Here is a 57,671-nt window from a genome sequence, read left to right as displayed (position 1 = left end):
GACAACATTAACCTTGAAATCAGGTTTATGCCATTCGCCATTCGCATATCCAGCTCCACCTCCTAAATAGGTCGCTAGCGTATTACTCATGGAATAAAGCTGAGAGCCATTTACTGCTTCCGTCGATCCTTCTGCAATATCGCCATTGGCAAGAAACTTAATCTTGCTGTTGGTTTTTTTGCCGCCTTTTTCACCATGCGTTGCTACAAACGCTCCTTCGTCCTTGTTCCAGTTCAAAGAATCCTGTGCAACACTTTCAGAAACATCCTTAATCCGATCATTGACATTTTTGATGTTCTCATCAAGTCCTGAGAAGGCTGAACCAACATCTTTAAATGCATGCTTTTCTACATGACCATCTTTAGAAACCTTAGATAATTGATAGGTTGGTCCTGTAAATGCACCATTCTTAAATCCTGCATCACCACCCAAGAATTTCGCAACATCCTGGGAAATCGTATTAATCTGACCACCTGTAACAACATCATGTGAACCCTCAGAAAGCTGGCCATTGGCAACATTATGTAAACCAACAGGAGACGAATCTTTACCTTTTCCAAACGTCACACTACCATAATTGGTATTACCATCTGATCCTTTATCATAAAGAACAACAGCGGATTCTTCAGACTGAAGACTGTTCGAAAGATCTTTCAAACCTTTATCAAGCTGACCCTTATTAACAGCTTCATTATCATTCGCTGCTGCTTTCACGCCTGAAAGAATCCGATCTTTATTATCCTTATCGGCAATAGTGATTGTCGTACCATCCTGTTCGCCTCCAATCTTGATAACCTTGGTCTTCTCATCCTGCTTAACAAGACTGTCTTTAACTACTTGGCTAATCTCTTTGGTAATCTCATCCTTAACATTCGTAATTCTATTATTAACATTTGTAAATGAACTACCTACTCCAGCAAAAGCTGAGGCGACATCAGGATACTCTTTATCCTCTATTTTCCCATCTTCTTCAAAGCTCTTAACCTTGAAACTTGGTACCGTCCATGCGTCATTCTCGTACTTAGCGCCGCCACCAAAGGATTTAGCTATATTCCTAGCGGCTGTTTCAAGATTGGTAGACACGGTGCTTACATGTTGATTGGTCGCAAAAAGCTGTGAACCATTCACTGCTTGCGTCGATTCTTCCGAAAGCGCACCAGATTTTACTCCAGACAAGGTCCGCGATGCATCTCCACTATTGGCAATACTAATGATACTGCCGCCTTTCTCTGCTCCTATCTTGATAACTTTGGTATCAGCATCCTGCTTAACAAGACTGTCTCCAACGACTTTTTTAATCTCAGTCTTAAGCTCTTTATGAATATTCGTGAATGAACTTCCTACACCTGCAAAAGCTTCCGCTACAGTCTTATAGCTCTTCTCTTCAACTGCACTGCCATCTTCTTTGACAACATTAACCTTGAAATCAGGTTTATGCCATTCGCCATTCGCATATCCAGCTCCACCTCCTAAATAGGTCGCTAGCGTATTACTCATGGAATAAAGCTGAGAGCCATTTACTGCTTCCGTCGATCCTTCTGCAATATCGCCATTGGCAAGAAACTTAATCTTGCTGTTGGTTTTTTTGCCGCCTTTTTCACCATGCGTTGCTACAAACGCTCCTTCGTCCTTGTTCCAGTTCAAAGAATCCTGTGCAACACTTTCAGAAACATCCTTAATCCGATCATTGACATTTTTGATGTTCTCATCAAGTCCTGAGAAGGCTGAACCAACATCTTTAAATGCATGCTTTTCTACATGACCATCTTTAGAAACCTTAGATAATTGATAGGTTGGTCCTGTAAATGCACCATTCTTAAATCCTGCATCACCACCCAAGAATTTCGCAACATCCTGGGAAATCGTATTAATCTGACCACCTGTAACAACATCATGTGAACCCTCAGAAAGCTGGCCATTGGCAACATTATGTAAACCAACAGGAGACGAATCTTTACCTTTTCCAAACGTCACACTACCATAATTGGTATTACCATCTGATCCTTTATCATAAAGAACAACAGCGGATTCTTCAGACTGAAGACTGTTCGAAAGATCTTTCAAACCTTTATCAAGCTGACCCTTATTAACAGCTTCATTATCATTCGCTGCTGCTTTCACGCCTGAAAGAATCCGATCTTTATTATCCTTATCGGCAATAGTGATTGTCGTACCATCCTGTTCGCCTCCAATCTTGATAACCTTGGTCTTCTCATCCTGCTTAACAAGACTGTCTTTAACTACTTGGCTAATCTTATTCTTAACTTCATTATGAATGTTTGTGAAAGAACTGCCCACACCTGCAAACGCTTCGGCTACACTACCATAGCTTTGCTCTTCAACTGCACTGCCATCTTCTTTGACAATATTAACCTTGAAACTTGGTGCTTTCCAACTTCCATTTTCATAGCTAGCATCACCACCAAAATACGCCGCAACTTCATTACCCAATGCATGAAGCTGTTGACCTGCCACAGCATCCGTAGAGCTCGCAGAAATATCACCATTCTGAAGAGACGTAATCTTACTGTTGGTTTTTTCACCGTCTTTACCATGCGTTGCTACAAATGCTTTGTCTTCATCACTCCACAATAATGCGTTCTGCTTAATATTTTCAGAAACCTCCGTATTGCCCTGAGTAACTTCTTTATGCAGGTTCTTAAAAGAGGTACCTATCCCCTCAAAAGCAGCTGCTACACTACCATAGCTTTGCTCTTCAACTGCACTGCCATCTTCTTTGACAGTCTTAAGCGTGAATTTTGGTGCAATCCATGTGCCATTCTTGTAGCTAGCATTACCACCAAAATACGCCGCAACATCATTACCCAATGCATGAAGCTGTTGACCTGCCACAGCATCCGTAGAGCTCGCAGAAATATCCCCATTCTGAAGAGACGTAATCTTACTGTTGGTTTTTGCACCATCTTTACCATGCGTTGCTACAAATGCTCCTGCTTCCTTGTTCCAGTTCAAAGAATCCTGTGCAACACTTTCAGAAACATCCTTAATCCGATCATTGACATTTTTGATGTTCTCATCAAGTCCTGAGAAGGCTAAACCAACATCTTTAAATTCAGCCTTTTCCACTTTGCCATCTTGAGAAACCTTAGATAATTTATAGGTTGGTCCTGTAAAGATACCATCCTTAAATGCTGCATCACCACCAAAATATTGAGCAAGTGTAGTATTTAAAGAATAAAGCTGAGAACCATTAACAGCTTCCGTGGAACTTGCTGAAATATCACCATTGGCAAGGAACTTAATCTTGCTGTTGGTTTTTTCACCGTCTTTACCATGCGTTGCTACAAATGCTCCTGCTTCCTTGTTCCAGTTCAAAGAATCCTGTGCAACACTTTCAGAAACATCCTTAATCCGATCATTGACATTCTTAATGTTCCCATCAAGTCCTGAGAAGGCTAAACCAACATCTTTAAATTCAGCCTTTTCCACTTTGCCATCTTGAGAAACCTTAGATAATTTATAGGTTGGTCCTGTAAAGATACCATCCTTAAATGCTGCATCACCACCAAAATATTGAGCAAGTGTAGTATTTAAAGAATAAAGCTGAGAACCATTAACAGCTTCCGTGGAACTTGCTGAAATATCACCATTGGCAAGGACCTTAATCTTGCTGTTGGTTTTTTCACCGTCTTTACCATGCGTTGCTACAAATGCTTTGTCTTCATCACTCCACAATAATGCGTTCTGCTTAATATTTTCAGAAACCTCCGTATTGCCCTGAGTAACTTCTTTATGCAGGTTCTTAAAAGAGGTACCTCTCCCCTCAAAAGCAGCTGCTACACTACCATAGCTTTGCTCTTCAACTGCACTGCCATCTTCTTTGACAGTCTTAAGCGTGAATTTTGGTGCAATCCATGTGCCATTCTTGTAGCTAGCATTACCACCAAAATACGCCGCAACATCATTACCCAATGCATGAAGCTGTTGACCTGCTATAGCATCCGTGGACTTCTCATTAATTGTTCCATTCTGAAGAGAGGTAATCTTACTGTTAGATTTTGCATCTCCTGATCCATGCGTTGCTACAAATGCTCCTGCTTCCTTGTTCCAGTTCAAAGAATCCTGCGCAACACCTTGAGATACTTCCTTAATACGTTGGTTTACATTCTTGATATTTTTATCAAGTCCCGTAAATGCTGAACCAACATCTTTAAATTCAGCATCTTCTATCTCACCGTTTTTAGAAACCTCAGATAACTTATAGGTTGGTTGAGTAAGAGATCCATTTGTAAAGGACGATTCTCCACCTAAAAACTTAGCAATATCCTTACCAATCTTGTTAACTTGCCCCCCTGTGATTGCATCATGTGAACTCTCAGAAATCTGACCATCAGCAACATTATGAAGACCTACAGGAGCGGAATCTTTACCCTTTCCAAAAGTCACACTCGCATAATTAATGCTGTTATTGTCATCAGCTTTTTTATCATAGTGAACAACGGCTGATTCATCAGACTGAAGACTGTTGGAAAGTTTTGCTAAACTTTCATCAAGCTGGCCTTTATTAACTGCTTCATTGGCATTCTCCGCTTTCTTAACTCCAGAAAGGGTTCTATCCTTACTATCCTGATCGGCAATAGTAACTTTATTACCGTGTTTTTCTGCACCAATTTTTATTAGTTGACTATCGTCATCCCACTTAACAAGGCTATCACCTTCAACTTTATTAATCTGGTTGGTAATTTCCTTTTTAACATTCGTGATAGAAGCACCAACACCTTCAAAAGCTTCTGCTACACTCTTATAATTCTTATCTTCAGTGATACCATCACTATTAGGCATTTTAAGTGTAAATGTTGGAGCAGTCCATTTCCCATCCTTATATTCAGCTTTACCACCTAAATAGGCTGCAACCTTCTCATTTGTATCAAAAAGCTGAGAACCATTTACAGCATCCGTGGAATCTTTGGAAACAGCCCCATTCTGAAGAGAGGTAATTTTGCTGTTACTTTTTGTTTCACCATGCGTTGCAACAAAGGCATTATCTTTTGTACTCCAGTTCAAAGAATCTTGTGCAACACTTTGAGAAACTTCTTTAATACGTTTATTGACGTTATCAATATTTGTATTAAGTCCTGTAAAAGCTGAGCCAACATCAGAGAAAGTCTTGTCTGTTATCTCACCCTTTTCATTAATATTCGACAAATTATAAGTTGTCCCTGTAAAAGAACCATCTTTAAAGGATGTATTACCACCCAAGAGTTGAGCAACCTCATTGCCAACTGTATTAATCTGGCCACCCGTAATTGCATCATGAGAATCTTTTGCAATTTTTCCATCAGCAACATTATGCAAAGCAACTGAGGTTTTATCTTTACCACCTAAAGTCACACTCGCATAATTAATGCCACCATTTTCGCCTTCTTTCCTATCGTAATGAACAACGGCTGATTCATCAGACTGAAGATCGTTAGAAAGTTTTGCTAAACTTTCATCAAGCTGGCCTTTATTAACTGCTTCATTGGCATTCTCCGCTTTCTTAACTCCAGAAAGGGTTCTATCCTCTTTATCCTTATTAGCAATGTTGATTACTGTGCCATCTTTTTCTTTACCAATAGTAATAAACTTTGTCTTCTCATCCCACTTAACAAGGCTATCACCTTCAACTTTATTAATCTGGTTGGTAATTTCCTTTTTAACATTCGTAATAGAAGCACCAACACCTTCAAAAGCTTCTGCTACACTCTTATAATTCTTATCTTCAGTGATACCATCACTATTAGGCATTTTAAGTGTAAATGTTGGAGCAGTCCATTTCCCATCCTTATATTCAGCTTTACCACCTAAATAGGCTGCAACCTTCTCATTTGTATCAAAAAGCTGAGAACCATTTACAGCATCCGTGGAATCTTTGGAAACAGCCCCATTCTGAAGAGAGGTAATTTTGCTGTTACTTTTTGTTTCACCATGCGTTGCAACAAAGGCATTATCTTTTGTACTCCAGTTCAAAGAATCTTGTGCAACACTTTGAGAAACTTCTTTAATACGTTTATTGACGTTATCAATATTTGTATTAAGTCCTGTAAAAGCTGAGCCAACATCAGAGAAAGTCTTGTCTGTTATCTCACCCTTTTCATTAATATTCGACAAATTATAAGTTGTCCCTGTAAAAGAACCATCTTTAAAGGATGTATTACCACCCAAGAGTTGAGCAACCTCATTGCCAACTGTATTAATCTGGCCACCCGTAATTGCATCATGAGAATCTTTTGCAATTTTTCCATCAGCAACATTATGCAAAGCAACTGAGGTTTTATCTTTACCACCTAAAGTCACACTCGCATAATTAATGCCACCATTTTCGCCTTCTTTCCTATCGTAATGAACAACGGCTGATTCATCAGACTGAAGATCGTTAGAAAGTTTTGCTAAACTTTCATCAAGCTGGCCTTTATTAACTGCTTCATTGGCATTCTCCGCTTTCTTAACTCCAGAAAGGGTTCTATCCTCTTTATCCTTATTAGCAATGTTGATTACTGTGCCATCTTTTTCTTTACCAATAGTAATAAACTTTGTCTTCTCATCCCACTTAACAAGGCTATCACCTTCAACTTTATTAATCTGGTTGGTAATTTCCTTTTTAACATTCGTGATAGAAGCACCAACACCTTCAAAAGCTTCTGCTACACTCTTATAATTCTTATCTTCAGTGGTACCATCACTATTAGGCATTTTAAGTGTAAATGTTGGAGCAGTCCATTTGCCATCCTTATATTCAGCGTTACCACCAAGAAACTTCGCAACTTCAGTGCCCAATGAATAAAGCTGAGAACCATTCACTGCATCCGTTGAGAGACTACTAATAATACCAGCTTTAAGAGAGGTAATCTTGCTGTTAGATTTTGCATCTCCTGCTCCATGTGTCGCTACAAAGGCATTATTCTTTGGACTCCAGTTTAAAGAATCCTGTGCAACACCTTGAGAGACTTCCTTAATCCTATCATTGACATTCTTGATATTTGTATCAAGACCCGCAAAAGCCGTTCCAACATCATGAAACGAAGTGGAGCCTACTGTACCATCTTTAGAAATCTTAGATAATTGATAGGTTGGTTGAGTAAGAGATCCATTTGTAAAGGACGATGTGCCACCCAAAAACTTAGCACTATCCTCACCAATTTTGTTAACCTGACCACCCGTAATCGCATCATGAGAATCTTTTGCAATTGTCCCATCCGCTACATTATGAAGACCTACTGAGGCAGAACCCTTACCTTTACCTAAAGTCACACTCGTATAATTAACAGAACCATTTGTATCACCTTTATCATAATGAACAACTGCTGATTCATCAGACTGAAGACGATTCGAAAGATCCTTCAAACTTTCGTCAAGCTGCCCCTTATTAACAGCCTCATTATCATTCTGTCCCGCTTTCACACCAGAAAGGATTCTATCCTTTTTATCCTTATTAGCAATGTTGATTACTGTGCCATCTTTTTCTTTACCAATAGTAATAAACTTTGTCTTCTCATCCCACTTAACAAGGCTATCACCTTCAACTTTATTAATCTGGTTGGTAATTTCCTTTTTAACATTCGTGATAGAAGTACCAACACCTGCAAACGCATCTGCTACATTATAATAGGTATTATCTTTTTCAGTACCATCTGCATTAACTGTTTTAAATTTAAATGTTGGAGCTGTCCATTTGCCATCTTCATTATAGCCAGCATTCTTATCAAAATAATGCGCAATATCGTTGTTTAGAGAATAAAGCTGAGAACCATTTACTGCCTCGTTTGAATCTTTGGAGATTTTTCCACCTATCAATCCGGAAATGGTTCGGTTCTCGTTATCCTTGTTTTGAAGATTGATTACATTACCATCTTTTTCTTTACCAATAGTAATAGACTTTGTCTTCTCATCCCACTTAACGACACTCTCACCTTCAACTTTGTTAATTACATTATTAACTTGTTCTGTAACTTTATTCTGAACATTCGTGATGGAACTACCAACTTCACTCAATGCAGTAGCAACATCATGATAATCTTTCTCTTCTGTTTTTCCATCTTCTTTTACGCTCTTAACTTTGAAAGTTGGAGGTGACCATCTGCCGTTATCATATTTAGCTCCACCACCTAAAGAAGTTTCAACGCCACGGCTCAATCTATAAAGCTGATTACCAGCTACAGCATCCGTGGAATCGATAGAAATAACTCCATCTGCAAGAGAGGTAATCCTGCTGTTAATTTCTTTGCCTTCTTCTTTATGTTCATGCCTCGCTACAAAGGCATGTTTTTCATCGTTCCATAACAGAGCATTTTTATCAACCTTTTGAGCTACCTCGGTAATTTCATTATTAATCTTTGTAAAAGAACTGTCCACACCTGCAAATGCAGATCCAACATCATGATAAGTTCCCTTTTGTACAGTATAGGTGGGCTCTTTACCTTGTAGAACACTTGCACCACCACCCAAATATTTCGATATATTATCATCAAGAGAAGATATATTACTGTTTGTTTTTGTTATATCAGCAGCGTTTTTCGTAATCTTACTATTAGCTTCTTTAATATCATTGGTATTTTTGGTTATATTACTGTTCGTTGCGAAAAGCTGAGAACCATTTACTGCATCCGTTGAATTTTTAGAAATATCGCCATCTTTCACACCAGTAAGTGTACGTGTTTCTCCTTTATTATTAGCAATATTAATTCTATCACCACCAGTGTCCTTACCAATCGTGATATGCAGGGTCTCGGCATCTTGTTTTACAAAACTATTGGCTGCTACTTGTTGTTCAACCTCTTTTTTCACTTTATTCAACTGCGCAAAATTTACCGCATCGGTATCTGCAGTAGCATTTCCTACTCCTGTTATCCTTTTACTACCAGCATCAATACCAGAAGTGGTTATTTTCGGACCATCGCTAATTACTAAGCCCGTTGCATCTAAGGTGTTGTTTCCTACTTCTATTTTATCAACTGTAATACCCCTAGCTAAATCAAATTTTACATTATTGTCTTTCTCTCCTTTTGTAAGCGTAATATTTGTACTTCCAGCTGCTAAATCCATTGGGCTGGTTGAATTAACATTCGTTTTATTTTTACCATTAACAGAAAGATCCCAACTTGGGGTTATAGAGTTTTGTAGAGCTTTTAACTGCGCCACATTTACCGCATCTGTGTCTGCAGTACCAGCAGCAACACCGACAATCTGTCTGGTTTTTCCTTCCTTAGCATTACCAATACTGAGTGCAGCCAAACCGCCGAGCCATGTATTGTCCTGCTTAGGTGTATTTTCTCTAGTACGAGGGTCATAACCTGCAACACCAGCGTCAACATCAGCCACAGAATAAGAACCCAAAGCAATGCCATCTCTAACTGATACTGTTGCATTTTCACCTAAGGCAATTGCACCTAACGACCCTAATTCTTTAGTCTGATTCTTTACAGATGCGCCATGGCCAAAAGCAATCGCACCTTTGGATAATGCATCAACGTTGGCTTTGCTACCAATAGCAATTGAATCTTCTGCAGCAGCCACGGCATCTGTAAAATCTTTACTAGTGGTGTTAATTTTTAAGCCTTTTATAGCTACTGCTGCTTGTACTGCTTTTAACTGCGCAAAATTTACCGCATCGGTATCTGAAGCTCCTTCTGCAACTTCTGTTATCTTTCTACTACCAGCGGAAATACCAGCCGTGGTCACTTTCGGACCATTACCAATTACTAAACCAGTTGCATCGAAGACGTTCGTTGCTACTTTCACCTTATCAACTGCTATGTTCTTTGCGAGATCAAATTTTATATTATTGCCTTTATCGCCTTTTGTAATTTCAAAATTACCACTTCCAGCAGAAAAATCTACCGCATTCTCTGTATCTAAACCAACGTTCGTAGGATTCTTACCGCCAATGGTGAACTGCCAACCTCCTACTACCATTTCCCTTAATTCTTTTAACTGCGCAACATTCACCGCATCGTTATCTTCCGTTCCAGCAGAAACACCTACAATCTGCCGTGCAGATGAAACCCTACCCGTACCCTGGTCATACACACCCACACTCACTGCACCAGTTCCAGACCGCCATGCACCATCCTGCGATGTTGAAACTTTTCCTGTCTTAGGACTATAACCTACCACGCCATCCTTATGCTTTTCTAGAACAGTAGAGTTATCACCCAAAGCAACACCACTCTCAGTATACACGCGTGCGTTAGAACCAATAGCCACACCTTTATCACCTTTCTCTATAAAAGCACTCTGACCTATAGCTATTGAACTTTCCGCAAGTGCTGCTGCATCTGAACCTATAGCTATTGAATTTTCCGCACGTGCTATTGCATTTGAACCTATAGCTATTGAATTTTCTGCAGCAGCTATAGCATCTGTAAAATCTTTACTAGTGGTGTTAATTTTAAAACCTTTTATAGCTACTGCTGCTTGTATTGCTTTTAACTGCGCAAAATTTACCGCATCAGTATTTTCAGTTCCTGTTGCCACATTTGTAATTTTTTTACTTCCAGCTGAGATGCCGTCCTTCGTTATCTCTGGGCCATTAGCAATTAATAAGCCTGTTTTATCTAAAGTATTCGTACCTGTTTTTATGCTATCGAGCTCAAGCTCCTTGGCTAAATCAAATGTGACCTTATTGTCTTTCTCTCCTTTTGCAATTTTGAAATTCGCACTCCCAGAAGAAAAATCTATCTCATTCTTTGAGTTTAAGCTAACGTTCGTGGAATTTGCACCGTCAATAGTGAACTTCCAACCTTCTACTACCATTTCTCTTAATTCTTTTAACTGCGCAACATTTACCGCATCGGTATCTTGAGTTCCAGCAGAAAGACCTACAAGCTGCCGTGTCTTTTGAGGCGTACTACTATCATTAAACACACCAATACTCGCTGCACCATATGTCGATTTCCATGCGATATCTTGTAATGTTGAAGCTACCTCCCCTGTCTTAGGACTATAACCTACAATGCCACTCGCAGTTACAGCATCAGAACCAGCACCCAAAGCAACACCCGTAACAACACTCGCAGATGCATTATCACCTAGAACTACAGATCTTTCAGCATCTTTTTTCTTTACTGTAGCGTTTTGACCTATAGCTATTGATTTTTCCGCTGGTGACTTTGCCCCTAACCCTATAGCCATTGACATTTTCCCTTCCGCCTTTGGAGCTACCCAGTACTTAGAAGCATCATTAGGTTTTCGAGTGTCCTGCCCTATTGCAATACTTCCTACTCCAGCGGATGCTCCGTCACCTAATGTCAAGCCGCCTGTTGCGATGCGACTTTCCTTTGCACTAAAGGGTGTAAATCCTCTTGCCATTGGTTGATTCAAATCAGGCATAGAGAAACTTCTAAAGAGAGCTCTCTTAAAGAGAGCTCTCTTATTGACAGTATTTGCTTCTAGAGTTTCATCCTCTGTCGATATGTCTCCATTCAATGCTGAGGGATCACTCTCTAATGCCGAAATCTGTCTAAGGTCAGGCATAGAGAAGCTTCTTAATCGAGGACCTTGCTTAACACTATCTTCTTCTAGAGATTCAGTGCGTGCCGATACATCCACTGTCAACGCTGCTGGGTCGCTCTCCAATGCTGAAACCAACACTGGTCGCGCAGATACAGCAAATCTTGAAAATGGGTCTCCTCCACTAACATGTCTTGCATTTACATCAACAGGCGATGATGCGGGGTCATTATTTGCTGCTATGGATGCTGTTTCAACAGTATTCGGCTTTCCATCTGAAGAATTCCCCGCTACCCCAGCACTTACTGGAAGTATATTCGATAAAAATACAACCATTCCAGCCAATGAAAGCGTTCTCACAAAAGACCGCTGATCAGGAAAACGAGAATGACTTAAATTACTCGCGGCTTGTGTGGCATAGAATTTTTTCATAATAAATTCTCCAATGAAAAAATAAAAACATAAAAAAGACACATTTCCGCGTTAAGTGTTAGGGAGTTTGTGTGATTATGATTTAATGTTGTTTTACGTGTGCTTTTTATAATGGGCTTTGTAAAGGGCATGTTTGGATTCTTATAAGGGTTGTGGGTAGTGTTTTAAAATGTGGGTTTTAAGTGTTAGAAAGGTTTTCTTTAGGTAGTTAATTCCTTTAATCCAACGCTTTGATTTGGTGCGGTCAGTCTGTTTTACTTGCTGTTGAATTTTTCTTTGTTAAGATTATGTATCTTAATGGTCGTTAAAGTGGGATGTTATAATTTTTGAGATGAATAGGGTTTCGTGAGAGTGTTTTTTCTCTCTCATTGTTTTCTTGTATGAAGAATAACAGTGAAACTGCGTTTTGGTTTTGTGCTATCTCTTCTCTTTAGATCCATTATATTCACCCCGCTCTTTTTAATCTCTTTCCACAAAGAGATTTTTTAACAAAATGAGTCTTATTAATATACTTTTTGTACGTTTATAAAGCCTCTGTTATAATAGCAAGAAAAAAGTAAATCTTTTCTAAATAAAATTGTTCTTTAATTTATAGTGTGTTATTTTTTCAACAGATTAACAATATTTCTATGGAATATTAAATTTACATCCTCTTTCAGTGCTATACTGATTTATGTTTCAATAAATATTGTTTTTATCTATAAAACTTATAAACTTCCCTAACAAAATCAGGGTGTTTAAGAATTTCATTAAACTATTTGGTTTTCAGCATCAATTCAATACTTTATGAGATCCTGCACACAAATCCTGCAACTCTCCTAATCCTACAGACAAATTGAAATGCCAAAACTTAGAAAAAAGGCTATCACTTTGAAACGTATAATATCCCCTAGAGAATGAAGATTGATAAAGACATATTTAAACGCTCTTATAAAATAGAGCGGTTATCATTCTTAAAATTAAGATTCAGTTTGTGTATTTGAGAACATATTTAGTTTGAAAAAGTTAACCTGCTAAAAGTTTTTCAAATTAAATTTCGTATATTCGTTATTTTTTATTTTGTGAGTTTCATACAATCTTTTTTAAAAAGAATTCAGATGTCCCCTTGTCTGTCAATAAACTTGTCTGTTAATAAAATCGTACCCTTAAAAAAGTTAATATTGCTTTCGCTTAACCTCTCAATAAAAAAAATTAAAATCTCTTCAATAATTATGTGCTCTTGTAAAAGATAAATTTGCTTCGCTTCTACTATAAGTAGTCTTCTTATGCGATCTATTAGCTACAGAACAATAGAAAATAACAAAAATGACTTTCTTAGCTCTGCTAGTAAAAAGCATGCTTTGGTGAAGTCTATACTTTAACCGTCATACCGTTTCGATTTATAAAATTTTCGCCCTTGCTTTAAACAAAAGCGAAAATTCTATGCAGTTATAGCTTTTGCATTATTTTATTTTGAAGGTTATTGCACCACCTACTCCCCAGTGACCACCAGCACTTGTCGCAGAAAGATTAGAGCGAATTTTGCCATTTTCAGATGTATAACCAGCACCAAGAGCAAATGCAGACTGTCCACGCCACGCACCACTACCAAATGAGACACTTAAAGAGCCCGGTGTATCAAAATAACGCAGGTTAGAGACTGCTAAACCAACAGCCGCCGCTTGTCTTGCCTCTTTGCGTACACTTTTAATGCTGTAATTTAAAATATTAAATTTCATATCTGTATATTGATTAGCTCGTTCAACAGCATCATCAATGCCATTAATAATAATATTATTCACCCGTTGATCTGTGTAGCTTTTGGCATCATCTAGAACAATCTTCATCTGCTGCTCTGTATAACTACGTAATTGCCCACCATTAATCGCCTCTTTCGAGCCCTTTTCAATACGACCATCAGCGAGGTTATCAATCACAACAGGTTCACTTTCATTCCCACCTGTTAGAGTGATCTTATTGCTTTTCTTGCCATCTTCAGTTTTGTCATAATTAACAACCCCATCAGAAAGGTTATGAACCGTGTTCTCAATATTATCAACCCTGTTTTCGATATGCTTAATATCTTTTTCAACGTTTGTAACACGCTCGTTGGTTTTCCAAAGTTGTCCACCATTCACCGCATCTTTTGAATCTTGTTCGATTTTACCATCAGCGACATTGATAATCTTACTTGGCTTATCATCATGATTAGCATCATAAGCCTCCTTCTGATCATTCCACTTTAAAGCATTAGAATCTATCTTGCCGATGACATGATCAATACGATTGTTCATACTCACTATATTATTATTAACACCGTCAAGTACTTCAGCAACATTATCGTAGCTTGTCTCTTTATCAACAGTGCCATCAGCATTGAGTTGCGTAACTTTGAAATGAGGAGCAGTCCAACTTCCATCCTTATAGCCAGCACCACCACCAAAATACGCAGCAAGCTGATTACTCATGAGATAAAGTTGATTGCCTGTAATGGCATCCGTTGAGTTAACAGCAATTCTGCCGTCTTTGATATTGAGAAGTGAAACTGGTCCGGTATTTTCCTTCCCACCCAATGTTACACTGTTATAATTAATGGTGTTATCATCATTTTTATCATAAAGAACCGCAGCAGCACTTGCTGTTTCAATATTTTTAGAAATCTTTTCTATGCTTTTATCAAGTTGGCTTTTGTTAACAGCTTCATCATCCTTTTCTGCTTCTTTTAAACCGGAAAGAGTGCGTCCTGCACCATCAATACCTGCAATGCGGATTTCCGTACCACCGACTCCCTTACCAATCGTGATAGAACCGGTTTCTTCATCCTGCTTTACAAGACTATTGTTTGCCGCATTGGTAATCTGATTAGAAATCTCCGTGATAGAATTGTTAACACCATCAAACGCAGAACCCACATCATTATACTCTTTGTTTTGAATCACATAACTTGGTGCTTTACCATTAGATATATTTGCGTCACCACCAAAATACTGGGATATAGTTGTGCTTATGTTAGCAAAATTATTATTCAACTCTTTCATCTTTTGATTGGTCTCATAGAGCTGTGCACCATTTATAGCGTCAGTGGAGTCAACAGAAATGTCCCCATCCGCAAGAAACGTAAGTTTGCTATTTTCTTTTTTCCCTTCCCCATGAAGAGCAACAAATGCCTGTTCTTTATCACTCCACAACAAAGAGTCTTTAGAAATCCCATCTATTTTTTGAGTAAAATCATTCGTTACATGTGTTAAGCGGTTATTTACATTGTTGATATTCTTATCAAGTCCTGTCAACGCCGAACCAACATCATAAGAGTCACGAGTTTTCGATGTACCATCTTCAGAAATTTCTGACAAATGATAGTGCGGACCAAACAAGATACCGTCGCTAAATTCTGCATCACCACCAAAAATGGCTGCTACATCTTCAGATATTTTATTAATCTGGCTGCCATTGATTGCATCATGCGATCCTTCTGCTATTATACCAGCTTGTACATTATGAAGCGCAACTGGTGCCGTCGTTTTATCACCTCCTAAAGTGATACTATTATAATTAACGATCCCATCTGCATTTTTATCGTAGAGAACCGAAAAGTTATTAGCTTCTTTTATAACATTAATACGATCTGTGATATCGGCAATTTCACCATCCAATTGTTCTTTATTAACAGCTTCATCACTCTTGGTAGCTGCTTTCACACCAGAAATTGTACGCGTATCACCTGATTTATTTGCAATGTTGATCTCAAAACCACCTGTTGCTTTACCTACAGTAATAGAAGCATTCTCTCCTTTATTTTGTTTGACAAGAATATTATTCTCAATGCTATCGGTAATATCTGCTATACTATCTTCAAGTTGTTTTTTATTAACAGCATCCGTATCCTCCTGCGCAGCTTTCACACCAGAAATTCTACGATCTTCACCATCATTATTTGAAAGACTGATTTCAGTACCACCCACAGTCTTACCAATAGTGATAAGATTATTGCCTGCTTCTTGCTTAACAAGGCTGCTTACTGCTATTTGACTTCCTATTTCTTTCAGCTGTGCAAAATTCACTGCATCAGTATCTTTAGTTCCCTCTGCAACGCCTGTAATCTTTTCATTGCCAGCATCAATACCATCTAACGTTATTCTTGGCCCATCATTAATAAAAAAGCCATCACCACTCATAGAACTGTTCCCTGCAATAATGCTTGTTACCTTAACATTATCACCCAGATCAAATTTTATATTATTGTCTCCATTGCCTTTTGTAACCTTCAAATTGTCACTTGCTGCTGACAAATCCACTACGCTCGTTGTACCGATTATTGTAGCACTTTTACCTCCAACAGACAGCGTCCAACCTTGATCTACATAGGATTGTAAAGCTGTTAGCTGTGCAACATTAATGGCATCAGAAGAGTCAGTATCAGCAACCCTCCCTTCAAGTTGGTGCACGACGTTCTTTTGATTATAACCAATTGCCGCTGCTACCTTCGCAGTAATTTTCCCTATCGCACTTTCTTTATCTTGATTGCTTAATGTGATAGAATCATAATCTTTTGCGAATACGGATTTCTCAATGCTCTTTTGGTTACCATATTCAAAACCTATCGCAATACTGTCTAACCCTAAAGCACGCGTTATAAAACTTTTAGCAACACTTTTCCCTTTTCCCGTATATTGCTTTGAATCTGAAATAACTGCGTTTTCAATACTCTTTTCTCTCTTTGAAGCAGAAATGACTGTGCCACTCACTGTAAAGATATTTTGCACATCCTCCCCTACAAATATTCTACCAGAGGTTAAAACATTTATTGTAGAATGATAATTTCCCATACCACTGTTATAATCATTATACTCAAAAATAGTATTTTGCGGATAAGCTACAGCAGCATTCTTCATACTTTCAAGAGACGCTTTTGTTAAATCGAGGTTTGCTGAAAAAACAGGAGAAGTATTCGACAAAAATAAGACAACCGCAGTTCCAAGCGAAGCTACTTTTAAAAACGATACCCGATAAGGTGAATGAGAAAAACGCGCATTACCCATCGCTAGTGTAGTATATAATTTTTTCATATCCCCCCCCTTCTAAATAAAAAACACCAAAAAAGTACAGTGTAATGTTGTACAACTTTCTTATTTCCGTTTATGTGTCTATGCTTTTAGATCATCAATAAAACAAAATATAAGCTGTTATCGCTACTGCGCTTTGAAGGGGTAATTAGGGGAAGATTTGAGAAAGTCAATTTATGAGAAACGTAAAAAAATTGTATCTCATTAAGAGAACAGTTTTGGCTTTGACGTATTTAAAATTGAGCTCATTTTTACGTCTTTATTATCCTTTTAAGAAAGCATTTATTTCCACCGAGGAGGATTTTTAAAAGCTTTTTACTAAAATGCCCCTGCTTTGATTAAGCAGGGGCAAGGAGCATGTTTAAGAAAATCTTTTATTAGTTCAATGTCATGTTAAATCCTGCACCGACACCCCAATGTCCACCTGAACTCGTTACCGATAAATTAGAACGGATATTTCCTTTTTCAGATGTATAACCAGCACCAAAAGCGAAGGCTGATTGGCTACGCCATAAACCGCTACCAAATGCAACACTTAATTTTCCAGGTGTATCATTGTACCGTAAATTAGACACTGCCAACCCAATAGCTGCTGCTTGTTTTGCCTCTTTACGTACATTTTCAATGCTATAATTTAAAGCCTCAAACTTCATGTTGGTGTAATTGTTCGCACGTTCAACTGCATCATCAATAGCATCTATCACAATATTGTTTACCCGTTGATCTGTATAGTTCTTTGATTGATCAAGAATGATTTTCATTTGTTCTTGAGTGTAATCATGCAATTGTCCACCATTAATCGCTTCTTTCGAACCTTTCTCAATGCGACCATCAGCAACATTATCAATCGTAACAGGTTCACTTTCGTTACCACCTATCAAAGTAACTTTATTGGTTTTTTTGCCATTTTCGTCTCTGTCATAGAGAACGACACCATCCACAAGATCGTTAACCTTATCATCAATATGATCAACTTTATTGCCAATATTATTAACCGTTTCACCAATATTCGTAACTGTAGTGGAAATGTTATCAACTCTATTTTCGATATGATTCATATGTTTTTCAACACCGTCAATACGTTCATTGGTCTCCCAAAGTTGCCCACCATTGACCGCATCTTTCGAGCCTTGTGCAATTTTACCATCAGCGACATTGATAATCTTACCTGGTTTCCCATCATGGCTAGCATCATAGGCTTTTTCATCCTTATTCCAATGTATCACATCCGAAGTAACTTTGTCCTTAATCTCATCAATCCGGTTATTGATGTTGACCATACCACCATTAAGATCACCCAAAGCATCTGCAACATTATGATGTGTTTGCTCTTTAACAGTACCATCCGCATCAATTTTAGAGATCTTGAAACTTGGTTCTGTCCATTCGCCATTCTCATATTTAGCACCACCACCAAAATACGCAGCCAATTGGTTGCTCATGAGATAGAGTTGATTACCCGTAATGGCATCCGTTGAATTTGCAGCAATATCTCCATCCAAAAGGAATTTAAGCTTGCTTTTCGTCTTCTCTCCATCTTTTTCGTGAAGTGCAACAAATGCCTGTTCATCTTCACTCCAAAGTAATGCATCTTTAGAAACCTTTTCTATGCTTTTATCAAGTTGGTCTTTGTTAACAGCTTCATCACCCTTTTCTGCAGCTTGAACACCAGAAATCTTACGCCTTACACCAGCAGTACCTGCAATGTTGATTTCAGTACCAGCCGTTTTCGCACCAATGGTGATAACACCTGATATACCCTCTTGCTGTACAAGATTATTTTCTTTCATTTCAATAATCTTATTATCAAGATTCGTAATAGAAACATTCACATCAGTAAACGCATCCGTAACATTATTATGTTTATTCCCTTGAATAAGGAAGGTTGGTTCTATCCCTTCAAGTACATCAGTACTGCCACCAAAATATTTCGATGTATTTTGAGCAACCTTGAAAAGTTGGGAACCATTTATAGCATCAGTTGAATTAACATCAATCTCTCCATCCTTAAGAAAGGTGATCTTGCTGTTTGTCTTCTCTCCGTTTGCTCCATGAAGAGCAACAAATGCTTGTTCGTTATCACTCCACAATAAGGCATCTTGAGAAAGAGCATCGATTTTCTTGGTAAAATCATTAGTGACATGTGTCAAACGGCTGTTCACATTCTTTACGTTCGCATCAAGTCCCGTCAAAGCTTCACCAACATTTTCAAAAGTTTTTTGTTTTACAGTACCATCAGCAGAAACTGTAGATAAATTATATTTCGGTCCTACAAACTTACCATCTTCAAATGCCGCATCTCCACCAAAAAACTCTGCAATATCTCCGGATATCTCATTGATTTGGCTACCATTTACAGCTTCTGTTGAATCTTCGTATAATCCTCCATCTTTCACACCCGAAATTGTTCGAGCATCACCTGATTTATTTGTAATATCAATTTTAGCGCCTTCTTTTTCCTTACCAATGGTGATAAGTTTCTGCTCTTCATCCCATTTAACAAGGTTATTTTCTGCTACTTCTTGTATTTTCTTTTCTACGTCGTTCAACTGATTAAGATTAACTGCATCCGTGCCTAAAATACCTTCTGCCACGTTTCTAATCTCTTTATCGCTAGCATCAATACCGCCATATGTTATACTTGGACCACGTTTAATCTTTAAGCCATTATCAGTTATAGTAACTTCATCCCCTACTTCTATTTTTTTATTAACTTTAATAACTTCGTTTAAATCAAATTTTATCTCGTTATTATCGCCTCTTACAATGTTGATATTTTTGTGGCTATCCTTATCCACAGCAGCTACAAACTTTACTGTACTCTCTGCCCCAATATCTGTAGCCTCTTCATTTTCAACAGCAAGTTTCCAACCTGTTTTAATGTTCGTTGTAAAATCTTTTAGCTGTTTATAATTCACAGCATCGGTATCTCCCTCTCCCGCTGCAACTCCCGTAATCTTTTTATTGCCAGCTTCAATACCATCAAAAGTTATTCTTGGTCCTCCATCAATTATAAAACCATCATCGCTCAAAACGCTTCTTCCTGCTGTAACACTCGTCACTTTAAGATTATCAGCTAAATCAAATTGTACTTTATTCTGATCATCTTTTACAATTTTGATGTTTTTTGTTTTTTCACCAGAAGCATCTTCTTTCTCAACTGCTTCTAAACTGACCGTATCACCAGAATTAACATCTGTAGCATCGGCACCATCAACAGAAAGCTTCCAGCCTCCTGCTTTTGATATTAATCCTTTTACCTCATTTAACTGTTTAACATTAACTGCATCTTGTTCGAGAACGCCATCTTTCACTTCTGAAATCGTTGTATTTCCGGCAACAATCCCTCCCTTAAAGACACGCGGACCACCTTTGATCTGTAAACCAGCATGACTTAAACTTGTATTTCCTGTTTCTACACGACCAACTTTAATATATTCGCTTAAATCAAATTTTACTTCATTGTTATCGCCTTTGGTAATTTTTATATTTGTATTTTCAGTCTCATTATCATCATCGTCTTTCTGCTTAACTGCAACAAAATTTACTGTACTACCAGAATTAATATCTGTAGCTTCATCGTCATTAACAGAAAGCTTCCAACCTCCTGCTGTTGATATTAAGTCTTTTACCTTATTCAGCTGTGAAACATTCACTGCATCTTGTCCGTCAACACCATCTTCCACGTTTCGAATGGGTTTACTTCCGGCACTAATACCATTAAGATTTATGACTGGCCCTCCACCCGTAAATCCAAACTCACCATCATCAAAAAAGCTTTTTCCTGCTGTAATGCTCTTTACTTGCAGATAATCATTCAATTCAAATGTTACAGTATTACCATCTTTTTTAATCTTTATATTCTCTGTATTTGCACCAGAACTATCATTTTTCTTAGCAGGAACAAAATCTACTATACTACCAGGATTAACATCTGTAGCATCACCGGAATCAACAGCAAGCTTCCAACCTCCTGCTTGTGATATTAATCCTTTGACCTCTTTCAGTTGCTTAAAGTTAACTGCATCGTTATCTTCGTCCCCTTCTACCACTCCTGTAATCTTTTGATTACCAGCATCAATACCGTCTACAGTTATTCTTGGCCCATTCTCAATTATAAAACCATCATCACTCATAGAGCTTTGCCCTGTAGTAACACTCGTCAATTTAAGAGTATCACTTAAAGCAAATTTTATCTCGTGCTTATTATTTGCACTATCCTTTTCAATCTTTAAGTTGTCTTTTTCTTTACTGTTCACTGAAAAATCGACGATATTGCCTCCATTAACAGCTGTAGAATCTTCACCATTAACAGAAACTTTCCAACCTTCTCCTCCTCCTGCAATGACATCCCTCATAGCCTTTAGCTGTGCAACATTTACTGCATCAGTATCATCACTTCCCGCTGCAACTCCTGTAATTTGGCGTGTTAGTGTACCCTTTGTACCATTAGCTGCAACACCAACTTCTCCAACGCTGAAAGCGCCTGTGGTGCTTTTCCACGCTATACCATTATCTGTCGAGGCACCATTTGAATGAGGATCATAACCAGCAATACCCTTTTCTTTATAAGAGATAGAGCCTCCACCTATAGCGACACCATCCTTAGAAAACACCTGTGCATTTACACCAATAGCAACAGAATCTGCTGTTTTAGCATAGGCAAATGTACCTATAGCAATCGCATTTTCAGCCTCCGCTATTACTTTTCTGTTAGGATTAGCTTCTTCAGTTCTGTCAGAGCGCCTACTGCCTATTGCAATAGAACCTGAAGCTTGAGCTTCAGCCTCTGAGCCTATAGCAATCGCATAATTCTCTTCTGCCCTTACCCTTGTCCCTAAAGCAACGCTATTTTCACCTAATGCCGTTGAAAGCCCTCCAATAGCAACTGCTGATTTCCCCGACGCCTCTGAATCAACACCTGTAGCGATACTTGCTATACCACCTGCAAGTGCAGAAACGCCAAAGGCTTGTGCTCCACCAGCCTTTGCCGTTGCACCTGCACCAAATACCGTGGAATAATTCCCCGTTGCAGCAGATCCACATCCAGTAGCAAAAGAATAAACACCATAAGCCTCAGGCATAGCATTAATGACACCAAAAGTGTTTCTCCCCATATAAGTGCCATCATTTGTCAAAATTCCTTCAGACATCCACGTAACCTGTTCAGTGGTCGTACCATAAGGACTACGACCGTTAAAAACTTTCTCCCCAATAAATCTTTCATATTGTTGCTCTGCTGTTATTCGCTGAGTATCTTTTATTGTCTGCTGTTGTTTACCACCACGTCCAACAACACTATCCGCACCACAGTAATCATCATCACCAGCAAAAACAATACTGCCATGGCTACCGTGTGAGTAAGACACTCCTCCACCAGGTGTACTTAAAGAAGTTCCTCCCGTTATCGCAAGATTCGCAGCAAAAACAGGAGAAACACTGGATAACAATGCCGCTATTGCTGTTCCTAAGGAAATAGCTTTTACCAAATTTGGTGTTGAATATTTTTTCATAACAAACCCCTTAATATAGAGAACACTTTAAATGCCAAAACAAAGTTCAGCTCCGCCACAACAGGCAACAAAAAACACTTCGCAAAATCACCTTTGCGCGCTAAAAAAATAAAAAAACAAAAGATATCACCTCAACACTCAGAATAATCTCAGTGTCGTCTTAAAACCTTTGAAAAGATAGATGTTGGATGCCCCCCCTCTAAAAGGAATTCAAACCCCAAATGGCACTCTACTGGTAAACTATGGTGTAACCTCCATCAATAAATAGCATAATCCGCTTTTTATAAAAAACGGGCTCCTAATTAAAGAGCAATTTATTTTTCAGATAAAGCGCACAAACAAAATGGCAAGAGTACAATTAAATATTTTTTTATTGATTTTAAAAATGAGACTTTATAAAAATGAAACAATACATAGTATGATAGTATGGTATAAGTTCATAAAATTCATACAAAATACCTGAAATTCTATATTGTTATATCTTCTCTGCCAGATACAACCCTTAAATTTACTTTAAAAAGCTAAAATACGAAACAATTTGCTCTTTTTAAAAGTGCCCGAATAGCGTGTGGAAAAAAGTATAAATTCTCCTTATAAGGTCTATACAATTTTAGAATATGAGATGCCGGTGCTTTTTTAAATGAAATTGCTTGATACATATTCTAAAGACGAAGAGTTCTATCTTTATCAGAAGTAACAGATATTTATCTATTCTATAGACTATTATTACATATGGTATATTATACGAATGGTTTTTATTTATTGATGAAGAGCTGAATACTGAACATAGCTTGCAGGGGGGAATTTAATGATAACGCAAAAAATAATTTCAAAACATATCATTCAAACTGCAATAGAAATTATCAATCGCCCAAAACATAGTGATCTTCCTTTTTTTCTTTTTGATGCCGATAATACTTTGGTGGAAATGGAAAAAATCATATTAGCGAGCAAGAAATACTTTGCTAATGCTAGCATTGCTGTCTCTCTTCAATCCTGTTCACTTGGCATTTTTTTCCGATTGCTAGCAGAAAAAGGATTGAACGTTGAAGTTTGCTCTGCTGATGAATGGAGACTCGCCTCAGCCATAGGATTTCCTGATGATCGCATTATTTTAGATGGCTCCTTCAAAACGACTGAAGACATGTCTCTTACATTGAAAAAAAACGCACCCATTAATGTAGAGACCATAAACGCGTTTCACGAACTTATGAGTTTGGCTGCAAACAAGGGTAAACGCTATGGCGTTAGTATTAAGCTCTCTCATTCTTACCGAAAGGATAAAAGCCCCTGTTTTGGGATTACAAAAGAAGAATATATCAGAGATATTTTGCCTTTATTATCCAAATCTGAGTACATTTATCTGAAAGGCTTTCACTTTCACATTGACTCCAACGTGGAACATTCTGCAATAAGTTTGAATCCTCTGAGTGATTGGCTTTCCTTTCTTGTCGAATATATGCCATCATCAGGGTATCTCTATATCAATAACACTTTTCTTGCTGATTGTATTGCATCTTCTCCAGAACATAAAGTTTGTAATTCAGAATCCTTCTTCCATAGCATTCATGATGTTTTGAAGAGTTATGATCCAGATCTGCTTAAAAAATGGAAATTGATTTTTAAACCAAACTACTCCTTGATAGAAAAAAATAGTTATGCTGTTGGAAAAACCATTGGTTATAAGCACCATGATGGTGTTCAAATCATACAAACTAATCTCAACATCAACCAGATCCCTTCACTATACAATCTACCTCATCCTCTCACATTGTTGGATGATTTGAATAAAAATCCAAGTGATAATGAACAAATTCTGACCAGATTTATCTGTTGTAATAACTATCTGTGTTTAGAAAAAAATCATGGTTTAAAAGAAGGTCAGCATTTTTTAATAAGGGGATGTCGTTCTTATGATATGCAAACTACTAACGAATGGTTATGCAAAAGACTACCAATTTACGTCTGGTTAAAAGGAAATATCCTTACCGCGAGAATGCCTTCTCCCACCTTGTCTGCACTTTCCAAAGATTTACTACACAACGAAGAAAATCTTTATGTCGATGATAATATCCGGCTTACAACACCATCAAGAAAATTTGCTCCTGCTCTCTACGAAAGCATTCATTGCAACAGAGAATATTTCAGCAAATTTATGGCATGGCCACGTTTTGTTAACCACGAAAATGATACAGCCAATTTTCTTGACTCCTGTTTTCTGGCACATCAAAAGGACGAAGGAAAAACTTATGTTATTTTGTTTAAGGAACATCCTGTAGGTTTACTTTCTTTCAACACCATCGATCATGAAAATAAAACCGGATATATTGGATACTGGCTTGATAGAAAAGCGCAAGGTAATGGTATTATTACACGAGCGATAAGAACTCTTGTAAAACATTACTCTTCACATCATTTTCTCAAACGATTTGTCATAAAATGTGCTACCGCTAACCAAAAAAGCAATGCTGTTGCCAAGCGTTGCGGCTTTGAGTTTGAAGGCACATTTAAACAAGCCGAATATTTAAATGGTGTTTTTCACGATCAGAATATTTATAGCTGGATTTCGCCTGATAACTAACGCATACGTCGCAAATATATGAATTAATGTATTGTTGTATAAATCTGTTTTCGCGTTCAAAAACTATAAAAATATGCACAAGAGACAAAAAAAATTACGTGGATCAAAATATATCGTTTGACATTAATTTTGTACTCAATGGGACAAAGCAAAAGAGAAATATATGCGGTTGTGCAAATGAGGTTTTTACAAGAAAACATCAAACGATACTTTCATTTTAGAAAACTGCTCATCAGAACCTTATGTCGTCGCTTTTTATACTTTTTTAGCCTCAACTTGATGTTTTAAATGCAGTTTTAAAAGTGGTAAAGTTGCTTCACATTCCTCCATGTTGTTAATATTTTGAATAAGCTCCACAACTTTCTATAAAATCCTACTGTTCATTCTGCTGCATCTTCAGGAAAAAGTGTTATCCTGATATCATAATAGAACGTATAAACTAATCATCACCCCTCTAGGAAGAGCTTGTAGTTTAAAAACCACCGCTTTCGCTTTTGTCATATCTGTCAATATTCCACCATCATCTGTCATTAGCCAAGTCAGCCTTTAATTTCTGAGATGAAGCAGCTAAAAATCTTACATTAATAAGATCGTACCTCTTTCAGTGTAGGCATAAATTTCTTTATTAATATCTAAATGAATAGCTATCTAATTCCGATGAAATTGTAAGTTTTTTTGTCTCGAGTGTAACCGTTTCGCCTATTCTGTTTTTGGTTCAATTTCTTTTTTGCCAAACAATGACAATAATGCATGCAAATATTGCATTGTTATACTGCAATACTTGAACCATACCTTTACCCCCCTTAAAAGATGGTTATTATACATAAAATCCCATAACAAAGAGGTGTTTAGTATCTATTTAAGCAGAAGTAAAAGTTATGACAATCGTACCAACATGCGATTACAATAGTATTTTTTCAAACCTACTACAGGAATATAATCTTGGTATCACTCATAAAAGTTTACCAAATACCATTATCCAATGCCAAAAACATCTGAACATGAACCAATAAAAACTTAAATGCACGACTGTTGATTTATTGACCTACCCGTTAAACAGACTTTTGTGGACTACTCTCTCTAAAGTTACCTCTACATTATCAAGGTCGTAAGAAACTTCATGCGGTTTATAGTGTTCATTCTATACTGTGCAATAACACTGCTTAAACCTCAGAATATGCGTGTTAAACGTATTTGCCATAGCTTTCTCATTTGCATAATGATAGAAGTCTATCACTATCTAAAAATCAATATAAAATGAATAAAATGCATGATTTTTCTAAAAAAACGGGATTATTAATTCAGAAGTGAAATGTTTACAAGCTCTTTCAATCCACACCATTGATAATAAAAGAAAGCGGATAAAAAGGCGTAACTGCTCATTATTAACGAAGACAAAGACGCATCAATGATGCAATTCTATCACTTCATTGATATTAATAATATTGGGTTGGATTTGGTTGATAATGATAGACTTGCAAGGCATTTTTACCATCAAAATCATCTATCTTATACACAAATTAAAAGCCATGTGGCAATAATGCGTTTTAAATATCGTAGACCTTATAGTAAAAATATTGCAATACGCATAAATAATGAGGAAATTGAAAATTTTGAAACAATAAAGTTTCTTACAAATATTGGCTTAAAAGTTAGTGTTTTGTGTCAAAATTTATAAAACTGTGATATTGATATGCATAACAATTTTTGATGATGATAATAAAAGAGTACCTACCAAAGCTGTATGAAAAACCGTGATGTGGAGACATTGGTATGCCCCCTTTATGCGATAAAGAATTATCCGATACGCTTGTTGGTCTTTATGACGACTATCAACGCGGTTTTGACATTGGAGAACAACTTAAATTATGTGTAGATTTAGCGTTATCTCTTGAATTAGAATTGAGTATTCACCGTTTAAGCGAAGCAGATGCGGTTTTGAGAAAAGAAATCGTACAAACTTTACATCGTCGCAGAATGCCTCTTTCCAATGAAGAGGAGGCAAATACCGTTATGCATATGGATTTTGAAGAGAGCAAATAATAGAATATAACCTCCTTATGATAAGAGATTGTCTTATCGCTTTACGCCCTTCTTTGCTTAAATATGGAATCAAAGATTTTTAAAAAGTTTGCAAAATATCGTATATTATTAACCTCTCACAAAAGTGAGGTTAATCAAGAAGAACATCAACATTTTTGCGTGATTTATCATAAAAAAAACGAGCATTTTATAGCACATATCAGATTTATGCTTTATTCATAAAATGTTGCCTAAATATTCACGCATCCACCCTTTAAAGCAATATATTATACAATGCATCGTAAATATTTATGAAATGACAGAGATCTTACAGCATTTAAATGCAAATTATTGTTTCTCATTTTTGTAAAACAGAACAATGAACATTCCAACAACCGCAATGATACTTTGAAGAAAGTATATAAACTGAGATGAAAAACTTGCGGTATCTCTTGCCATAAATAAATAGATTCCAAGAATAAAACATCCAGAGATACCATTAAAACTTGCCTGCAATCTCCCCTGATATTCAGGATCACAGTAGAGTTGTGACAAAGAAACTGAAAGAGCCCAACTCGCAAGCCCAAATCCGATCATGAAATAAACAGGGAAAACGATAAAAGTATGCGTATTAACAGACAATATGACAAGACCGATAGCCATAACAGCTAATAACAGTGCGAGTGTTTTTCTTATCGATAAAACTTTACACAAAAGTGGAGAAAAAAACGCACCAGTAAAAACACCTAATGAATAAAGCGCTTCAAATATTGCGAAGATACTGCTATCCGCATTTAAAATTTCTTGTGTATAAGGAATCAGAATAACAGGGATGGTCATTAAAAGAGTCAAAATGATCATCTGGCTTATATATGGCATAAAAAGCACTGGATTCTGCTTAAAATAATGAAGTGATGATGTGTAATCTTTCCACCAATTTTGCTGATTTTGACTTTTAGATCTCTGGATTTTTGGGATCTTCATGGCAAAATTAAACAAACCAGCAATAATACAAAATATACCACCTGTCAGAAGAGTTCCTTTTATTCCTGCATAGGTGAGTATAAATCCACTTAGTCCCATACCCAAGATAGTGCCAAGTTCATAAACCATATCAAGTGTTGCATTTGCATTGAGCAATTGTTCTTTCGGAACAACACTTTGAATCAAAGGAATTGCTGATGGCATATAAAAAGAAATCAAAATACCTAAAAGAGCAGATAAGAATATAAACTCAATTTTTACGCCAAATTGCCAAAGCATCACCCAGCCCACGATAAGTAACCCTCTGCCCAAATTTGAAATAATAATTTGCATTTTACGATTGTATTTATCTGCCAATACACCCAAAACAGGCGAAAAAATAATGCTAGGCATCCAGAGAAAAAACATCATCAACGCTACACCACGGATTGAACTTGTCTGATTATAGGCAAGCCACGACAATGCTATGTAATTTAATCCACTTCCAAATGTAGCAAATAAACCACTCAACGTAAAATAGAGAAAAGTTCTATTTTCAAATAAAGCAACACGTTCTTTTAAATTGGAAACTAACATCAATGATTCCCTCGTAGCTCCATCAGAATCTACCCCATAGTTCTATGTTTTAATGCATTAAAATGTAAGAACACAAAATTTCTCTCTTTGGAGGCTTTTGAATTTTTTATTTTATCATAAACACGACGTAACCAATGTAGATATTAAAGTTTTGCAAATGAACGCACTTTCTAGCTGGACAGTAGATAAAATAGCATCGCTCTACACTAAAACTACCGATAAAAAACGACTAGCGATAGAAATAATAAGAAAGGTTTGAGATAAATAAAAAGTGAAGCGATTGAATCAAAAGACGCAGAATTCCTTAACTTCCCTATAATCTATTGATTCGATTCAAATGGCGGAGAGAGAGGGTGCGCCATATATTAATAAAATCAAGGTGTTATAGAGAAATTAGGGAATTTTGAATCCTTTGATTCTTTTAACTTATTTTCCTATCTATCCCGAACCTTTTTGAAGCTTTTTGATGGCTTCTATTGCTAGTCGTTTTCTATCCGCCGTTTTCGTATAGAGTGATGCCATTTTATCTTCTGTCCAGCCAAAAAGCGCTTTCATTTGTGAAACTGTAGCACCAGCATTAGCAGCGCGTGTTGCTGCTAACTTTCTTAAGCCATGGGCTGATTTTTTAATTCCTGCAGCGTTACATGCCTCACGAAACAGGTTACCAAAACTTTCTTTGACAAGCTTATTTCCGCTTTTTCCGCAAATAAACGTTTCATTTCCAATAGGACCAATTTTAAGAGTTTCTGCTAATTCAGGCAAAATGGGTAGAAAAACATCTGTTTTAAATTGGCTCTTTTCTGTTTTTAAGTGAATGATATTCTCTTTAACATCTTTCCAACCAATGCGAACAGCATCACCACGACGCAAGCCGGTGTACAGAAGAACGTCAATCCAAACACGTTCATGCGTTCCTAATTTCCAGCGATGATAGTATTTCTCAATATCTTCTTCTAACCATGGCGCTAATCCCTCTGTATTAAAAGCTTTTGGTGCTTTAACACTCAAGGCAGGATTTATATTTAAAAGAGCATTATCAACCGCCCAATTAAAAAGACCATTTAGAGCCGTTAAAAAATGCTTAGCCGCGGCTGGGGTCTCTCGTCTTCTGTCTACGGCATCAAGGATATGTTGTTTTGCTATACTTTTATAAGAACGGTCGCCAATATATTTAGAAACATTTTTCAGAATTCTATACTTAACTTTTTTGGTTGATTCTGATTGATTATGCCATTGCATGCTTTGTAAATATTGATGCAACAACCAATCAAAAGAGCCTTCTGTGAGTCTAGTGCGCTTCATAGTTTTTGACGAGCCGCTTTGTGCTTGTTTAATAGCAACTGTATAATTGTCAACAAACTCTTGCGTTCCGTAGGTTCCTTCAATGCGAAACCGTGGTCCATGACCAATCCGAACATACCATATGATTTTACCATGGCGCGTTCGTTCACGAACAAGATGTGGTGGACGACGTTTTGGCATGGCTAAAACTTTATATCGTCGACAGGGCGACAAATTTTCTTAGTACTAGCTTCTTCATTTTCAAGCGGAGGAAAATCATCAATGCTATAAGCATTATCCATGTTTGTTGGAGGTGTGATTTTATTGATATGAATAAGCACTTCACCGGTAGGTTTTATTTCTACGATCTCTGCTCCTTGTTTTTTTGCTTCTCTTAAAGCACGCGCAATAGCAGGTTGTGTTATAGTAGGTGGACGGTGTCCCATGTTTATTCCCCTTAATTTAGGTACAATTTGCCTGTGGCGTGAAGCACGCATTTCTTGAAAGTTGTTGTGAGAGGGCGGGGGTGCTGGGAGGAGAGAGCACCCCCATAGGGTTATGCAGCTTTTGTCAAGATCTGCTCCATGTCTTGCTCTATTTCTGCTAAAAAGACCTCGACTGCTTTAGTAAGCTGTTCAATTTGTTCATCATCACGGTGGATGCGTTTGACTTTCATCCTCAAACCAGTAGATCTGCCTACAAATTGTGGATTATAGCTAATGAAATGACACCATTTGCGCCCTGTACAAGCCATTTGGAATTGCATCTGCGCTATATATTCAGGTTTAATCTCGTCATACATAAAAAAACGAAGATGCGTCGTTGACTGTGGACATTTGACTTCAACTAAACCGTCTTCACCAATCAAGCCATCAGGACTAGCCCCCGCCATTTCTATGGTAGGATGTGGTATAAAACCGCATTTTATGACATCGGCATCATAAATGAATTCATATTCTTTCAGGGCGTCCTCTTCATGTTCAATCCCCCATTGCATAGATGGGGTTATATAAGATTGGCTTATTTCCCCTGTTAAGCGTTCTGTCATGAGTTTGATTTTGTAGTCTTCATATTTGCTTGTCGGCAATCCTTTAGCTGTTTTACTGAGGATGTTGTAAACATTAGAAGCGGTGACTTTTCCTAATCTTGCTTGAAACCATTCTGCTGTTCTTTGTTCCATATCACACCGCCGTTTGTTGTTGTGTTGATGCCATTTGCTTATTTTGTTTATCTTTTAAAAGGTGCAAAATGGTTTGCGCGCTCTGATCAGAGATATCGTCAAGCTTTTCGACATTTGCATAAGAAAGTATCTTTTTTTCTTCTGCCTTTGTTTGTATCATCAGTCTTCTGATTTCATTGATCTGCTCCGGAAAAGCCGGTTTTTCAGGCATATTCCCATCTTTATCGTCTTCTTTGCTTGCGACATTAAGAAGCATGCCTAACAGATATCTGCGTGCATAGGTAATCGTAGAACCAAGAGATTGAATATTATTTTTGCTTCCTTGTCCATCAATTGGAAATGTTCCTTCTGTTGAGATTTGATTTCCTGAAGGATGAGACAGAGTTATTTCTATGGTAATGTTTTTTTCTGTTTGATTTTTAATATGAGAAAACAAAGCGAAGCGGTGTTTTGCAAGAGTGTCCTTTACAGCGTCAATATACTGATCAAGGGTTGCATATGCACTCTTAGTATGGTTGTTTTTAGCATTTTTGGTGATTGTTTGATATTCGATTTGCATAGCCGAAAGATCATGAATAAAGCTCTGATGGTTCTGTCTTTTTATTTCTTTTTCTCTTAAATCAAGAAGACGTTCTAAGCGGTCCATGTCGACGTCACTTTCTAATGCTTTATTTAAAATGCGTTCCATAGCAGTTTGTTCGACGTCTAAATGTTGCGTTTTTTCAACTTCTGTTAAGCTCGTATTTTGTTCATTCATCTTGTTTTCCTCCATTAGCGTGCAACTCACCCGTTGCGTGAATCACGCTTGTGTTAAAAGGGTTGTTTGTTGCTAAATTTTTATGTCTTGAGGAATTCTCGTGTTTCCGCAAATGAGAGCCAATCCACAAACCTTAGCATTTCTAAAAATCTTGACTTCGTCATAAATGCAAGCACTATCATAAACTTGTGCATCTCCAAAAATCTCAACACTTTTCAAAAAAGCGCCTGCTACAGTAGCATGATCATAAACTTGTGCATTTTGATAAATGTGCGCACTCCCTGTAACTTTTGCACTACCATAAACCTTGGCATTGCCATAAACATAGGTATCGCCGCTAACATCGGCATCACCATAAATCTGAGCATCACCATAAACCTTAGCATCGCCTCCAACCCAACAATTACCTTCGTGACTGAGGTTCTTTTCCTTTTCTATCCAACCGCCTAAATCTCCTTTTTTTACATCACCAAAGTCTTGCAATGCACGGACACGGCGAAGAGTTCTACTAGAAACCTCTATTGTTTCACCAGTAAATTCGTATTTTTTCATATGGTTTTTTCTCCAGTTGAGATGGACTGATTGCCGCCAATACATGCGTTCCAACAAACACATGCATCTCCATAAATCTTTCCAAGAGCGTAAACCTCTGCCCTACCCTTAACTTTTGCATTTTCATAAACTTCTGCATTATTATAGACACGTGCTTTCTCATAAACCTTGGCTTGACCGTAAACACGTGCTTTGCCATAAATCTTAGCTTGGTCGTGAACGCGTGCTTTGTTGTAAACTTGTGCATAACCATAAATATGAGACTTGCCACAAACTACCGCATTACCGAAAACTTGTGCATTATCGCAAACCATAGCATTATCAAAGACTTCTGCTTTTCCGTAAACTTTTGCTTTATTTAAAATACACGCTTCAGATTCAATACAAGCATTTCCAAAAACATTTGCATTGTCACTAATATATGCTCTGTCTGCAATGCGTGCTTTTTCAAATACTCTTGCATTACCGCAAACTTTAGCACTATGAGAAACACAAGCATTGTCCCCAACCCAACAATCCCCCTCATGGCTTAAATTGCCTTCATGCTCTATAAAACCGCCTAAATCACCAGCTTTAATATCACCAAAGTTTTTCAATGCACGAATACGGCGAACCTTACGCCTATAAACTATATCGATTGCATCAGTGAATTCGTATTTCTTTTCCATGATGGTCACCCCTTAATGCATGCTTTGTCTTTTGATTTCTTGAGAAAGCACACCAATGCCTTTTGTTGTGATTTTTGCCGAAGGAATGACTTTATTTATTCCGCCAGAAGTTTGAATCGTGATGGTAGGACAATCCATCAGACCTTTTTGGATTTTGTCTTGATAAGGCAACAGATGCCCATTTGCCATGCGTCGATAGACCCAACCTTTTTGCTGTAAGAAGAGAATGAACTGTTTTGGTTGCATTTCGAGTATTTTAGCAGTCTCGGTAAGACCAAAGAGCCCATCATGGCGCTGTAAACTTTCAAGAGCCATTGCCTTTGGTTTTAATTCTGCAATCATATTGTCTTTTTGTTCATTCTCATTTTTGAGATAATTTAAAACCCCTAACATGACTTGTGGACTAGAGTAATCGATTTGCGGTGCCATTACTTGCTGTTCTAATTGTTGCCAACGATCTATGATCTTTGCTCGTAATGCTGTGCTGTAACCTGAGACGAGGATTAAACATTCGCGCTTGGGAAGATTATAACAATTTTGAGGTCTACCTTGCGTGTCTAAATAGGTCGATCCAAATTTGGATTGACCCCCTTCAGGGTACAATTCTCCTAACATTTGTCGAATATCACGCATAATATGTGCATGCTGTTTACCACACAATTCTGCAATTTCACGACTCGACATGGTTTGAATAGCTTCGTTCTTAAAAGTACTTTCTGCTGTTGTGACAAGATTATGCATGCCTGTATTCCATTTGTGATAATATTTGAAAGAAAGAAAAGGAGGCGTTTTTAAAAACGCCCTTAATAGTTTGGATAATTTGGAATAACATCCCAAAAAGTCAGGCGGTGCTGCTCTTCATAAGTACCGTAGACTTCATCATTATATTTTTCGTCTGCAATTTCTTCTAAAAGACTATCGTAGGCAGCGCTTTCACCTACATAATAATGAACTTTACTGTCCTCATCGAGAAATTCTCTGTTTTCTTTTATGTATATTTCTGCAATTTCTTCAGAAATATCTTCACAACTGTTTTCAGAAGGATTTATGCGAAAGATTTTTATGGCATTATCTGCCTCGTCAATCATTTCTAAAACTTGACTTTCATCAAGTGGACCCGAATGCCCAATGTGTTCATCATCACATACAACTAATAAAATTTCATTGGAATTAATAAGAATTGGCTTATCCATAATTTCCCCTCCCTGATGCCTCTTGGCAATCTCTTGTGTTTGGTTTATATAATTACTTATACGCAAATGTATAAATATAAGCAAGCAAAAAATTACATATATTTCATTTTTTTTGCATTTTCACTTAAATGCTATCTTCAAAAACAATAGAATCAAAAGCTTTACTGGGATTATTTCATAAGTGGACGATAGGATTTGCGAGGTAGTATTGCAACTATTTCTCCAACCCATTTTATCTTAACATTTTTAATAGGTAGCGCATTCCATGATTTAAGTACAATGCCCTCTGAAGAACGGGTAATTTGTTTGATAAATCGTCTATTATCTTCTGTTAGCACAACAACTTCATCACCGTAATAATCACTCACTGGTTTTGTTTGCAAATGTTTAACTACGATTAAATCACCATCTTTATATACAGGATACATAGAATCTCCACGAACCATGAATCCTATTGTTTCAAAAGGCAAATCAAATGGTATTTCGATTGTTTCAAGCCCATCTTCTGGGATTTGCTCAACATCAGTGTCAATCTCTAACCCCGCTCCTACATACCCCATAATAGGAACAAGTGTAGTAACTTGATTATAACCCTTTAAGCTCTTATAAAGTTCTAAAATTGCGTCTCTGTGTGAACCTCTGGGATCAGATTCGCTTCCTAACCATCTTGATACAGTTGCTTGGGTTACATTTAGTCTATCAGCAAGATCTTTCTGATTAAGACCAAACTCAGATTGCAATACTTGCAATGTCGCAATGATATTTTTCGTCATAATTAGTTACTTATGATTTTTAAATTAAAAAAATCTATTGTTTTTTTTATTATATACTATACAATTGCGTATATGGTTAAAATAAAGGACTTAACTCAAATGGACACAGAGGGAAAATTTAAGGTTAAATCTATCCGAAAGTGTTTATCGCTAACACAAAAGGAATTAGCAGATATTTTAGGTGTTAAGCAAGCTTCTGTTTGTCGTTGGGAACAAGGCAAAGGACTATCTTTAAAGAGTTATTTAAAATTGCAACAATTGAAAGACAGCTCTGTTTCTAGTTCTGCTTTTATTGCCGCTCCTTTATCTGACAACAAACACCACCAGCCCAATTCACACTCTTAAAGAAGAAAGATTAAGAGATGATAGATGAACCACATATCACTATAAGTAAAGTCCAGTTGATTGATCTTGTTAATAATATTGGAGAGGCAACCATATATTATGGTGTCCGTTCGCCTCAAGATGCACGTTTTGAAACAAGAATAGATCCCTCATCAACAGGTTATTTTGTCTATATGCTGTATAGTATCTTTGCGCGTGATGATAGAAATTATTTTCCGTTATTGCCATACAATGATTTTAATCAATGGTTTTCATCTGTTTTTATGCAAGCTTTTACAACTTGGTTTGATAATTATTTTTCTCAAGAGTTGTTATCTTTTTATCGCTTAAATGATCTGATCTTGTTTATGATCTTAGTCAAAGATAAGCTTGATATCTTAAAGCTTGATCTTTTAAGGGATGAAGTCATCAAAAAAAGAAATCAAATCAATAAATCGTAGCATAAAAACGTTTGCCTAAGTGAGTTAATCCACTCATTACGCGCTCTGTCATGGCAAATATATAATACACAACAGCCTTAAGGGGGGGAATATGATCACTAACACACCAACCATTCTTTGTCTTGATCTAGGTACCACAACGGGATGGGCGATACGTGGTGCTGATGGTCACATATTCAGTGGCACGGTCAATTTTCAACCACGCCGTTTTGAAGGTGGGGGGATGCGTTATTTGCGCTTTAAACAATGGCTTACAGAAATGAAGGCAACAGCCGGTGGTATTGATGCCGTGTATTTTGAAGAGGTGCGCCGTCATGTTGGTACTGATGCGGCGCATGTTTACGGTGGTTTTCTAGGTCATTTAACAGCTTGGTGTGAACATCATCAGATACCTTATGAAGGCATCCCTGTTGGCACAATTAAGAAGGCAACGACAGGAAAAGGAAATGCCTCAAAAGAAGAGATAATACAGGCGATATGTGCAAAGGGACACAAGCCTAAGGATGATAATGAAGCAGATGCTTTAGCAATTTTATATTTAATGAAAGAAGGGGAATAAGTAATGTCTGAAAAAACATCTTGGATAAAAATTAATGTAGAAAAATGGCTTCTTGATCTCGCTGCTTTACCCCCTACTGAAGGCAATATTTACATGAGGTTGCGATTAAGAATGCTACATACTGGCAAACCTCTTACGAACAATTTACGAGCATTGGCTTCATTAGCACGCTGTTCAATTGACGAGCTTAATGATGCATTTGATCTCTTATCTGAAACTGGACACATCTTCCTTTTGGATGACGAACATATCTGGAGTGTAGATGTTGAAGAAGAGCTAAAAAATAACACGCAATAATCAGAAGCCATATGGCATAAGCACAAGAAAGAACAAGAGAATGGCTAATCAATTACCTTGGGTCCGTAATTTTTATCAAGATTGGATTATGGACTTTGCTGGTACTGATGCAGCAGAGAAAGCTACTTATAGTACACTCACTGCTCTCATGTATCGAGCCTGTGAACCGATTTATGATGACACTTCTGCTTTAGCACGCATTGTTGGTTGTTCAGTGCAAACGTTTAAAAAATCATTAGAAAAACTCATTCGAAAAAAATTAATTCTTCAATTAGAAGATGGAAATTTGTGGAGTACACAAGTCGAAGAAGAGTTAAAAAATTGTAATGAGAATTTAAACAGGCTTTCGGAAAAAGCTATCAAAGCTGCAAACACTAGGAAAAATAAGCAGAAAGATAATGCATCAAAAGAATATGATGCGTCTATCATGACATCATCACAAGATCATCATGAAGTCATGACGAGTTCATCACGAGATCATGATGACATCATCATGACCTCATCACGACAACACATTAACAATAACAATAACAGTTATAATAAAAAAACTAACACTATCGTGTTAGCAAAAAAAGAAATTGATTTTGAAGATTTAGAAACAAACGAACAGGTTGACGAGCCTTCAGAAGACCATGATTGCGAAAAGCAAGCAGATGCAATCGAAACGGTGGCAGAGGATAAACCTGCTGTTCACGAGCAAGAAAACGTTCCCAAAAAAGCCAAGCGCTCTAAAGCCAATCGAGGCTGTCGATTACCAGACGATTTCGAGCCGGATTACGATTTCGCAATTACAGAGGGCTTGCCTCCAGAGCGTGTGAAAATCGAAATTGCAAAGTTTCGAGATTATTGGAAAGCCAAGACAGGCAAGGATGCAACCAAAATCGATTGGCAAGCAACGTGGCGCAATTGGATTAGAAACTCAAAAGATCATAAAATTAATCAAATAGGTGGTAATTATGGAAAATTCACTCCGAAAACTTTCACAAAACAACTTGCAGAAGGCTTTAGCGAACTCAGAAATCATCTCTCATCTAGAGAAGATTATCGAAATGATCAATCCGGGGTATCCATTGATGCTGAAAGCTGGGAATACATTGACGAAACAGGAGGAGGAAAAAACCTTAGATGCTTGCAATCGTCTAGAAACCTTGCTCTCTGTGAAAGCTTCGGTTGAACAGATTGAAAAAGCTTCTTTTCTGCTTTCAAGTATGCGGGTACCTGCGAATACAGATGCCAAAGCCGTCGTTCTATCCTATGGCATGTTGCTGGACCGCATTTCGTCATATGCCCTGAAAAAGGGCGTTGAAGATATCGTAATTGGTCAAGCAAATGGGGTATCAAAAACATTTATGCCAACTTGCGGAGAGCTATTAGCTTATTGCCAAAGCATAGAAAACACCCTTCTTTCAAAAGCCGGCAGTGTACGTAGAGCGATTGAAAATACACGTGAAAAAGCAGCGAAAGAAAAAACAGCGAGAGATTATTTTAGACCCCTAACTCTTGTTCACAAGCAAGAGCTTGAAAGAGCTTTTAGTGGCATAGGGGATGTTATGAAAAAGGTTGATGATATAGCAAAATAGTGAAAAGTGCTGATCATTTTGCGATTAGATATGTGTTTAAATCGACAAAAAGAGACCGTACAAAACGATTTAAAGATTTTTTGATAAACAACCGCATAAAAATTAAAAAACGCTCTGTACGGTCATTTTTGAGGCAAATAGACCAAGTGGTAAAATTATGGACTAAAAGCATGGGAATTTTTAGAGATTTGTTCTTAACAAGGCGTAAACAACCGCAAAAAAAGTTTGTTGCAACAGCAAGAGGGCATGCCCCATGGGGATTAGGGGTTACAGAGTATTTTTATAACCTTTATGAATACGAAGATGGCGCAAGAGAATATGAGGAATTTGATGGTGGGCAATATCATGAAATACCAGAAAACGCAGATTACAGTACCAAAGCGCAAGTGAAAGCATGGCTATATGGTGGTGCTGTGCCTAGAAGCGTTCTCAACATTGAGCCCCTCATAGATGAAATTAACAGGAGCATTCAGTGAACAAATTAACACCTCAATCGGGTGGAAATACTAACTTTCTCCTTGATATGTTTGATGTCCATCTGAAAAAAAATAATGGTTTTATAAAAACTGATTGAATCCATTATAATCGTAAATATCGAACAACCAACAGAAAATGAAATAGACCCAATGGATAAAAGCCCAGTTACGCATGTTTTTGATTATTTAGAAAAAGTTCGTAAAGGTGAGGCTTTCACAGTGGATGGATGTCCAATACCACCATCTCAAAATGTTCCTGGATTTTGCTATATTGTCTGCGATTTAACTGAAAGTATGAGAAGATCTTGCAGGTTTTTGGATTTAACTAAAACAAACGATGGTATGCGATATTTTGGTTACCATAAGAACTACAAAACCTATATAGAAGTTTTGTCTTTTGAAAAGCTTAAAAACTAGAGAAGCTAAGTGGGGTTTAGGACAGAGTAGATATTAACTCTTAGAACTTGATACTATACACCATGCACCTGTATCAATCGATCTTTATTTTAAAGAGTGCTATAAAACATAATTTAATATGTTAAAAAACAATAATATCCTTTTGAATTGATTGAAAAAAAATATACAAATCATGTTAAAATTTTATATGTATAAAAAAGGTGCAAATTTAAGGTAAAAAAACATGCTGAATAAAGTGATCTTAATTGGGCATTTGGGGGCTGATCCCGAAAGCAAAACAATGAATAATGGTACTGAGGTGGTCAATTTTCGTATGGCTACTTCTGAGAGCTATACTGATAAGGCAACCAATAAAAGAGTCGACAAAACGGAATGGCATTCTGTTGTGGTTTTTAATCCACATCTGGCAAAAATTGCTCTTCAATATCTCAATAAAGGTTCAAAGGTCTATGTAGAAGGTAAATTACAAACCCGCAAATGGAAAGATAGAAATGGTGGTGAACATCTTGCAACAGAGATTGTCTTGCCACAATTCAAAGGTGAATTGTATTTACTTGATGCAAAGAAAGACCAACCTGCATCCCCTACCCCTTTACCGGTCACTGCTCAAAGTTATGCTGCTACTTCAGGAGCTGCTGATTATGGAAAACCTGTCAATGATGCTATTCCATTCTGATTGAAAAATATGACAAAGAAAAAGAAACGAGCAAAACGTGGGCGTCCCCGAATTAAGGGATGTGTAAGAGAACCAAATGGACGCATCTCAAGAGCAAAAACACCGCGTGAACCTGTTGATCAATTGGCAATAGAAATGCGTGCTAAACGCTTTGGTTTGTCCATAGAAGATGCCAAAAATCCACTTGCTGGTACCTATATCGGGCGGCTTTATTTACAAGGTCAACTTACTCAAGATCAGTATGAGGCTGCACAAAAATATCTTGAAGTGAAAAACAATTACCTCTGTGCAAAAGCGTTACCTAATGCTGTTTATGATGAAATGCCTACAACTTCTGATGATGGTGCAAGAGAAAAATGGGTAAAACTTACTACAGAGCGGTTTTTAAATATGCAAGAGGCAATAAAAGAAGCACAATATCTATATCGCCAACACAATTTTTATGCCGCATTACAATATCTTGTTATAGAAGATCAAATGCTACCGCATCTTGTTAATTCACTCTGTATTGTACTTGATGCACTTCACAAACATTTTGTGCAAAACCGGTAGTTGTCAAGCGGCATCTTGAATATGAATGGTAACTTCTTTTCCAAGAGTAAGAAGAGTGGATTCTAAAGCGTCTAACTTTGTTGCGTGATTTAAATCCAACAATCGATCAATTTGTATTGGGTGAAGTTCTAAAAGACGTACAAGATCAGCTTTACGTAAGTTTTTTTCAATCATAGCGTTATGTATTGCAATTTTTAAAGTCACTAATGAAGAGACTTCAACAAAAGGATAGATAGCATCATACGCTCCCAAAGGAACAACTTCACGATCTTGGAAACGCCCCATAATAACTGTTAAAAGGGCATTTTTAGCCTGTTCTAAAGCTTCTTTTTCGTCGTTACCGTAGGTAATAAATTCCTGAAAATCTTTAGAGATGACAAGAAGAGTATCATTGTCATCTTTGATAAATTTTATTGCATATTTCATTTGCACCTCCATATTCAAGCTTATTTTAGACCAAGATCTTTAAGAATCTTCTGAACTAATCCTGTTCCTAATTCTTTACGTGTACCATGCATAGGTAAAACAGACTTTTTAGAACCGCGCTTTACAAGCAAATGTCCACCCTTCCCTGCAGTAAAACTACAACCATGCTTTGTAAGATATCTTTTCAATTCTTGACTGTTCATTATAATAATATAACATCTAAAATGTTTTAACACAACACAAATGTTGTATTTAAGGAAAATAAATAACGCTTTCTAAAAACACCAGATTTTGATCAAAAAAATAAAAAAATACTAGATGATGATTTTTTCTGTTGACATCGTGTAAAAAATCCTATTTAATGACAATACTGCACTAGTCGTATTGCGTCTAAAATTCAAAAATATTCCCCAAAAAGTTAGTAAAATATATACCTGAAACATGGCTAAAGAGCCCGGTTTTCTTGGTAATTCTGGCTTGTCCATTTTTCACAGTGTAAACATCAATATTTGACGCATGATGTCATTAAATCATTCCTCAAAAGGAGCAATAATGAAAGCTGTCATCACTAAACCAATCTGTGTCGTTGGCGACAATAAAAGCACCGTTCGTTTTGAACCTTCTACACAAAATACCCCTTTTGTTGAAATTTCTAATCAGGTCTATGCTCGTCTTAAGCGTGCCAATGCTGCAAAACCTTTTGTTGAAAGCAAAACAAATGCAAAGCCTGATAAGACAAGTGAAAAGGTTGAGAAAGAAGAAAATGAAAATGTCCAAACATCAACTGAACCAGTGGTAGAGGAAACCACACCCAAACAAACCAAAACATCTAAAGTTTCTAAGACAGCAACATCTACTCCAAAAAAGGCTTAGAAGTTGAAATTAATTATTCACCAAAAATGGTATCTTCAACAAGCAAAGGATACCTTTACAAGTCTTCAAGCACCACGCCTTAATTGGGCTTTGCGTAATGCTGTAAATACCGCAGCAAAACAAGTGGAGCGCTTTGCCGAAAAGAAAGTTTCTGAACTTACATCAGCAAAATCAAAGCGTATCAAGAAAGGTATTTATATTAAAGGCAAGGCTACAGCACAGCTTCTCGAGACAGATATCATTGGCTCTGGAACACCGATACCTCTTAAATTTTTTAAAGCAAGAGAAACAAAACATGGTGTGACCTACACAATGTTTGGCAAAAAAGAAATCTTACCTCATGCTTTTATTCGAGGTGGGAGTTTTCCAAAGCGTGTTGAATTAAAAATGGGCAATAATGTTTTTCAAAGAGCCGATGGTGATCAATTCCCCATTGCAAAACAAGAAGGACCCTCAATTGCTAGAGTAATGTCCAAGCCAGAAATTGCAAATACTATTACACAATATGCGAATGAGAGGTTAATCAAAAATATCCAGAGACAACTTGACCGTCAAGAATATGCCGCTAATAAGAAAAAGAAATAATGTTCTTAAGCTATGTAAACACACTACTCACTTTAATTGTAATTTTTAAAGCAAATTATCACTTATATTTTGGTTTTTCCAGAAAAAATACAATAAAATCAATGCAAAAGGTACTTTCCAGCGGGTTGGGAGTGTTGCGGGGCAGGACAGCGCGAACTATCGCTAGCGTTAGAACTTTTCAAATTGACTGTACATTGTACACATAACACATTGATAAATAACGATTTCAATATGTACACTGTACAATATATGATTATTTAAAGACAAAAATTATCGAAAGAGACTTGACATTATTTCTGTAACATATATCTTCGAATCAGGTGCCTAAGAAACACCTTAAATGTACAGCGGATAGATTGCCGAAACAGTCTCTTCTCCGCCAATTAAAAGCTTTGACTCATTATATGTTACACGCATATAATGACCTCGTCGGGTGTGGTTATGCTATACAATACCCTCGCGGGGAAAGCATAACGACGGACTGTACGCCGTGTTTCTTAGCACCCGGCACTCTTTGAGAGCGTCATTAAGAAACATCTAATCGTACGGAGTTCATATGAACACTCTTATAGAAATTAAAGAAAGCACTGTTAATAGTGCTACCACTCAGACTATGTCTAGTCATGAGATTGCTGAGTTATGTGGTAAAAAGCATAAGAATGTAATGAGGGATATTAAGCAAATATTTAACGAGCTCAAATTTGAGCCGGTTGATTTTATCGGTACTTACGTTGATGCAAAAGGTGAAAACCGTCCTTGTTACCACCTGCCCAAACGCGAATGTTTAATTCTCGTCTCAGGTTACAGCACAGCGTTACGAGCTAAAATCATAGATCGTTGGCAAGCATTGGAAGCACAGGCAGTCTCACCGAAGATTGATTATTCAAGTCCACAAGTGATGTTAGGTGTCTTAACACATCTAAAAAACGAAAATGAACGTAAAGACATCATAATCGCAGAGTTAAAACCCAAGGCAAAAGCACTTGATGGTTTAAAACGCTCTGATGGTCTGTTTGGTTTGATTGAATCTGCAAAGATGTTAGAAATACGACCAAAGGACTTAACTGATTACTTGCGTAAACATGATTGGGTCTATCGAAGGGCTCCAGGTGCTCCTTTGTTACCCTATCAGGATAAGATCAAGAAAGGTTTGATGGATTGCCCTGCTATCACTATTCAAAGACCGGATGGTACAGAAAAGGTGCTTCCTTCAACAAAAATCACATCTAGAGGATTGGCTTGCTTGAGAGAACAAATCCATGGAGGTGTGCAATGAAGGTAGATACCAATTTTTTATGTGATTTGTGGATGGATTTGTTTCAGTTTGTCAATTGTGAAGACATTAAAGATAAAGACTGTAGCGCACTGGTTGAAGTCATGGGCATTGTAGAAAAAGCTTTGATTTTAAAACTTCAGGATGACGTGCCAAATATTACAAAAATTTTAGCAGTCCTTACAGGTTTTGGAACTTCAGAATTACCGCATATCATGAATCCATTATTGCAAGCTTATGCTCCAAGTTTAGAAAATCCTGTTGTGAAAGCTGCTTAAGTAAAACATATCCCTTCCCACTTCAAAAGTGGGGAGGTATCAATAAGGTAATAAAATTAAGGTAAGCTATACCAAGTTGATCGTCCACCACCATGACGTATCAAAAGACCTTTTTCAACTAGTGATGTAAAGGTTGCTTTAAGTGTGTTTGGGCTTGCACCAATTTCACGCACCATATCACGGGTTGTAACGCGTCCATGATCACGGACATAATCAAGAATATTAAGAGCCAATTCAGATAAGGAAAAAAGAGCATTTTTTTCACTTTCTATTTTCATAGCTAATTGGCGTTTTTGTTGTTGTAAAGCACGTAAAAAAAAGAGTATCCAAGGCTGCCAATTAGGTGTTTTAGTATAAATTGTTTTTTGAGTTTGATTCAAAGCTAAGTAATAATTTTCTTTATTATTCTCAATAATACTTTCAAGTGACGAATATGGTACATAAACATAACCTTTTTGTAACAAAAGTAGAGTGGTTAAGATACGACTTAAACGTCCGTTTCCGTCCTGAAAAGGATGGATAGCTAAAAAAGTGACATTAAAAATACCAATCGTAAGTAAAGGGTGAAGATTTTTCAATTCATTGGTTTTATTAAACCAAGCAATAAGCTCTTGCATTCGATATGGCGTATCAAATGGTGTGGCTGTTTCAAAAACAATACCAACCATTTTTCCTTGAGAATTAAATGCTGCTACATCATTGCGCAAAACCTTATATTCACCTCGATGTCGTTCATCTTTATCGCTATGGCATAAAAGATCACGATGAAGTTGTTTTATATGATTTTCTGTAATAGGAATATCATTCCAAGATTGGAAGATTGTCTCCATAACCTTGGCATAGCCTATAACTTCTTGTTCATCGCGACTCTTAAAGTGTTGAATTTCTAAATTTACCAAAAGCTGTTCAATTTCACGGTCTGTTAATTTGCTGCCTTCAATGCGCGTAGAAGATCCAATACTTTCAACAGTAGCAATATGACGAAGAGCGTTCAATCGCTCAGGTGCAAGAGTACCAAGAGCGCGCCATGCACCTTTAAATTCATCAATCTCAGTAATGAGATTCAATAATTCTTGTGTAATTTGAAGTGTGTCTGTTTGCATACCGGAATATATACCCGATTATACCTGATTGTCAATTACTCATAACGCCGTCTTACTTCTTAGGGCATAGAAGAAGGCAAGGAGAAATTTTGAATGAACAAAAAGCATCGTGAGGGTCTCTCGGTTCGCGCTTTTGCCAAGAAGATGGGCGTGTCGCATAATGCGGTGGTTTCTCGAATAAAAACAGGCAAATTTGATGCTGCTCTTTTTGAAGATGGTTCTGTCAATGAAGCTCTTGCAACAGCGATATGGAATGAGAATCCTACTAAGAAAACTCATCAGAAATCTACACGAATTAAACAGGATTCCGCAAAAGCAGCCAATGAATTTGAGATCAAATTGGAGCGAATGCAAGTTGCGCTTGAAAGAGAGAAGATTGCTCTAGAAAAGTTACGCGAAACAACGGTTGACCGTGAAGAAATGAAAAAGGCGGCACGTGAATTTGGAAGAGCACACCGTGATGCCATGTTGAAGTTTTCTCACCGTTTCGGTGCAAGCATTGCAGCACAAATTGGATGTGATGCGGCTAGCCTTATTGGTGCCATTGATTATTACATGAGAACAGCTTTGCTTGAAGCAGTTAACATTCCAGTGCCTTTTCATGATCCTCATTCTCCTGAGTTAGAAAACTTGCAAGAAACGAATAATGGATGAAAATGCAATCGAAGAATTTTTCGCCAATGCCAATGACGCACGACAACCAGATCCACCATACACGGTTTCGCAATGGGCGGATAAGAATAGATACCTTAGCACCGTAGCAAGTGCAGAGCCTGGATTATGGAGGACAAAGCGTACCCCTTATTTGCGCGAAATCATGGATAACCTTTCCTCTTACATGCCAATTGAAACAACAATTGTCATGAAAGGAGCGCAAATTGGAATGTCTGAAGCAGGATTGAACTTCTGCGGTTATGCTATTCACTATAGTCCGGGACCCGCTCTTTATGTAATGCCTACTGTCGAGACCGCGAAGAAACTGTCAAAAACGCGTCTTGATCCAATGATTATGGCAAGCCCTGTTTTAAGTGAACGCATTGCCCCTGCCCGTGCACGTGACAGCGGAAATACAATGTTTTCGAAAGAATTTGATGGGGGAGCATTGATGCTTACAGGAGCAAACAGTGCTGCTGGTTTGCGTTCCATGCCTATTCGTTATCTGATTTTGGATGAAGTTGATGCCTATCCTCTCAGTGTGGATAACGAAGGTGATCCTGTGATGATTGCCGAAAAGCGTACCTCAACCTTTGTGCAGAGAAAGATTTTTAAATTGTCCACGCCAACACACCGTGACACAAGCCGTATTGCCAAAGATTTCGTGCTTGGTGATCAAAGATATTACAATGTCCCTTGTGATAAGTGTGGGGTTCTACAGCCCATTGTTTGGTCGCAAATCAAGTGGCCGAAAGGAGCCCCCGAAAAAGCTGTTTTTGTTTGTGCCCATTGTGGTCATGAACATGCCGAGCACAGAAAAACCGATCTTATGAGTGAGGAAAGAGGCGCGTGCTGGGTTCCTACGAGTGAATCAACGAGACCGAATTTACGCTCTTATCATATTTCGGCACTCTATTCACCTTGGCTAACGTGGGGAGAATGCGCAAGAGAGTTTTTAGAAGCGAAAGATGATCCAGCGCTTTTGCAACCTTTTGTTAATACAGTGCTTGGAGAGCCATGGGAGGACAGAACAGGTGAAGTTGTTGATCCTGATAGCCTCTATGCAAAACGCGAAGATTATCCCATTGCACCGCCGCAAGCCGTGTTATTGACCGCCGGCATCGATGTGCAAAACGACCGCTTAGAGCTTGAAGTGGTTGGATGGGGGCGTGGTGAAGAAAGCTGGCACATTGATTATCACATCATTCCTGGTGATCCGTCTTCTTTTGAAGTCTGGGACCAACTGGATGAATATCTGGCAAGACGTTGGTCACACCCTGGTTACAAAGATGGCATCAGAATAACAGCGGCTTGTATTGATACCGGTGGTGGACATACACAAGCCGTTTACAATTATGTACGCCCCCGTGAAGGACGACGCATCTGGGGGATTAAGGGACAGGCGGGATGGCGTGCGGTATGGCCACGCCGTCCAAGCAGAAACAATAAAGGACAGATTAATCTCTATATTGTTGGTGTTGATGCGGCAAAAGATATTATCACGGCACGATTAAAAAAATCCGGTCCTGAAGCATCGGGGGCTGGTGCAACACACTTTCATAAAAGCCTTGATCGAGAATATTTTGACCAGCTCACGGCTGAAAGAAAAGTCATCAAATATTTTAAAGGCTTCAAGCGCATTGAATGGCAAAAAAGTGAGAAAGCAAGAAACGAGGCTTTGGATTGTAGGGTTTATGCTTATGCCGCTTTACAGGGGCTAATTTCGGCAGGAATAAACCTTAACCTGGAAGTCGATATCTTAGAAGAGCGTTTGGAAAAACTTAAAGTTGACGCTTCTTTAGAGCAGCCAACATCAGGGATTTCTTCATCCACTTCTCCCAAAAGAACGCAGACAGCACAACCTCAAAGGAAGCAATTCAGAACGATAATAAATCCTTATATGCGAGGAGATTGGAGGTAATTTGTGGATGAAGAATTGAAGCAAATAAACAGCAAAACTGAGAGACTTGAAAGTTTAAAAAGGCGACGCGAACAAATTGAAGAGGCTCTTTATTCGGGAGCGCAATCCGTGCGCCATGGCGATAAGCAAGTAAGCAACCGTTCTGTTGAGGAACTTCGCAGAGCACTTGAGATGCTGAACACACAAATAGAAAACCTTGAAGGACGCAAGCGTTCACGTGTTTTCTATTTTAATATATCACGAGGCTATTAATGGCTGGCTTTATCAATAAAGTTGCGGACTTTTTTAAAATTTCTCGTCAACACAATCCGCCTTTTGAGGCTGCAAGCAAAAGCCGTCGCATGGGTGGATTTGACCCCGCAAAAAAACACATCAATAAAGCAATTGAAGAATGCGGTGATACCATTACTGCTCGTTCAAGATGGCTTTATGACAATGAATCTCTTTATGGCTCGGCAACAGAAGAATGGGTTTCCGCAGCTGTGAGTGATGGGATTAAACCCTATCCTCGTATTGAAGGCTTTCAAGAACAAAAGAAAAAGCTTTTAGACTTATGGTGGCAATGGGTTGATGAGGCAGATTATGATGAAGATGCGAGCTTTTATGGTCTGCAAGCAACAATTGCACGAGAAGTCTTTTTAACCGGTGAATGTTTTGTAAGACTGCATTATGTTGACCTTTATGGACGCTCTGGGGTGCCTCTTCAATTACAAATCTATCCAACCGAAATGCTGGACCTCACTTACAATGGACCTGCGGAAATTGAAGGCAATTACATTCGTATGGGTATTGAATTTGATGCCAGTGGCAAGCGTGTTGCTTACCATTTTTGGCAACACCATCCTTATGACAATTGCCCTTCAAATACAGTATTTGAGAGCCAAGAGCGCGTGCGTGTACCCGCAAGAATGGTTCTGCATATCAAAGAGCGCCGTATTGCCGGACAATTGCGCGGTTCTCCTAAAATAACACGCTGTATGACAAAGATCTTTCAATTGGAATCCTATGATGATGCGGAACTTGATCGAAAAAGAACAGCAGCTCTTTTTGCGGTGTTTATTACAGGCGAAAAATCTCATGAGGCGGAGTTAGAGGAAAATCGTGAACAAACGAAGCCGCAAAAGAAAATTGAAGAGGCACCAGAGGAGCATGAAGTTCACCCTGGCTCGGTTAACATAGTGGATGGCGACAAACAAATTACATTTTCAAATCCTGTTGAGGTTGGTGGTTCCTATGAAGCCTTTCAATTTCGCAATATTATGAGAATTTGCTCGGCTCTCAATATGCCTTATGCCGTTGTCACTGGAGACGTTACGCGGGGTAATTTTTCCAATGTGCGCACCTCCATTATTCAGTTTAGACGTCACGTCAAACAATGGCGCGAACATATCATTGCCTTTCAATTCAACCGCATTGTCTGGGAGCGCTTTGTGGAAATGGCTGTCCTTGCTGGATGCGTAGAATTACCAGGATGGGAAGAAAATCCCTTGCCATGGCTTCAATGTGAAAGCTTTGCACCCCCGCTTGAAATGATTGATCCAAACAAAGATATCTCGGCGGAAAAAGAAGAAATTCGCGCCGGTTTAAAAACACGAAGAATGGCACTTGCCGAACGGGGTTTTGATATCGACAGCATCCATGCCGAACTTGAGGAAGAACACACCGATGCTCGTGCACGGGGGTTATCTTTTGATACCGATATGGCGGCACCTTCTGGTGAAAACCAAACGACGAATTTCACAGATTCAGATCCGTCTGAGACTTATGAAAGCAACCAAGGCAGTGAGGCGCACAAAAATGACTAATAATCTTGACATGCCGTTTTTAGTATCACGGCTTTTTGGTGTTCCACATATGCTTGCCTCGACAAAGCTTGATGTCATTCTTAATGCTCTTGCACCGCGTCTTTTTGCAGGAGAAAAGTTTGCCCCTCAGGCTTTCTTGCAAGGGGATAGCGCATCTTTCAAACCACCTGAGAGTTACATGGTGCGCAATAATGTTGCCATCCTACCGGTTCATGGCACACTGGTGCGCCGCGGTGCATGGCTTGGTGCGCTCTCAGGATTAACCTCTTATGAAGGCTTAAGCGCCTCTTTTCGTGAAGCCATTAAACAGCCTGATGTCCGAGCTGTTTTACTCGATATTGACAGTGGTGGTGGAGAAGCCGGTGGGGTGTTTGATTTGGTTGAAGAATTCCAAGCACTCTCAAAACACCATCAGAAACCAATTTGGGCGCATGCCAATGAATTTGCCTGCTCTGCTGCTTATGCCATTGCCTGTTCCGCTTCACAAATATGGGTAGCTCGCACAGGCGTTGTCGGTTCAATTGGGGTGGTTTGTGCGCATCTTGACCAATCAAGCGCGGATGAAAAACAGGGGTTTAAATGGACCTTTGTCTTTGAAGGTGACCACAAGGTTCATGGTAATCCTCACGAGCCATTGGCTGATACTGCGCTTAACAAAATGCAAGCAGATTGCGCCCTGCTCTACGAGATGTTTGTCGATTGGGTAGCACAAAACAGACCCCTGAATACTGATGCAATCCGTGACACAAAGGCAGAAACTTTTATAGGCACCCAAGCTATCACGCTTGGATTAGCAGATGCGCAAGGCACGCTTGCGCAAGCTTTGGAATCCTTAACGGATTTCATCTCACAAACCCCAACTGTAACAGCAAAAGAAGGACAAAACACATGGCACGCACACAATACCGCGCCCAACAAGAAGAAGATGAAGAGATTGTCGACATCCGCGATGAAGAAGAGGATGAAAATGATCACGACATCGATAAAAACGCCGAAATCTTTGACGACAACGAAGACGAAGAGGAGGATGAAGACAATGAGGACAAACGCGAAAACCTAAAAGCCATCCTTGAACAAGAAAGAAAGCGCGCTCAAGCACTGACAACCCTTGAAAGGCAAGCAAAGCGCTTAGGGGTTTCTTTTGATGCCGCAAAGGCTATTCAAAACGGTATGAGTATCGAGAAAGCACGCCAGTGCGTCTTGACGGAGGCTAGCTCGCAAAGCGCCTCTTTAAAACTATCGCCTTATGTTCCTCATACTGATGGAGAAAGCAAGGCAAAAATTCATGCAAAATGGCAATCAATTTGGAAGGCAATGAAATGAGTCATATTATTTATGAAGATGTTCGCAATGGCGCTTATCTTGGGCGCTACGACCCTGACATGTCAAATGAACAAGTGGTGTTTGCATCAGGAGCCTTCATTGAGGCTGGGACTGTCATGGGAAAGATAACAAAAACGGGAAAATATGTCCCTCTTAATCCGGCAGCATCTGATGGCAGTGCGGTGCCCGCAGGGATTTCTTATGCCACTGTTGATGCAACAGGTGAAGAACAACGTGCCGTCATTACAGCGCGTTTGAGTACTGTAAAAGCTTCGGAACTGATATGGCCCGATGCAATACTGGAGCAAGAAAAAATGGCAGCTATCCAGTCTTTAGAAGACAACAATAAAATTCTGTTGCGATAGGAGAATACGCACATGGATATGAATTTTTTTAAACATGATGCTTTCTCAAGCATTACAATGATGAAAGCCATTGAAAACTATGAGTTTCAACCGGGTCTTGTAAGCTCTCTCAATCTTTTTGAAGAAGTTGAAACCAGCACCACAGTGGTTGGTATTGAACGGCGTGATAATACATTTTCGCTTATTCAAACCAGCGAACGCGGAGCCCCTTTAGCAGAAGGTGACAGAGACAGTCGTAATCTTCGGTTTTTCAAAACAACCCGTATTGCCAAAAGTGATACTGTGAAATCAGAAGAAATCCAAAACCGGCGTGAATTTGGCACAGAAGATCAGTTAGAGACGGCAATGAAATATATTGCCAGAAAACAAAAGAAACTGATTTCTGAAATCGAATTGACATGGGAAAACATGCAGCTTGGTGCTGTTCAAGGTGTTGTCCTTGATGCTGATGGTTCGGTGATTGTCGATTGGTATAAGGAATGGGAAATTACCCCACCAAAGCCAATTGACTTTAAACTGGAGAATGAAACAACCAATGTTGCTGATAATGTTGATCAGGTCATTATGCGAATGATTGAAGCTTCAAAAGGAGCATTCTCTGACCGTTCACGGATTATTGGACTTTGTGGGAATGAATTCTTTTCCAAACTAAAAAACCATAAAACCATTCGTGAAACCTATTTAAACACAGCCTTAGCTCAGACACTCAATAGCGCAGGAGGCGTTGCAACACCAAGTGCTCTTGGCTCAGGGAGCTTTGGTAGTTTTGACTTTGCGGGTGTGACCTTTATCAATTATCGCAGTATTCATAACTATAATGTGAGTGCAAAGGCTGGAACAAAGCGTGCGATAGGAATTAAGCCTGATGAATGTCAATTCTTTCCTGTTAATGCGCCTGGTGTATTCCAGAAAACCTTTGCACCTGGTGAAAGCTTAGATTTTGCCAACACGGTGGGAAAACCTCTCTACACGATGCTAATCGTCGATCATGACCGTAATGCATGGGTAAAGCCTGAAGTTTACAGCTATCCGCTTTACATTTGCACACGTCCTGAAATGCTGTTCAAAGCCGTCATTGGAGGGAAATAACATGCGATGGCACGGGCTGCTTAACAAAATGGTAAAAGAGGTACGCAACACCTTTGGGCAGCCCGTCATCTATACGCGAAAGGATAACCAGCAATCTTTTCGGATTACAGCGATTTACGGCATCAAACATTCTGAATCGGATGCTGGTGGCAGAATACCAACAACAATTCCAAGAAAAGAACTTGATCTTTGTATCAATGATATTGGCGGATTGCCACCAAAAGCTGAGGATAATGTCGTGGTGCTCGCCCCTGAAAACACTGAAGAGACAACTCAAGAGCGCTTCATTGTCACAGATGTCCAAGCCTCTGAATCCGGTATGTATAAGCTTATTTTAAGGGAGGTAAAATAAAGAACCCTCTTATCATTTTTAAAAAATCTTATATTACTGCTTGACAAGATTATGGGAATATGAATAATCGAATCAGGTGCCTAACAAACACCTTAAATACACAGCGGATGGATTGCCGAAACAATCTTTTCTCCGCCAATTAAAAGCTTTGACTCGTTATATGTTGCACGCATATAATGGCTTGTCGGGTGTAGTTATGCTATACAATACCCTTGCGGGGAAAGCATAACGACGGACTGTACGCCGTGTTTTTGAGCGCCCGGCATCAAAGATCAAATTAGCAAAAAATATTAAAAAATTATCGAAAGATACTTGACATTATTTCTGTAATATATATTTTCGAATCAGGTGCCTCAAAAACACCTTAAAACATCAAGCGGATTGGTTGCCGAAATAATCAGTCTTCCGCAATTTAAAAGCTTTGACTCATTATATGCTACACGCATATAATAGCTTTGTCGGGTGTGGTTATGCTATACAATACCCTTAGGGGGAAAGCATAACGACGGACTTGATGCCGTGTTTTTGAGCACCCGGCGCTCTTTTAGAGTGTCAATCAAAAACGTCTAACATCAAGGAATTCATTATGAATACACTTATAGAGATTAAAGAACAAACCATTGATCAGGAAACTGTTCAAACGGTCAACGCACGTGAGTTGCATGCATTTTTAAACATCACATCAAAGTTTGCAGACTGGATTAAAAATCGCATAAAAGAATGTAAGTTTCGAGAAAACAAAGACTTTGTAACGCTTTCTAAAAATTTAGAAAACGGTGGAAAAGTAAAAGAGTACTACCTAACTTTAGACATGGCTAAACATCTTTCGATGATCGAGCGTAATGACAAAGGGCACCAAGCAAGAGAGTATTTTATCGAATGTGAAAAACTTGCAAAGCAAGTAGCAACACCACAGATTGATTATTCAAGTCCACAAGCAATGATTGGTTTCTTGAATCACTTACAAAGCCAAATCGAGCAGAAAGACCATGTGATTGCCGAGTTAGAGCCTAAAGCCAAGGCACTTGATGGCTTGAAACGCTCTGATGGTCTGTTTGGTCTTATTGAATCTGCAAAAATGTTAGAAATACGACCAAAGGACTTAACCGATTATTTGCGTAAACATGATTGGGTCTATCGACGGGCTCCGAGTGCTCCTTTATTACCTTATCAAGATAAAATCAAAAAAGGTTTGATGGATTGCCCTGCTATTACTATTCAAAGACCGGATGGTACAGAAAAGGTGCTCCCTTCAACAAAAATCACATCTAGAGGATTGGCTTGCTTAAGAGAACAAATCCATGGAGGTGTACAATGAAAGTAGATACCAATTTTTTATGTGATTTGTGGATAGCGTTGTCTCAATTTTCTAACCATAAAGGCATTGGAGATAAAGATTGTAAGGCACTGGTTGAGGTTATGGGCATTGTAGAAAAAGCTTTGATTTTGAAACTTCAAGATGACGTGCCAAATATTACAAAGATTCTAGCAGTTCTTACAGATTTTGGAGCTTCAGAGTTTCCCGCAACGATAGATCCTTTTTTAAAAGCTTACCAGCCGAATTGGGAAAACCCTATTAAAAAGGTTGCTTAAGTAAAACATATCCCCTCCCCGTTCTCAAAAATGGGGAGGTGGTTAAGAGGCTTTTTTAGGGAAGGATTCAAAATGAACGGGCTTAAAATCAGTTAAGTCATAATCCGTGAGATCAGCAGTATCAACAAAGTTTTCTGCTTCTTCATCTGTTTTAAAAACAGGCATTTGTTTTAATTGAGAGGTTTTCATAAAAATTATTTTTCTTTTAGTACGTATAAATTTTTCAAAGTTTAGAAGAAATATATCTGTTTAAACTCACACCATTTTCAGCAGCTTGAATTGCAAGCTTCCTATGGAGTTCTGGTGGTATTCTTAATTGGAACTTACCACTGTATTTACCATGTGACAAAGGCACAGGAATTTCTTCTCCATTGTGTTGCATGTCCTCAATAACTTCTGAAACGAGATCCATAATACCTTTTAAAGCTTTCTCTGCTTGAACATCTAACCATGAAAGGGATGGGAATTCTGCACACAAACCAACATATTCCTTATCTTCTTGCGACCACAAAACACGATATGTATAATGATTATTGTTCATGTTTTATCCTTTCTATCGCTTGTAAGACTTGCTTGACCTGATAAGCTTTTGCTTTGTTGCCAGTATCTTTTTGAATATTCACACGGGGGTCCCCAAGCCACGGCGTTTTAAAAACAAAGTGACTTGTACCATTGTTCCGCGGTTCTCCAAAAAAATGCACACACACAGCTAACAAATCTGAAAACTTGATGTTCTTTGGTGAGGCTTTCATCAAGCTGATTATTTTTTCAACTTTATTGTTCATAACCGATAATAGTATCATTATTAATCCTAGTCAACCATTTTTAAAATAAAAATGGCATCAATTAAACAGGAACTTTTATGCATCCGAGAGAGACGATAAGAGAAAGCTTTGTTGCATTGATCAAAGCAGCAAAGACAACGGCTGGTGACAATGTGTTTAATATGCGTGATTTCAACTTTTCCGCTGAGAACACACCGGCAATTAATATCTCAACACAAAGCGAAACAATTGAAGATGGCTATGATAATGCAGTAAGGCGGCGTGTCTTAACCGTAGATGTTGAATGTTATGCGACACAAGAAGATGGTGCGCGTTTTGTCGACCAATTAGCATGGGAAGTTGAAGAGATCTTCTACGCCAATCCCAATCTCAATAACACCGTAGAAACATGCCACCTGCAAAATATCGCTTTTGCCTTTGGCGATAATGGTGCTCTAGCACTCCATGGGGCAATTTTAACCTTTGAGGTCACTTATGTGACCAATATCCCCTCCCCTGAAACACAAGAAGATGGTGCAAGCGCAAAACTTGTTGAACCTTTCCTAGGTTTTACACCACAAACAGGTGTGGGCAATGAAGACAAATATCATAAAATCGAGGTCCCCCATGTTAGAGCGGCGCGATAAAGACATCACCGATTTAAAAAGACGTCTCGCAAATATGGTTATGGTAGGCACAATTAGCCATATCGACCATAAAAATGCACGCTATCGGGTAAAAAGTGGCAATCTTATCAGTGACTGGATTCCAGATACCCAAGCCCGCGCCGGTAAAACATGCTCTTATGAAGGACGGGATGTTGGAGAACAAGTGGTGGTGGTGGCATCATCAGGGGATTTAGCGCAAGGGGTGATTGTTGGTTCCATCCATACCGATGCTAATCAAGCAGCCGATAAAGGCAGTATTCACAGAACAATTTATCCCGATGGCACCATCCTTGAATATGATGATGAACAAAACAGCTATAGCATTCAGATCACATCAGGCGGAAAGTTCATTCTCACAATTGCGGATGGCGTGTCTCTTAAAGGTGATGGTGGCAAGCTAGAACTTACCGCACCAGAAGGCATAAAAATTGTTTCACAAAGCGATATCACTTTCAATGCAAAGGGCAATATTTCTTTACAGGCTGGTGGTGGTGTTTCACTTCATTCCAATGAGAGTCTCTCTCTTCATTCTGCTAACAATGTTGCCGTGAATTCAAGTGGTTTGACCCATAACGGCACCAATGTAGGAGCAACCCATGTTCACGGGGGTGTTGTTCCTGGTGGCTCCATGACAGGAGGTCCCAATTGAACACAGGAATGGACCGTAGCACAGGAAAGCCCTTGACCGGCATTGAACATTTGCGCCAATCAATCCTTGATATTTTATCAACACGCATTGGTACGCGTGTAATGCGTCGTGATTATGGTTCACACGTTGCGGATATTATTGATGTACCGGTCAATGACGCCTTCGCTGTTCGTATTTATGCCGCTATTGCCGAGGCTTTAGACAAGTGGGAACCACGTTTTAAACTGAACAAGATTGATTGTAAATGGAATGAGAATGGGCAAGTTTCCTTGTCCTTTGAAGGTCTTTATTTGCCCTCAGGCAAGCCCATCACCATGGAAGGATTGCTGATAAAATGAATGGAGCACTTGCAAAACCAGAAATCATTACAGAAATTTCCTTTGAAGAAATACGAGCAGCAGCTCTTGACCGTTTAAAAGAACTGTTGCCTGGATATAGTGTTCTTGAAAGTGATCCAGCCGTCAAAGTCATTGAAGCCTTTAGCTATCGAGAACTGCTTTTAAGGCAACGTATTAACGAAGCCGCTCGCAACAATATTCTTGATTTTGCAACCGGTGAATCTCTTGACGCTTTGGGTAACTGGCATGGAATTGCCCGCATGGAGGGTGAAAGTGATGAGAGATATCGCGAACGCATAAGACTTCATGCCCGTGGTGGCAAGGGCAGCGGAACAGAACCCTATTACAAACTTATAGCCATGTCCGCAGATAGCCGTGTTAAGGATGCCATTATTTACCGTAAAGGCAAAAATCCAACCATCTATGTTGCGCTTTTTGGCAATAATGAAGAAGGCACAGCATCTGAAGATCTCATACAAACAGTCTCACAAGCCCTTCACAGAAAGAATATCATCATGACCAATGATACAATCATTGTGCACGCTGCTGTTAAAAAAGTGGTGGATTTACAAGCCGATGTTTGGCTGTTACCCGAAACATCCTTGAAAATTCTCACGACAATGGAAACCAATTTAAGAGCAGCATGGCGAAAAGAACAAGCCATTGGTCGTGAATTAAGCCTTTCATGGTGGGTTTCTAAACTGATGATTGCGGGTGTCCAGAAAGTGATTGCCATTACACCAACACAAGACAGAGCCGTCGGTGATGAAGAGGTTTTAGCGATTGGTAAGGTAACCTTAAACTTCAAAGGACGGGCACGCTAATGGTTGGCGCGCTTCTCCCAAACAATGCAACAGAATTTGAAAGGCGCCTTGCCGATGCTTGCGACTTTCATCAAGATGTTGATGGCGCTGTTTTGGGGATTTCACGCTCTAAGCTTATCACCCGCCCTCCTCGCTTCTTACCATGGTTGATTGAAGAATATGGGCTTGGAGAGCTTACACCTTATGTTCCAAACCTCTATGATTTGATTGATCAAGGGCTCCAATGGCAGCGTTTGCGTGGTTCTTTAGCGGCCATTGATAGAGGGCTTGCATGGCTTCAGATTACAGCACGATTTACACCAGCATGGTCAGGGCGTGCGTGGTGGAATTCCTTTCAACTTTACTTTGATCAATTGCCTGAACAAAGTGCTCTTGAAGCCATTGAAGCCATTACAGAACTTTCCAAAAGTTTGCGCTCTGATTTTCGCCGCGGTGTCAATGGTT

51 protein-coding genes (2 of these 51 running past the window's edge) are annotated in these 57,671 nt (G+C 38.5%); 32 read left to right on the top strand and 19 right to left on the bottom strand.

The window, feature by feature from the left end; translation table 11 throughout:
* The 3 genes from LNM86_RS00950 to LNM86_RS00940 form a co-directional block, all read right to left on the bottom strand.
* Window positions 1-11,880 carry the 5' portion of a Vomp family autotransporter gene (locus LNM86_RS00950; protein ID WP_241438057.1) on the bottom strand. 2,493 nt of this gene lie to the left of the window's left edge, so the window shows 11,880 of its 14,373 coding nt (coding positions 1-11,880); the start codon lies at window positions 11,878-11,880; its stop codon lies beyond the left edge, outside the window.
* A 1,442-nt stretch (window positions 11,881-13,322) separates the two neighbouring features.
* Window positions 13,323-16,925: a Vomp family autotransporter gene (locus LNM86_RS13055; RefSeq protein ID WP_241438056.1), complete on the bottom strand. Its 3,603-nt coding sequence runs from the start codon at window positions 16,923-16,925 to the stop codon at window positions 13,323-13,325.
* 374 nt (window positions 16,926-17,299) lie between these two features.
* The gene (locus tag LNM86_RS00940) at window positions 17,300-22,435 is read right to left on the bottom strand and encodes a Vomp family autotransporter (protein WP_241438055.1); all 5,136 of its coding nucleotides are present in this window, start codon (window positions 22,433-22,435) and stop codon (window positions 17,300-17,302) included.
* Between the two features lie 808 nt (window positions 22,436-23,243).
* On the opposite strand from LNM86_RS00940, the gene rimL reads away from it, so the two are divergent.
* Window positions 23,244-25,016 carry a 50S ribosomal protein L7/L12-serine acetyltransferase gene (gene rimL / locus LNM86_RS00935; RefSeq protein WP_241438054.1) on the top strand — a complete coding sequence of 591 codons (1,773 nt, stop codon included), beginning with the start codon at window positions 23,244-23,246 and terminating at the stop codon, window positions 25,014-25,016.
* A 1,773-nt stretch (window positions 25,017-26,789) separates the two neighbouring features.
* On the top strand, window positions 26,790-27,059 hold the full coding sequence (locus LNM86_RS00930; RefSeq protein WP_241438053.1) for a hypothetical protein: 270 nt from the start codon (window positions 26,790-26,792) through the stop codon (window positions 27,057-27,059).
* Window positions 27,060-27,386: 327 nt separating this feature from the next.
* Here LNM86_RS00930 and LNM86_RS00925 read toward each other — a convergent pair whose 3' ends face one another.
* From LNM86_RS00925 to LNM86_RS00875, 10 genes are all read right to left on the bottom strand, one after another.
* Window positions 27,387-28,598 (bottom strand): MFS transporter, encoded by a 1,212-nt coding sequence (locus LNM86_RS00925; protein WP_241438052.1) that lies wholly within the window; start codon window positions 28,596-28,598, stop codon window positions 27,387-27,389.
* A 438-nt stretch (window positions 28,599-29,036) separates the two neighbouring features.
* On the bottom strand, window positions 29,037-30,080 hold the full coding sequence (locus LNM86_RS00915; RefSeq protein WP_241438050.1) for a tyrosine-type recombinase/integrase: 1,044 nt from the start codon (window positions 30,078-30,080) through the stop codon (window positions 29,037-29,039).
* A 2-nt stretch (window positions 30,081-30,082) separates the two neighbouring features.
* Window positions 30,083-30,325 carry a hypothetical protein gene (locus LNM86_RS00910; RefSeq protein ID WP_241438049.1) on the bottom strand — a complete coding sequence of 81 codons (243 nt, stop codon included), beginning with the start codon at window positions 30,323-30,325 and terminating at the stop codon, window positions 30,083-30,085.
* Between the two features lie 110 nt (window positions 30,326-30,435).
* A complete protein-coding gene (locus LNM86_RS00905) occupies window positions 30,436-31,059 on the bottom strand; it encodes a lambda exonuclease family protein (protein WP_241438048.1) in 624 nt (207 codons plus the stop codon).
* 1 nt (window position 31,060) lies between these two features.
* The gene (locus LNM86_RS00900; protein WP_241438047.1) at window positions 31,061-31,816 is read right to left on the bottom strand and encodes an ERF family protein; all 756 of its coding nucleotides are present in this window, start codon (window positions 31,814-31,816) and stop codon (window positions 31,061-31,063) included.
* A gap of 72 nt (window positions 31,817-31,888) precedes the next feature.
* The gene (locus LNM86_RS00895) at window positions 31,889-32,368 is read right to left on the bottom strand and encodes a hypothetical protein (protein ID WP_241438046.1); all 480 of its coding nucleotides are present in this window, start codon (window positions 32,366-32,368) and stop codon (window positions 31,889-31,891) included.
* Window positions 32,365-33,036 (bottom strand): hypothetical protein, encoded by a 672-nt coding sequence (locus LNM86_RS00890; protein ID WP_241438045.1) that lies wholly within the window; start codon window positions 33,034-33,036, stop codon window positions 32,365-32,367. Before LNM86_RS00890 ends, LNM86_RS00895 begins: the two co-directional genes overlap by 4 nt.
* Window positions 33,037-33,048: 12 nt before the next feature.
* The gene (locus tag LNM86_RS00885; RefSeq protein ID WP_241438044.1) at window positions 33,049-33,777 is read right to left on the bottom strand and encodes a Rha family transcriptional regulator; all 729 of its coding nucleotides are present in this window, start codon (window positions 33,775-33,777) and stop codon (window positions 33,049-33,051) included.
* 62 nt (window positions 33,778-33,839) lie between these two features.
* Complete coding sequence (locus LNM86_RS00880) at window positions 33,840-34,229, bottom strand: hypothetical protein (protein ID WP_241438043.1); 390 nt, start codon at window positions 34,227-34,229, stop codon at window positions 33,840-33,842.
* 170 nt (window positions 34,230-34,399) lie between these two features.
* Window positions 34,400-35,002: an XRE family transcriptional regulator gene (locus tag LNM86_RS00875; protein WP_241438042.1), complete on the bottom strand. Its 603-nt coding sequence runs from the start codon at window positions 35,000-35,002 to the stop codon at window positions 34,400-34,402.
* 99 nt (window positions 35,003-35,101) lie between these two features.
* On the opposite strand from LNM86_RS00875, the gene LNM86_RS00870 reads away from it, so the two are divergent.
* The 10 genes from LNM86_RS00870 to LNM86_RS00825 all read left to right on the top strand — a co-directional run bounded on the left by LNM86_RS00870 (window position 35,102) and on the right by LNM86_RS00825 (window position 40,344).
* Window positions 35,102-35,347, top strand: a complete 246-nt coding sequence (locus LNM86_RS00870; protein WP_241438041.1) for a helix-turn-helix transcriptional regulator — start codon at window positions 35,102-35,104, stop codon at window positions 35,345-35,347.
* A 17-nt stretch (window positions 35,348-35,364) separates the two neighbouring features.
* The gene (locus tag LNM86_RS00865; RefSeq protein ID WP_241438040.1) at window positions 35,365-35,787 is read left to right on the top strand and encodes a hypothetical protein; all 423 of its coding nucleotides are present in this window, start codon (window positions 35,365-35,367) and stop codon (window positions 35,785-35,787) included.
* 91 nt (window positions 35,788-35,878) lie between these two features.
* Complete coding sequence (locus LNM86_RS00860) at window positions 35,879-36,346, top strand: crossover junction endodeoxyribonuclease RuvC (RefSeq protein ID WP_241438039.1); 468 nt, start codon at window positions 35,879-35,881, stop codon at window positions 36,344-36,346.
* A 3-nt stretch (window positions 36,347-36,349) separates the two neighbouring features.
* Window positions 36,350-36,643 carry a DUF1376 domain-containing protein gene (locus tag LNM86_RS00855; protein WP_241438038.1) on the top strand — a complete coding sequence of 98 codons (294 nt, stop codon included), beginning with the start codon at window positions 36,350-36,352 and terminating at the stop codon, window positions 36,641-36,643.
* 40 nt (window positions 36,644-36,683) lie between these two features.
* Window positions 36,684-37,817 carry a DUF1376 domain-containing protein gene (locus LNM86_RS00850; RefSeq protein ID WP_241438037.1) on the top strand — a complete coding sequence of 378 codons (1,134 nt, stop codon included), beginning with the start codon at window positions 36,684-36,686 and terminating at the stop codon, window positions 37,815-37,817.
* 34 nt (window positions 37,818-37,851) lie between these two features.
* Window positions 37,852-38,223 carry a hypothetical protein gene (locus LNM86_RS00845; protein ID WP_241438036.1) on the top strand — a complete coding sequence of 124 codons (372 nt, stop codon included), beginning with the start codon at window positions 37,852-37,854 and terminating at the stop codon, window positions 38,221-38,223.
* Between the two features lie 170 nt (window positions 38,224-38,393).
* Window positions 38,394-38,699, top strand: a complete 306-nt coding sequence (locus LNM86_RS00840; protein ID WP_241438035.1) for a hypothetical protein — start codon at window positions 38,394-38,396, stop codon at window positions 38,697-38,699.
* A gap of 150 nt (window positions 38,700-38,849) precedes the next feature.
* Window positions 38,850-39,116: a hypothetical protein gene (locus LNM86_RS00835; RefSeq protein ID WP_241438034.1), complete on the top strand. Its 267-nt coding sequence runs from the start codon at window positions 38,850-38,852 to the stop codon at window positions 39,114-39,116.
* Between the two features lie 223 nt (window positions 39,117-39,339).
* On the top strand, window positions 39,340-39,792 hold the full coding sequence (gene ssb / locus LNM86_RS00830; RefSeq protein ID WP_241438033.1) for a single-stranded DNA-binding protein: 453 nt from the start codon (window positions 39,340-39,342) through the stop codon (window positions 39,790-39,792).
* Window positions 39,793-39,801: 9 nt separating this feature from the next.
* A complete protein-coding gene (locus tag LNM86_RS00825) occupies window positions 39,802-40,344 on the top strand; it encodes a hypothetical protein (protein ID WP_241438032.1) in 543 nt (180 codons plus the stop codon).
* 3 nt (window positions 40,345-40,347) lie between these two features.
* Here the strand turns inward: LNM86_RS00825 and LNM86_RS00820 are convergent, their stop codons facing one another.
* Window positions 40,348-40,770: a type II toxin-antitoxin system HicB family antitoxin gene (locus LNM86_RS00820; protein WP_241438031.1), complete on the bottom strand. Its 423-nt coding sequence runs from the start codon at window positions 40,768-40,770 to the stop codon at window positions 40,348-40,350.
* Window positions 40,771-40,790: 20 nt separating this feature from the next.
* Window positions 40,791-40,973 (bottom strand): type II toxin-antitoxin system HicA family toxin, encoded by a 183-nt coding sequence (locus tag LNM86_RS00815; protein ID WP_241438030.1) that lies wholly within the window; start codon window positions 40,971-40,973, stop codon window positions 40,791-40,793.
* 349 nt (window positions 40,974-41,322) lie between these two features.
* Between LNM86_RS00815 and LNM86_RS00810 the strand changes: the two genes are divergently transcribed.
* The 4 genes from LNM86_RS00810 to LNM86_RS00795 all read left to right on the top strand — a co-directional run bounded on the left by LNM86_RS00810 (window position 41,323) and on the right by LNM86_RS00795 (window position 43,779).
* On the top strand, window positions 41,323-41,643 hold the full coding sequence (locus tag LNM86_RS00810) for a hypothetical protein (protein WP_241439032.1): 321 nt from the start codon (window positions 41,323-41,325) through the stop codon (window positions 41,641-41,643).
* Window positions 41,644-41,646: 3 nt separating this feature from the next.
* Window positions 41,647-42,228, top strand: coding sequence for a hypothetical protein (locus LNM86_RS00805; protein WP_241438029.1), 582 nt, complete (start codon window positions 41,647-41,649; stop codon window positions 42,226-42,228).
* Window positions 42,229-42,784: 556 nt separating this feature from the next.
* The gene (locus LNM86_RS00800; protein ID WP_241438028.1) at window positions 42,785-43,504 is read left to right on the top strand and encodes a Rha family transcriptional regulator; all 720 of its coding nucleotides are present in this window, start codon (window positions 42,785-42,787) and stop codon (window positions 43,502-43,504) included.
* Window positions 43,501-43,779, top strand: coding sequence for a hypothetical protein (locus LNM86_RS00795; RefSeq protein WP_241438027.1), 279 nt, complete (start codon window positions 43,501-43,503; stop codon window positions 43,777-43,779). Before LNM86_RS00800 ends, LNM86_RS00795 begins: the two co-directional genes overlap by 4 nt.
* A gap of 56 nt (window positions 43,780-43,835) precedes the next feature.
* On the opposite strand, the gene LNM86_RS00790 is transcribed toward LNM86_RS00795, so the two are convergent.
* Window positions 43,836-44,882: a Fic family protein gene (locus LNM86_RS00790; protein WP_241438026.1), complete on the bottom strand. Its 1,047-nt coding sequence runs from the start codon at window positions 44,880-44,882 to the stop codon at window positions 43,836-43,838.
* 93 nt (window positions 44,883-44,975) lie between these two features.
* On the opposite strand from LNM86_RS00790, the gene LNM86_RS00785 reads away from it, so the two are divergent.
* From LNM86_RS00785 to LNM86_RS00735, 11 genes are all read left to right on the top strand, one after another.
* The gene (locus LNM86_RS00785) at window positions 44,976-45,536 is read left to right on the top strand and encodes a hypothetical protein (RefSeq protein ID WP_241438025.1); all 561 of its coding nucleotides are present in this window, start codon (window positions 44,976-44,978) and stop codon (window positions 45,534-45,536) included.
* Window positions 45,529-47,457, top strand: a complete 1,929-nt coding sequence (locus LNM86_RS00780) for a phage terminase large subunit family protein (RefSeq protein WP_241438024.1) — start codon at window positions 45,529-45,531, stop codon at window positions 47,455-47,457. The genes LNM86_RS00785 and LNM86_RS00780 overlap by 8 nt, the downstream gene beginning before the upstream one ends.
* A gap of 3 nt (window positions 47,458-47,460) precedes the next feature.
* A complete protein-coding gene (locus tag LNM86_RS00775; RefSeq protein WP_241438023.1) occupies window positions 47,461-47,709 on the top strand; it encodes a phage head-tail joining protein in 249 nt (82 codons plus the stop codon).
* Complete coding sequence (locus LNM86_RS00770; protein WP_241438022.1) at window positions 47,709-49,262, top strand: phage portal protein; 1,554 nt, start codon at window positions 47,709-47,711, stop codon at window positions 49,260-49,262. The genes LNM86_RS00775 and LNM86_RS00770 overlap by 1 nt, the downstream gene beginning before the upstream one ends.
* Window positions 49,255-50,322, top strand: coding sequence for a S49 family peptidase (locus tag LNM86_RS00765; protein ID WP_241438021.1), 1,068 nt, complete (start codon window positions 49,255-49,257; stop codon window positions 50,320-50,322). Before LNM86_RS00770 ends, LNM86_RS00765 begins: the two co-directional genes overlap by 8 nt.
* Window positions 50,205-50,585 (top strand): hypothetical protein, encoded by a 381-nt coding sequence (locus LNM86_RS00760; RefSeq protein ID WP_241438927.1) that lies wholly within the window; start codon window positions 50,205-50,207, stop codon window positions 50,583-50,585. The genes LNM86_RS00765 and LNM86_RS00760 overlap by 118 nt, the downstream gene beginning before the upstream one ends.
* Window positions 50,582-50,950, top strand: a complete 369-nt coding sequence (locus LNM86_RS00755) for a head decoration protein (protein WP_241438183.1) — start codon at window positions 50,582-50,584, stop codon at window positions 50,948-50,950. The genes LNM86_RS00760 and LNM86_RS00755 overlap by 4 nt, the downstream gene beginning before the upstream one ends.
* Window positions 50,951-50,962: 12 nt before the next feature.
* Window positions 50,963-52,039 carry a major capsid protein gene (locus LNM86_RS00750; RefSeq protein WP_241438020.1) on the top strand — a complete coding sequence of 359 codons (1,077 nt, stop codon included), beginning with the start codon at window positions 50,963-50,965 and terminating at the stop codon, window positions 52,037-52,039.
* Window position 52,040: 1 nt separating this feature from the next.
* Window positions 52,041-52,391 carry a head-tail joining protein gene (locus tag LNM86_RS00745; RefSeq protein ID WP_241438019.1) on the top strand — a complete coding sequence of 117 codons (351 nt, stop codon included), beginning with the start codon at window positions 52,041-52,043 and terminating at the stop codon, window positions 52,389-52,391.
* Window positions 52,392-52,977: 586 nt separating this feature from the next.
* The gene (locus tag LNM86_RS00740; protein ID WP_241438018.1) at window positions 52,978-53,709 is read left to right on the top strand and encodes an antA/AntB antirepressor family protein; all 732 of its coding nucleotides are present in this window, start codon (window positions 52,978-52,980) and stop codon (window positions 53,707-53,709) included.
* Window positions 53,706-53,984, top strand: coding sequence for a hypothetical protein (locus tag LNM86_RS00735; RefSeq protein WP_241438017.1), 279 nt, complete (start codon window positions 53,706-53,708; stop codon window positions 53,982-53,984). The genes LNM86_RS00740 and LNM86_RS00735 overlap by 4 nt, the downstream gene beginning before the upstream one ends.
* A 42-nt stretch (window positions 53,985-54,026) precedes the next feature.
* On the opposite strand, the gene LNM86_RS00730 is transcribed toward LNM86_RS00735, so the two are convergent.
* From LNM86_RS00730 to LNM86_RS00720, 3 genes are read right to left on the bottom strand one after another with little or no spacing between them, the layout of a single operon-like run.
* Window positions 54,027-54,149: a CopG family antitoxin gene (locus tag LNM86_RS00730; protein ID WP_241438016.1), complete on the bottom strand. Its 123-nt coding sequence runs from the start codon at window positions 54,147-54,149 to the stop codon at window positions 54,027-54,029.
* Between the two features lie 58 nt (window positions 54,150-54,207).
* A complete protein-coding gene (locus LNM86_RS00725; RefSeq protein WP_241438015.1) occupies window positions 54,208-54,525 on the bottom strand; it encodes a type II toxin-antitoxin system HicB family antitoxin in 318 nt (105 codons plus the stop codon).
* Entirely contained in the window at window positions 54,515-54,787 is a 273-nt protein-coding gene (locus LNM86_RS00720) for a toxin HicA (protein ID WP_241438014.1), read from the bottom strand. The genes LNM86_RS00725 and LNM86_RS00720 overlap by 11 nt, the downstream gene beginning before the upstream one ends.
* Before the next feature lie 59 nt (window positions 54,788-54,846).
* On the opposite strand from LNM86_RS00720, the gene LNM86_RS00715 reads away from it, so the two are divergent.
* The 5 genes in view from LNM86_RS00715 to LNM86_RS00695 are tightly spaced (each overlapping or abutting the next) and all read left to right on the top strand, a layout consistent with a single transcriptional unit that may run on beyond the window.
* Window positions 54,847-55,395 carry a hypothetical protein gene (locus tag LNM86_RS00715; protein ID WP_241438013.1) on the top strand — a complete coding sequence of 183 codons (549 nt, stop codon included), beginning with the start codon at window positions 54,847-54,849 and terminating at the stop codon, window positions 55,393-55,395.
* Window positions 55,376-56,065, top strand: coding sequence for a phage baseplate assembly protein V (locus LNM86_RS00710; RefSeq protein WP_241439031.1), 690 nt, complete (start codon window positions 55,376-55,378; stop codon window positions 56,063-56,065). Before LNM86_RS00715 ends, LNM86_RS00710 begins: the two co-directional genes overlap by 20 nt.
* A complete protein-coding gene (locus tag LNM86_RS00705) occupies window positions 56,062-56,403 on the top strand; it encodes a GPW/gp25 family protein (protein WP_241438012.1) in 342 nt (113 codons plus the stop codon). The genes LNM86_RS00710 and LNM86_RS00705 overlap by 4 nt, the downstream gene beginning before the upstream one ends.
* Window positions 56,400-57,227 carry a baseplate J/gp47 family protein gene (locus LNM86_RS00700; RefSeq protein ID WP_241438011.1) on the top strand — a complete coding sequence of 276 codons (828 nt, stop codon included), beginning with the start codon at window positions 56,400-56,402 and terminating at the stop codon, window positions 57,225-57,227. Before LNM86_RS00705 ends, LNM86_RS00700 begins: the two co-directional genes overlap by 4 nt.
* Window positions 57,227-57,671: the 5' portion of a phage tail protein gene (locus LNM86_RS00695; RefSeq protein ID WP_241438010.1), read on the top strand. It continues 662 nt past the right edge of the window; only the first 445 of its 1,107 coding nucleotides appear in the window; the start codon lies at window positions 57,227-57,229; its stop codon lies off the right edge, out of view. Before LNM86_RS00700 ends, LNM86_RS00695 begins: the two co-directional genes overlap by 1 nt.

The sequence above is a fragment of the Bartonella machadoae genome (assembly GCF_022559585.1).
In the GTDB taxonomy this organism is placed as follows: Bacteria; Pseudomonadota; Alphaproteobacteria; order Rhizobiales; family Rhizobiaceae; genus Bartonella; species Bartonella machadoae.
The sequence above is the reverse complement of the archived record's forward strand: the minus strand, read 5'-3'. Positions and strand labels throughout refer to the sequence as shown.

Coding starts and splice junctions, on each gene's coding strand:
- LNM86_RS00730 (WP_241438016.1), bottom strand. CDS start 54,149: ATGCCTGTTTTTAAAACAGATGAAGAAGCAGAAAACTTTGTTGATACT.
- LNM86_RS00740 (WP_241438018.1), top strand. CDS start 52,978: ATGAATACACTTATAGAGATTAAAGAACAAACCATTGATCAGGAAACT.
- LNM86_RS00825 (WP_241438032.1), top strand. CDS start 39,802: ATGACAAAGAAAAAGAAACGAGCAAAACGTGGGCGTCCCCGAATTAAG.
- LNM86_RS00840 (WP_241438035.1), top strand. CDS start 38,394: ATGGGAATTTTTAGAGATTTGTTCTTAACAAGGCGTAAACAACCGCAA.
- LNM86_RS00870 (WP_241438041.1), top strand. CDS start 35,102: ATGGACACAGAGGGAAAATTTAAGGTTAAATCTATCCGAAAGTGTTTA.
- LNM86_RS00890 (WP_241438045.1), bottom strand. CDS start 33,036: ATGGAAAAGAAATACGAATTCACTGATGCAATCGATATAGTTTATAGG.
- LNM86_RS00880 (WP_241438043.1), bottom strand. CDS start 34,229: ATGGATAAGCCAATTCTTATTAATTCCAATGAAATTTTATTAGTTGTA.
- LNM86_RS00815 (WP_241438030.1), bottom strand. CDS start 40,973: ATGAACAGTCAAGAATTGAAAAGATATCTTACAAAGCATGGTTGTAGT.
- rimL (WP_241438054.1), top strand. CDS start 23,244: ATGATAACGCAAAAAATAATTTCAAAACATATCATTCAAACTGCAATA.
- LNM86_RS00860 (WP_241438039.1), top strand. CDS start 35,879: ATGATCACTAACACACCAACCATTCTTTGTCTTGATCTAGGTACCACA.
- LNM86_RS00930 (WP_241438053.1), top strand. CDS start 26,790: ATGCCCCCTTTATGCGATAAAGAATTATCCGATACGCTTGTTGGTCTT.
- LNM86_RS00720 (WP_241438014.1), bottom strand. CDS start 54,787: ATGATACTATTATCGGTTATGAACAATAAAGTTGAAAAAATAATCAGC.
- ssb (WP_241438033.1), top strand. CDS start 39,340: ATGCTGAATAAAGTGATCTTAATTGGGCATTTGGGGGCTGATCCCGAA.
- LNM86_RS00790 (WP_241438026.1), bottom strand. CDS start 44,882: ATGCAAACAGACACACTTCAAATTACACAAGAATTATTGAATCTCATT.
- LNM86_RS00735 (WP_241438017.1), top strand. CDS start 53,706: ATGAAAGTAGATACCAATTTTTTATGTGATTTGTGGATAGCGTTGTCT.
- LNM86_RS00940 (WP_241438055.1), bottom strand. CDS start 22,435: ATGAAAAAATATTCAACACCAAATTTGGTAAAAGCTATTTCCTTAGGA.
- LNM86_RS00820 (WP_241438031.1), bottom strand. CDS start 40,770: ATGAAATATGCAATAAAATTTATCAAAGATGACAATGATACTCTTCTT.
- LNM86_RS00765 (WP_241438021.1), top strand. CDS start 49,255: ATGACTAATAATCTTGACATGCCGTTTTTAGTATCACGGCTTTTTGGT.
- LNM86_RS00810 (WP_241439032.1), top strand. CDS start 41,323: ATGAAAGCTGTCATCACTAAACCAATCTGTGTCGTTGGCGACAATAAA.
- LNM86_RS00700 (WP_241438011.1), top strand. CDS start 56,400: ATGAATGGAGCACTTGCAAAACCAGAAATCATTACAGAAATTTCCTTT.
- LNM86_RS00770 (WP_241438022.1), top strand. CDS start 47,709: ATGGCTGGCTTTATCAATAAAGTTGCGGACTTTTTTAAAATTTCTCGT.
- LNM86_RS00845 (WP_241438036.1), top strand. CDS start 37,852: ATGCGGGTACCTGCGAATACAGATGCCAAAGCCGTCGTTCTATCCTAT.
- LNM86_RS00725 (WP_241438015.1), bottom strand. CDS start 54,525: ATGAACAATAATCATTATACATATCGTGTTTTGTGGTCGCAAGAAGAT.
- LNM86_RS00910 (WP_241438049.1), bottom strand. CDS start 30,325: ATGGGACACCGTCCACCTACTATAACACAACCTGCTATTGCGCGTGCT.
- LNM86_RS00800 (WP_241438028.1), top strand. CDS start 42,785: ATGAACACTCTTATAGAAATTAAAGAAAGCACTGTTAATAGTGCTACC.
- LNM86_RS00915 (WP_241438050.1), bottom strand. CDS start 30,080: ATGCCAAAACGTCGTCCACCACATCTTGTTCGTGAACGAACGCGCCAT.
- LNM86_RS00710 (WP_241439031.1), top strand. CDS start 55,376: ATGTTAGAGCGGCGCGATAAAGACATCACCGATTTAAAAAGACGTCTC.
- LNM86_RS00925 (WP_241438052.1), bottom strand. CDS start 28,598: ATGTTAGTTTCCAATTTAAAAGAACGTGTTGCTTTATTTGAAAATAGA.
- LNM86_RS13055 (WP_241438056.1), bottom strand. CDS start 16,925: ATGAAAAAATTATATACTACACTAGCGATGGGTAATGCGCGTTTTTCT.
- LNM86_RS00865 (WP_241438040.1), top strand. CDS start 35,365: ATGATAGATGAACCACATATCACTATAAGTAAAGTCCAGTTGATTGAT.
- LNM86_RS00715 (WP_241438013.1), top strand. CDS start 54,847: ATGCATCCGAGAGAGACGATAAGAGAAAGCTTTGTTGCATTGATCAAA.
- LNM86_RS00755 (WP_241438183.1), top strand. CDS start 50,582: ATGAGTCATATTATTTATGAAGATGTTCGCAATGGCGCTTATCTTGGG.
- LNM86_RS00835 (WP_241438034.1), top strand. CDS start 38,850: ATGGATAAAAGCCCAGTTACGCATGTTTTTGATTATTTAGAAAAAGTT.
- LNM86_RS00905 (WP_241438048.1), bottom strand. CDS start 31,059: ATGGAACAAAGAACAGCAGAATGGTTTCAAGCAAGATTAGGAAAAGTC.
- LNM86_RS00850 (WP_241438037.1), top strand. CDS start 36,684: ATGGCTAATCAATTACCTTGGGTCCGTAATTTTTATCAAGATTGGATT.
- LNM86_RS00875 (WP_241438042.1), bottom strand. CDS start 35,002: ATGACGAAAAATATCATTGCGACATTGCAAGTATTGCAATCTGAGTTT.
- LNM86_RS00785 (WP_241438025.1), top strand. CDS start 44,976: ATGAACAAAAAGCATCGTGAGGGTCTCTCGGTTCGCGCTTTTGCCAAG.
- LNM86_RS00885 (WP_241438044.1), bottom strand. CDS start 33,777: ATGCATAATCTTGTCACAACAGCAGAAAGTACTTTTAAGAACGAAGCT.
- LNM86_RS00900 (WP_241438047.1), bottom strand. CDS start 31,816: ATGAATGAACAAAATACGAGCTTAACAGAAGTTGAAAAAACGCAACAT.
- LNM86_RS00855 (WP_241438038.1), top strand. CDS start 36,350: ATGTCTGAAAAAACATCTTGGATAAAAATTAATGTAGAAAAATGGCTT.
- LNM86_RS00780 (WP_241438024.1), top strand. CDS start 45,529: ATGGATGAAAATGCAATCGAAGAATTTTTCGCCAATGCCAATGACGCA.
- LNM86_RS00895 (WP_241438046.1), bottom strand. CDS start 32,368: ATGAAAAAATACGAATTTACTGGTGAAACAATAGAGGTTTCTAGTAGA.
- LNM86_RS00750 (WP_241438020.1), top strand. CDS start 50,963: ATGGATATGAATTTTTTTAAACATGATGCTTTCTCAAGCATTACAATG.
- LNM86_RS00745 (WP_241438019.1), top strand. CDS start 52,041: ATGCGATGGCACGGGCTGCTTAACAAAATGGTAAAAGAGGTACGCAAC.
- LNM86_RS00795 (WP_241438027.1), top strand. CDS start 43,501: ATGAAGGTAGATACCAATTTTTTATGTGATTTGTGGATGGATTTGTTT.